This window comes from Pseudomonas sp. (assembly GCF_033723075.1).
GTDB lineage: Bacteria > Pseudomonadota > Gammaproteobacteria > Pseudomonadales > Pseudomonadaceae > Aquipseudomonas.
This window is the reverse complement of record NZ_JAWVXU010000012.1, coordinates 1-56,407: the sequence shown is the minus strand read 5'-3', so window position 1 is coordinate 56,407 and position 56,407 is coordinate 1. Positions and strand designations below refer to the sequence as shown.

The 56,407-nt window shown below is 64.4% G+C and carries 52 protein-coding genes and 3 riboswitches (1 of these 55 cut by a window edge); of the genes, 29 read left to right on the top strand and 23 right to left on the bottom strand.

From position 1 onward, the window contains the following. The 4 genes from glmU to R3355_RS15250 form a co-directional block, all read left to right on the top strand. On the top strand, positions 1 to 896 hold the 3' portion of the coding sequence (gene glmU / locus R3355_RS15265) for a bifunctional UDP-N-acetylglucosamine diphosphorylase/glucosamine-1-phosphate N-acetyltransferase GlmU (RefSeq protein WP_318961951.1). The gene continues 469 nt to the left of window position 1, outside the view; only the last 896 of its 1,365 coding nucleotides appear in the window; its start codon lies beyond the left edge, outside the window; the stop codon is at positions 894 to 896. Between the two features lie 151 nt (positions 897 to 1,047). Next, positions 1,048 to 1,818 carry a DeoR/GlpR family DNA-binding transcription regulator gene (locus R3355_RS15260; protein WP_318961950.1) on the top strand — a complete coding sequence of 257 codons (771 nt, stop codon included), beginning with the start codon at positions 1,048 to 1,050 and terminating at the stop codon, positions 1,816 to 1,818. A gap of 12 nt (positions 1,819 to 1,830) precedes the next feature. Continuing rightward, entirely contained in the window at positions 1,831 to 3,681 is a 1,851-nt protein-coding gene (glmS, locus tag R3355_RS15255) for a glutamine--fructose-6-phosphate transaminase (isomerizing) (protein ID WP_318961949.1), read from the top strand. Positions 3,682 to 3,688: 7 nt separating this feature from the next. Next, the gene (locus tag R3355_RS15250) at positions 3,689 to 4,006 is read left to right on the top strand and encodes a hypothetical protein (protein WP_318961948.1); all 318 of its coding nucleotides are present in this window, start codon (positions 3,689 to 3,691) and stop codon (positions 4,004 to 4,006) included. Here R3355_RS15250 and cobM read toward each other — a convergent pair. Genes cobM through R3355_RS15230 form a run of 4 tightly spaced genes read right to left on the bottom strand, consistent with a single transcriptional unit; the run spans position 3,987 to position 6,098 of the window. Beyond that, complete coding sequence (cobM, locus tag R3355_RS15245) at positions 3,987 to 4,742, bottom strand: precorrin-4 C(11)-methyltransferase (RefSeq protein ID WP_318961947.1); 756 nt, start codon at positions 4,740 to 4,742, stop codon at positions 3,987 to 3,989. The genes R3355_RS15250 and cobM overlap by 20 nt on opposite strands. After that, positions 4,739 to 5,182 carry a cobalamin biosynthesis protein gene (locus R3355_RS15240; protein WP_318961946.1) on the bottom strand — a complete coding sequence of 148 codons (444 nt, stop codon included), beginning with the start codon at positions 5,180 to 5,182 and terminating at the stop codon, positions 4,739 to 4,741. Before R3355_RS15240 ends, cobM begins: the two co-directional genes overlap by 4 nt. Positions 5,183 to 5,185: 3 nt before the next feature. Continuing rightward, on the bottom strand, positions 5,186 to 5,902 hold the full coding sequence (locus R3355_RS15235; protein WP_318961945.1) for a CbtA family protein: 717 nt from the start codon (positions 5,900 to 5,902) through the stop codon (positions 5,186 to 5,188). Between the two features lie 10 nt (positions 5,903 to 5,912). Continuing rightward, the gene (locus tag R3355_RS15230; RefSeq protein ID WP_318961944.1) at positions 5,913 to 6,098 is read right to left on the bottom strand and encodes a CbtB domain-containing protein; all 186 of its coding nucleotides are present in this window, start codon (positions 6,096 to 6,098) and stop codon (positions 5,913 to 5,915) included. 100 nt (positions 6,099 to 6,198) lie between these two features. Then, positions 6,199 to 6,419: riboswitch (cobalamin riboswitch) on the bottom strand. A gap of 58 nt (positions 6,420 to 6,477) precedes the next feature. Then, positions 6,478 to 6,709: riboswitch (cobalamin riboswitch) on the top strand. Positions 6,710 to 6,810: 101 nt separating this feature from the next. Here R3355_RS15230 and cobW point away from each other — a divergent pair. The 8 genes from cobW (at position 6,811) to R3355_RS15190 (ending at position 18,752) form a co-directional block, all read left to right on the top strand. After that, complete coding sequence (cobW, locus tag R3355_RS15225) at positions 6,811 to 7,863, top strand: cobalamin biosynthesis protein CobW (RefSeq protein ID WP_318961943.1); 1,053 nt, start codon at positions 6,811 to 6,813, stop codon at positions 7,861 to 7,863. Between the two features lie 116 nt (positions 7,864 to 7,979). Next, positions 7,980 to 11,714, top strand: a complete 3,735-nt coding sequence (gene cobN, locus R3355_RS15220; protein WP_318961942.1) for a cobaltochelatase subunit CobN — start codon at positions 7,980 to 7,982, stop codon at positions 11,712 to 11,714. A gap of 412 nt (positions 11,715 to 12,126) precedes the next feature. Continuing rightward, positions 12,127 to 13,137: an ATP-binding protein gene (locus R3355_RS15215; RefSeq protein WP_318961941.1), complete on the top strand. Its 1,011-nt coding sequence runs from the start codon at positions 12,127 to 12,129 to the stop codon at positions 13,135 to 13,137. Continuing rightward, complete coding sequence (locus R3355_RS15210; RefSeq protein ID WP_413243525.1) at positions 13,119 to 13,826, top strand: vWA domain-containing protein; 708 nt, start codon at positions 13,119 to 13,121, stop codon at positions 13,824 to 13,826. Before R3355_RS15215 ends, R3355_RS15210 begins: the two co-directional genes overlap by 19 nt. Positions 13,827 to 14,025: 199 nt before the next feature. Next, positions 14,026 to 14,793, top strand: a complete 768-nt coding sequence (gene cobF / locus R3355_RS15205; RefSeq protein WP_318961940.1) for a precorrin-6A synthase (deacetylating) — start codon at positions 14,026 to 14,028, stop codon at positions 14,791 to 14,793. A gap of 215 nt (positions 14,794 to 15,008) precedes the next feature. After that, positions 15,009 to 15,911 carry a LysR family transcriptional regulator gene (locus R3355_RS15200; protein ID WP_318961939.1) on the top strand — a complete coding sequence of 301 codons (903 nt, stop codon included), beginning with the start codon at positions 15,009 to 15,011 and terminating at the stop codon, positions 15,909 to 15,911. 130 nt (positions 15,912 to 16,041) lie between these two features. After that, on the top strand, positions 16,042 to 16,668 hold the full coding sequence (locus R3355_RS15195; protein ID WP_318961938.1) for a glutathione S-transferase: 627 nt from the start codon (positions 16,042 to 16,044) through the stop codon (positions 16,666 to 16,668). A gap of 53 nt (positions 16,669 to 16,721) precedes the next feature. Further along, positions 16,722 to 18,752: a pyridoxamine 5'-phosphate oxidase family protein gene (locus R3355_RS15190; protein ID WP_318961937.1), complete on the top strand. Its 2,031-nt coding sequence runs from the start codon at positions 16,722 to 16,724 to the stop codon at positions 18,750 to 18,752. A gap of 300 nt (positions 18,753 to 19,052) precedes the next feature. On the opposite strand, the gene R3355_RS15185 is transcribed toward R3355_RS15190, so the two are convergent. The 3 genes from R3355_RS15185 to R3355_RS15175 form a co-directional block, all read right to left on the bottom strand. Beyond that, positions 19,053 to 21,053: a PhoX family phosphatase gene (locus R3355_RS15185; RefSeq protein ID WP_318961936.1), complete on the bottom strand. Its 2,001-nt coding sequence runs from the start codon at positions 21,051 to 21,053 to the stop codon at positions 19,053 to 19,055. Between the two features lie 362 nt (positions 21,054 to 21,415). After that, entirely contained in the window at positions 21,416 to 21,694 is a 279-nt protein-coding gene (locus tag R3355_RS15180; protein WP_318961935.1) for an antibiotic biosynthesis monooxygenase, read from the bottom strand. Positions 21,695 to 21,899: 205 nt separating this feature from the next. Further along, entirely contained in the window at positions 21,900 to 22,637 is a 738-nt protein-coding gene (locus tag R3355_RS15175; protein ID WP_318961934.1) for an SDR family oxidoreductase, read from the bottom strand. Positions 22,638 to 22,937: 300 nt separating this feature from the next. Between R3355_RS15175 and R3355_RS15170 the strand changes: the two genes are divergently transcribed. Then, entirely contained in the window at positions 22,938 to 23,864 is a 927-nt protein-coding gene (locus R3355_RS15170; protein WP_318961933.1) for an AraC family transcriptional regulator, read from the top strand. Positions 23,865 to 24,004: 140 nt separating this feature from the next. On the opposite strand, the gene R3355_RS15165 is transcribed toward R3355_RS15170, so the two are convergent. The 4 genes from R3355_RS15165 to R3355_RS15150 form a co-directional block, all read right to left on the bottom strand. Next, positions 24,005 to 24,664: a hypothetical protein gene (locus R3355_RS15165; RefSeq protein WP_318961932.1), complete on the bottom strand. Its 660-nt coding sequence runs from the start codon at positions 24,662 to 24,664 to the stop codon at positions 24,005 to 24,007. Beyond that, entirely contained in the window at positions 24,665 to 25,906 is a 1,242-nt protein-coding gene (locus R3355_RS15160; protein WP_318961931.1) for an AAA family ATPase, read from the bottom strand. Positions 25,907 to 26,450: 544 nt separating this feature from the next. Further along, entirely contained in the window at positions 26,451 to 26,801 is a 351-nt protein-coding gene (locus tag R3355_RS15155) for a type II toxin-antitoxin system RelE/ParE family toxin (protein WP_318961930.1), read from the bottom strand. A 2-nt stretch (positions 26,802 to 26,803) separates the two neighbouring features. Further along, positions 26,804 to 27,082 (bottom strand): type II toxin-antitoxin system ParD family antitoxin, encoded by a 279-nt coding sequence (locus R3355_RS15150; RefSeq protein ID WP_318961929.1) that lies wholly within the window; start codon positions 27,080 to 27,082, stop codon positions 26,804 to 26,806. A 448-nt stretch (positions 27,083 to 27,530) separates the two neighbouring features. Here R3355_RS15150 and R3355_RS15145 point away from each other — a divergent pair, with 448 nt between their 5' ends. Next, positions 27,531 to 27,881, top strand: a complete 351-nt coding sequence (locus R3355_RS15145; RefSeq protein WP_318961928.1) for a hypothetical protein — start codon at positions 27,531 to 27,533, stop codon at positions 27,879 to 27,881. A gap of 93 nt (positions 27,882 to 27,974) precedes the next feature. After that, the gene (locus R3355_RS15140) at positions 27,975 to 28,367 is read left to right on the top strand and encodes a VOC family protein (protein ID WP_318961927.1); all 393 of its coding nucleotides are present in this window, start codon (positions 27,975 to 27,977) and stop codon (positions 28,365 to 28,367) included. Positions 28,368 to 28,569: 202 nt separating this feature from the next. On the opposite strand, the gene R3355_RS15135 is transcribed toward R3355_RS15140, so the two are convergent. The 6 genes from R3355_RS15135 to cobG form a co-directional block, all read right to left on the bottom strand. Next, entirely contained in the window at positions 28,570 to 29,049 is a 480-nt protein-coding gene (locus tag R3355_RS15135) for a YegJ family protein (protein ID WP_318961926.1), read from the bottom strand. Between the two features lie 29 nt (positions 29,050 to 29,078). Further along, on the bottom strand, positions 29,079 to 29,933 hold the full coding sequence (locus R3355_RS15130) for a tetratricopeptide repeat protein (RefSeq protein ID WP_318961925.1): 855 nt from the start codon (positions 29,931 to 29,933) through the stop codon (positions 29,079 to 29,081). Between the two features lie 286 nt (positions 29,934 to 30,219). Further along, entirely contained in the window at positions 30,220 to 31,899 is a 1,680-nt protein-coding gene (cobJ, locus tag R3355_RS15125) for a precorrin-3B C(17)-methyltransferase (protein WP_318961924.1), read from the bottom strand. Positions 31,900 to 32,060: 161 nt separating this feature from the next. Continuing rightward, positions 32,061 to 32,813, bottom strand: coding sequence for a precorrin-2 C(20)-methyltransferase (locus R3355_RS15120; RefSeq protein ID WP_318961923.1), 753 nt, complete (start codon positions 32,811 to 32,813; stop codon positions 32,061 to 32,063). Beyond that, a complete protein-coding gene (locus tag R3355_RS15115; protein ID WP_318961922.1) occupies positions 32,810 to 33,436 on the bottom strand; it encodes a precorrin-8X methylmutase in 627 nt (208 codons plus the stop codon). Before R3355_RS15115 ends, R3355_RS15120 begins: the two co-directional genes overlap by 4 nt. Beyond that, positions 33,429 to 34,772, bottom strand: a complete 1,344-nt coding sequence (gene cobG / locus R3355_RS15110) for a precorrin-3B synthase (protein WP_318961921.1) — start codon at positions 34,770 to 34,772, stop codon at positions 33,429 to 33,431. The genes R3355_RS15115 and cobG overlap by 8 nt, the downstream gene beginning before the upstream one ends. Before the next feature lie 95 nt (positions 34,773 to 34,867). Further along, positions 34,868 to 35,082: riboswitch (cobalamin riboswitch) on the bottom strand. On the opposite strand from cobG, the gene R3355_RS15105 reads away from it, so the two are divergent. The 4 genes from R3355_RS15105 to R3355_RS15090 all read left to right on the top strand — a co-directional run bounded on the left by R3355_RS15105 (position 35,078) and on the right by R3355_RS15090 (position 38,174). Next, positions 35,078 to 35,305, top strand: coding sequence for a hypothetical protein (locus tag R3355_RS15105; protein WP_318961920.1), 228 nt, complete (start codon positions 35,078 to 35,080; stop codon positions 35,303 to 35,305). It overlaps the preceding riboswitch by 5 nt. Beyond that, entirely contained in the window at positions 35,271 to 36,473 is a 1,203-nt protein-coding gene (gene cbiE / locus R3355_RS15100; RefSeq protein WP_318961919.1) for a precorrin-6y C5,15-methyltransferase (decarboxylating) subunit CbiE, read from the top strand. The genes R3355_RS15105 and cbiE overlap by 35 nt, the downstream gene beginning before the upstream one ends. After that, complete coding sequence (locus R3355_RS15095) at positions 36,470 to 37,261, top strand: cobalt-precorrin-6A reductase (protein ID WP_318961918.1); 792 nt, start codon at positions 36,470 to 36,472, stop codon at positions 37,259 to 37,261. The genes cbiE and R3355_RS15095 overlap by 4 nt, the downstream gene beginning before the upstream one ends. A gap of 196 nt (positions 37,262 to 37,457) precedes the next feature. Beyond that, entirely contained in the window at positions 37,458 to 38,174 is a 717-nt protein-coding gene (locus R3355_RS15090; RefSeq protein WP_318961917.1) for a (2Fe-2S) ferredoxin domain-containing protein, read from the top strand. Between the two features lie 232 nt (positions 38,175 to 38,406). Here the strand turns inward: R3355_RS15090 and R3355_RS15085 are convergent, their stop codons facing one another. From R3355_RS15085 to R3355_RS15065, 5 genes are all read right to left on the bottom strand, one after another. Continuing rightward, complete coding sequence (locus R3355_RS15085; protein WP_318961916.1) at positions 38,407 to 39,966, bottom strand: PAS domain-containing methyl-accepting chemotaxis protein; 1,560 nt, start codon at positions 39,964 to 39,966, stop codon at positions 38,407 to 38,409. 138 nt (positions 39,967 to 40,104) lie between these two features. Next, positions 40,105 to 41,418, bottom strand: coding sequence for a DUF1329 domain-containing protein (locus R3355_RS15080; RefSeq protein ID WP_318961915.1), 1,314 nt, complete (start codon positions 41,416 to 41,418; stop codon positions 40,105 to 40,107). Positions 41,419 to 41,436: 18 nt separating this feature from the next. After that, positions 41,437 to 43,329, bottom strand: a complete 1,893-nt coding sequence (locus R3355_RS15075) for a DUF1302 family protein (RefSeq protein WP_318961914.1) — start codon at positions 43,327 to 43,329, stop codon at positions 41,437 to 41,439. Positions 43,330 to 43,368: 39 nt separating this feature from the next. Continuing rightward, positions 43,369 to 45,843: an efflux RND transporter permease subunit gene (locus R3355_RS15070; protein ID WP_318961913.1), complete on the bottom strand. Its 2,475-nt coding sequence runs from the start codon at positions 45,841 to 45,843 to the stop codon at positions 43,369 to 43,371. A gap of 10 nt (positions 45,844 to 45,853) precedes the next feature. Further along, positions 45,854 to 46,870 carry a YCF48-related protein gene (locus R3355_RS15065; protein ID WP_318961912.1) on the bottom strand — a complete coding sequence of 339 codons (1,017 nt, stop codon included), beginning with the start codon at positions 46,868 to 46,870 and terminating at the stop codon, positions 45,854 to 45,856. A gap of 439 nt (positions 46,871 to 47,309) precedes the next feature. Here R3355_RS15065 and R3355_RS15060 point away from each other — a divergent pair, with 439 nt between their 5' ends. Beyond that, complete coding sequence (locus tag R3355_RS15060; protein ID WP_318961911.1) at positions 47,310 to 47,846, top strand: lecithin retinol acyltransferase family protein; 537 nt, start codon at positions 47,310 to 47,312, stop codon at positions 47,844 to 47,846. Here R3355_RS15060 and R3355_RS15055 read toward each other — a convergent pair. Then, positions 47,813 to 49,498, bottom strand: coding sequence for a sigma-54-dependent Fis family transcriptional regulator (locus R3355_RS15055; RefSeq protein WP_318961910.1), 1,686 nt, complete (start codon positions 49,496 to 49,498; stop codon positions 47,813 to 47,815). The genes R3355_RS15060 and R3355_RS15055 overlap by 34 nt on opposite strands. Before the next feature lie 497 nt (positions 49,499 to 49,995). Here R3355_RS15055 and R3355_RS15050 point away from each other — a divergent pair, with 497 nt between their 5' ends. The 9 genes from R3355_RS15050 to R3355_RS15010 form a co-directional block, all read left to right on the top strand. Further along, a complete protein-coding gene (locus R3355_RS15050) occupies positions 49,996 to 50,265 on the top strand; it encodes a phenol hydroxylase subunit (RefSeq protein ID WP_238044633.1) in 270 nt (89 codons plus the stop codon). Between the two features lie 47 nt (positions 50,266 to 50,312). Continuing rightward, positions 50,313 to 51,302 (top strand): aromatic/alkene monooxygenase hydroxylase subunit beta, encoded by a 990-nt coding sequence (locus tag R3355_RS15045; RefSeq protein WP_318949431.1) that lies wholly within the window; start codon positions 50,313 to 50,315, stop codon positions 51,300 to 51,302. Positions 51,303 to 51,313: 11 nt separating this feature from the next. After that, entirely contained in the window at positions 51,314 to 51,583 is a 270-nt protein-coding gene (locus R3355_RS15040) for an MmoB/DmpM family protein (RefSeq protein ID WP_238044628.1), read from the top strand. Positions 51,584 to 51,596: 13 nt separating this feature from the next. Beyond that, positions 51,597 to 53,135, top strand: a complete 1,539-nt coding sequence (locus R3355_RS15035) for an aromatic/alkene/methane monooxygenase hydroxylase/oxygenase subunit alpha (RefSeq protein WP_318961909.1) — start codon at positions 51,597 to 51,599, stop codon at positions 53,133 to 53,135. A 63-nt stretch (positions 53,136 to 53,198) separates the two neighbouring features. Continuing rightward, on the top strand, positions 53,199 to 53,558 hold the full coding sequence (locus R3355_RS15030; protein WP_318961908.1) for a phenol hydroxylase subunit P4: 360 nt from the start codon (positions 53,199 to 53,201) through the stop codon (positions 53,556 to 53,558). A 10-nt stretch (positions 53,559 to 53,568) separates the two neighbouring features. After that, positions 53,569 to 54,630 (top strand): phenol 2-monooxygenase domain-containing protein, encoded by a 1,062-nt coding sequence (locus R3355_RS15025; protein WP_318961907.1) that lies wholly within the window; start codon positions 53,569 to 53,571, stop codon positions 54,628 to 54,630. An 11-nt stretch (positions 54,631 to 54,641) separates the two neighbouring features. Continuing rightward, complete coding sequence (locus R3355_RS15020) at positions 54,642 to 54,980, top strand: 2Fe-2S iron-sulfur cluster binding domain-containing protein (protein WP_318961906.1); 339 nt, start codon at positions 54,642 to 54,644, stop codon at positions 54,978 to 54,980. Further along, the gene (locus R3355_RS15015) at positions 54,977 to 55,897 is read left to right on the top strand and encodes a catechol 2,3-dioxygenase (protein ID WP_318961905.1); all 921 of its coding nucleotides are present in this window, start codon (positions 54,977 to 54,979) and stop codon (positions 55,895 to 55,897) included. The genes R3355_RS15020 and R3355_RS15015 overlap by 4 nt, the downstream gene beginning before the upstream one ends. A 216-nt stretch (positions 55,898 to 56,113) precedes the next feature. Continuing rightward, a partial coding sequence (locus tag R3355_RS15010; protein WP_318961904.1) for an aldehyde dehydrogenase family protein occupies positions 56,114 to 56,407 on the top strand: 294 nt, incomplete at its 3' end.

The window sequence follows — 56,407 nt, the reverse complement described above, 5'->3', positions numbered from 1 at the left end:
CCGAGCAGCGGCAGATCTGCGAAGGCAACACCGGGATTCTCGCCGTCCCGGGCAAGCGCCTGGGCGACTGGCTGAGCCGGCTGTCCAACAGCAATGCCCAGGGCGAGTACTACCTGACCGACGTGATCGCCATGGCCGTGGCCGATGGCCTGGTGGTGGCCACCGAGCAACCGCTGGATGCCATGGAAGTGCAGGGCGCCAACGACCGCATGCAGCTGGCCGAGCTCGAGCGTCACTACCAGCAGCGCGCCGCGCGCAGCCTGATGGTCCAGGGCGTGACCCTGCGCGACCCGGCGCGTTTCGACCTGCGCGGCGAGGTGACGGTCGGCCGCGACGTGCTGATCGATATCAACGTGATCCTCGAAGGCCGGGTGGTCATCGAAGACGGGGTGCAGATCGGCCCCAATTGCGTGATCAAGGACAGCACCCTGCGCCAGGGCGCAGTGGTCAAGGCCAACAGCCATCTGGACGGTGCCGAAATGGGCGCGGGCAGCGATTGCGGTCCGTTCGCCCGCCTGCGTCCCGGCAGCGTGCTCGGCGCCAAGGCGCATGTCGGCAACTTCGTCGAACTGAAGAACGCCGTACTGGGCGAAGGCGCCAAGGCCGGGCACCTGAGCTACCTGGGCGATGCCGAGATAGGCGCCCGAACCAATATCGGTGCCGGCAGCATCACCTGCAACTACGACGGCGCCAACAAGTTCAAGACGGTGCTCGGCGAGGACGTGTTCATCGGCTCCAACAGCGCCCTGGTGGCACCGGTGAACCTGGGCGACGGCGCCACCACCGGCGCCGGTTCGGTGGTGACCAGCGATGTGCCGGCCAACACCCTGGCGGTCGCTCGCGCCAAGCAGCGCAACATCGAGGGCTGGAAGCGCCCGGTGAAAATCAACAAGTAGGGCGGCCTCGCCGCGCAGCGGCAGCCCGCCATTGAGTTCGGCGTACGGCCTTCGGCGAGTACGCCCTACGGGCTGATCGCCAAGCGGCTCTTGACTCCAAAGCTTCATTAGGTTTTGATTCGCGTAATTATCTTTCGAATCGAAACTTAGCATGTCGAAACGCAACACTCCGCAACGTCGTCACACCATCCTCGCCTTGCTCGCCGAGCAGGGCGAGGTGAGTGTGGATGAGTTGGCCAAGCGTTTCGCCACCTCGGAAGTGACTATCCGCAAGGACCTCACCGCGCTGGAAAAAAACGGCCTGTTGCTGCGCCGCTATGGCGGTGCGGTGCCGTTGCCGCAGGAGTTGATCGGCGATGCCGGTCAGCCGATTTCCAGGTACAAGCAGGCCATCGCCCGCGCCGGCGTGGCGCGGATCCGCGAGCATGCGCGGATCATCATCGACAGCGGCACCACCACCGCGGCGATGATCCCCGAGCTGGGGCATAAGCCGGGCCTGGTGGTGATGACCAACTCGCTGAATGTGGCCCGCGCCCTCAGTGAACTGGAACATGAGCCGGTACTGTTGATGACCGGCGGCACCTGGGATCCGCATTCGGAATCCTTCCAGGGTCAGGTCGCCGAACAGGTGCTGCGCTCCTACGACTTCGACCAGCTGTTTATCGGTGCCGATGGCATCGACCTGGCCCGCGGCACCACCACCTTCAACGAGCTGCTCGGCCTGTCGCGGGTGATGGCCGAGGTGGCCCGCGAAGTGGTGGTGATGGTCGAGAGCGACAAGATCGGCCGCAAGATTCCCAACCTGGAACTGCCCTGGAGCAGCGTCCATACCCTGATCACCGACGAGCGCCTCGGCGCCGAGGTGCGTGAACAACTGACTGCGCGCGGCATCAACCTGATCTGCGCCGCCGTAGAGCATTAATAGGAGAAGACTATGTGTGGCATCGTGGGCGCCGTCGCCGAACGCAACATCACCGCCGTGCTGGTGGAAGGCCTGAAACGCCTGGAATACCGCGGCTACGACAGCGCCGGTGTGGCGCTGCTGAATGAACAGGGCCAGCTCGAACGCCGCCGTCGGGTGGGCAAGGTCAGCGAACTGCAAAGCGCCTTGAGCGACGAGCCGTTGGCGGGACGCCTGGGCATCGCCCACACCCGTTGGGCCACCCACGGTGCGCCGAGCGAGCGCAACGCCCACCCGCATTTCTCAGGCATTGATCTGGCAGTGGTGCACAACGGCATCATCGAAAACCACGAGCAACTGCGCGCACAACTGAAAGACCTGGGCTATGTGTTCAGCTCGGATACCGATACCGAAGTCATCGTCCACCTGCTCGAGCACAAGCTGCAGAGCCTGGGCGACCTGACCGCCGCGCTCAAGGCCGCGGTCAAGGAACTGCACGGCGCCTACGGTCTGGCGGTGATCAGTGCACAGCAGCCGGATCGCCTGCTCGCCGCCCGCAGTGGCAGCCCACTGGTGATCGGTCTGGGCCTGGGCGAGAACTTCCTCGCCTCGGATCAGCTTGCGTTAAGGCAGGTGACAGACCGTTTCATGTACCTGGAAGAAGGCGATATCGCCGAGATCCGCCGTGATGGCGTGCAGATCTGGGATGTCGACGGCAAGCCGGTCGCACGCGAAAGCGTGCAGTACCACGAAGGCGCCGAGGCAGCCGACAAGGGCGCGTTCCGCCACTTCATGCTCAAGGAAATCCACGAACAGCCCAAGGTGGTCCAGCGCACCCTGGAGGGTCGCCTCGGCACTAACCAGGTGCTGGTCCAGGCGTTCGGTCCGCAGGCCGCCGAGTTGTTCGCCAAGGTCAAGAACGTGCAGATCGTCGCCTGTGGCACCAGCTATCACGCCGGCATGGTCGCCCGTTACTGGCTGGAAGAGCTGGCCGGGATTCCCTGCCAGATCGAGGTGGCCAGCGAATTCCGCTACCGCAAGGTGGTGGTGCAGGCGGATACCCTGTTCATCAGCATTTCCCAGTCCGGCGAAACCGCCGACACCCTAGCGGCGCTGCGCAATGCCAAGGCGCTGAGCCCCGAGCGGGGCGGTTACCTGGCCAGCCTGGCGATCTGCAACGTCGGCATCAGCTCGCTGGTGCGCGAATCCGACCTGTGCCTGCTGACCCAGGCCGGCCCGGAAATCGGCGTGGCCTCGACCAAGGCCTTCACCACCCAGCTGGTGGCCCTGATGCTGCTCACCCTGTCCATTGGTCAGGTACGCGGCAGCCTGGACCCGGCGCTGGAGGCCGAACTGGTGGACGAACTGCGCCGCCTGCCGACCCGCCTCGGCGAAGCGCTGGCCATGGATACGGTGGTGGAGAAGATCGCCGAACTGTTTGCCGAGAAGCACCACGCGCTGTTCCTCGGCCGTGGCGCACAGTACCCGGTGGCCATGGAAGGCGCGCTCAAGCTCAAGGAAATCTCCTATATCCATGCCGAAGCCTACCCGGCCGGCGAACTCAAGCACGGCCCGCTGGCCCTGGTCGACAGCGACATGCCGGTGGTCACGGTGGCGCCGAACAACGAGCTGCTGGAGAAGCTCAAATCCAACCTGCAGGAAGTGCGCGCCCGTGGCGGCGAACTGATCGTGTTCGCCGACCAGCAGGCCGGCATGACCAACGGCGAGGGCACCCATGTGGTCAACATGCCGCACATCCACGATGCCCTGGCGCCGATCCTCTACACCATTCCGCTGCAGCTGCTGTCCTACTACGTCGCCGTGCTCAAGGGCACCGACGTCGATCAGCCGCGCAACCTGGCCAAGAGCGTGACTGTCGAGTAACGGGCGCATGAGTCCTGCCCTGGCGCTGTTATTCGACGGTTGCCGGGCCGTACTGTCGGGCGATGAGGTTGGTATCGCCCGGCTGCGCGCGGCGGGCTTTGTCTGCGCCACTGCAGCCTGGCAGTTTCGCCTGCCGGTTCTGCATGCCTACCTGATGACGCGCCTGCCGCCTGGCGAGCGCGTCGACTACCCAGCCTTTCTACGCGAACTCTATGCCAGCGACCTGAATGCGCGCCTGCGCGAGCTGGGCGCCGAGATAGCCATTGTGGATAACCTCGGCAAGGTCGATTTGAGCACCTACGGCCTCATATCTCTGACGACCTGAACAGGTGTCGATGTTCGGCGTTATACAGCGCCGAATCGGCGAACTGTTCGGCGTTCAGTACCCGGCCCACCAGGATCAATGCGGTGCGGCGGAAGCCCTTGGCGTGCACCCGCTCTTCGATATCGGCCAGGGTGCCGCTGACCCAGTCCTGATCCGGCCAGCTGGCGCGGTGGACCACGGCGATCGGGCAATCGGCGCCGTAATGCGGTAGCAGTTCGGCGACTATCTTGCCCAGATGTACCACGCCCAGGTGAATGGCCATGGTCGCGCCGTGGCGGGCCAGGTCGTGCAGCTGCTCGCCGGCGGGCATCGTCGACTTGCTCGCGTAGCGGGTAAGGATCAGCGTCTGCGACACCTCGGGCAGGGTCAGCTCGCATTCCAGCAGGGCGGCGCAGGCGGCAGTGGCGGTCACCCCGGGGATGATCTGGAAGGGAATGGCCAGCGCGCGCAGCTGACGGATCTGCTCGCCGATGGCGCCATAGAGCGAGGGGTCGCCGGAATGCACGCGGGCCACATCCTGGCCCTTGGCGTGGGCCTGGCGGATCAGCCCGACAATCTCCTGCAGGTGCAGTTCGGCGGTGTTGACCACCAGTTCGGCACTATTGCCAGCAAGTACCGCCTCAGGCACCAGTGAGCCGGCGTACAGGATCACTGGGCAGGCGCGCAGCAGGCGCTGGCCCTTGACGGTGATCAGCTCCGGGTCGCCGGGGCCGGCGCCGATAAAGTAGACGGTCATTGAATCTCCAGAAATAGCTTCTCCAGAAGCTGCGCCCTGGCCAGGGCACAGGTGGCGTTGGCCGAGCGCAGTTTTTCCCCCAGCAGTTCGGCGCGTTGTCCGCTCAGCACTTCGGCCTGGGCCAGGGCGCTGGCCTCGGCGACCCCGGCGCTGCCGGTGATCTGCAGGCTCAGCGTCGAGGTCTGTCCGAGCCGCTCGTGGTAGTGACTCAGCTGGCTGGCCGGCAGCCAGGCGATAGGCAGGTGCAGCTGTTCAGCCAGTTGGCGCAAGCCGGGTTCATCCTGTTTATGGCTGCTGCTGGCCAGGGCGCTGAGCTCGGCCGGCTGCAAGCCGTGCGGCTGTAGCGCCTGCTGCAGCAGGTCGAACAACTGCGCGCTGGAACAGCCGCGCCGACAGCCCAGCCCGGCGACATGGATCAACTGAGCGCCGGCCTGGAGCAAGGCTCAGACGCCGTGACGGTTACGGCTGTAGAACCAGGCAGCCGCCAGGCCCAGCACCGCCCAGAACAGCGCATTGGTCAGCAGCGAGGCGAGGATGAACTCCTGCTCCAGAGCGGCCGGAGCCAGGCTCGAATGCACCTCGGGCTGCGGCGCGCCGATCAGGTGCGGAATTGCCAGCAGCACCAGGCCGAGGACGCGCAGCGGCCAATGCCGGCCGAACGCCAACAGGCCCAGGCCGGCAGCTGTAGCCGCGGCGGTGCCGAGCCACCAGTACTGGCGCAGCAGCAGGTCGGCGGCGGCGGTGCCCGGCAGCTCCGGCGGCAGGCCCGCGGACGGCGCCAGGGCGAAGGTGGCGAAACCACCGAGGCCCCAGAGCAGGCCCTGCCAGGTTCGGCCCGGCGCACGCAGGGTGAACAGGCCGGCAAGCATCAGGGCGAAACCGACGGCCACCACCAGGTTGCTCAGGCCAGTGGCCAGGCTGCGTTGCCAGCCGTCTTCGGGAGCCCAGGCTTCGCCGTCATGGCTATGGCCATCGGCGTGCTCGTGGGGCGCTGCGGCGGCGTGGCTGTGGCTGCTGGCCACTGCGGCGGCCGGCTCGCTGACTTCGAAGCTTTCCGCCTGGAGAATCAACGGAGTGAGCCACAGGCTCTGCAGCAGGGTCAGCACAATGGCGGCGAACAGGCCGGCGAAGCCTGCCGTCTGGGCGATACGCTTAAGCATGGGAGCAGTCTCAGTGGCAGGGGAAGGCGGCGCTGTGGCGGGTATCGTGGGCCGCGTTGTGCATGGCCTCGATAGGCGAGAAGCCGGCGACGAAAATCAGCGCGGCGCCCAGCAGGCAGCTGCCGACGGCCAGCAGCAGGCGTTGCGAAAGAGGGAGGGTGACGCTGGATGAAGCGGCTAGCGTGCTGTGGGACATAAGCTGACCTTCTGCTGTTGGGTAAGCGATGCAGAAGGACGCAGCAAGACCCCGACCCTGAACGGGCGGGATACCGGCGCGTACCTGCCCACCGCAGGTTGCCAAATAAAACGCTTCAGGCCGGTCTCCGGGCTTGCGCAGACTGTCGCGGGGGACAGTTCCAGAATCAGCCTTCCCAAGCCAATGGCTCAGTGGCTATCACGACTCTGACGTGCGCTTACCGTTGCGGGGGCAGCGCCGGAATTGCCCACAGAGGGCGCACCGGCTTCCCGTTTCACCTCGCGCAGCGACGCGCGAGACACCTGAAACAGCTTTTTAGAACATCACGAAGCGGCCCTGCCCGTCAACCGCGGCGATTGACCTGTCCCCAGGCACTGCGTAGCCTTCGCTCCGTCGAGGTTCTTCGGTGTTTGCCATCGAAGCTAAGAGGGAACAGGGTTATGCCCTGGCTGCCCCCGCAACTGTGAACGACCTGTATCCCTTCTGTTGGCTGGCGCGCTCTGCGTCAGCCCGACAGCCACTGCGTCCGCGCGGGAAGGCGAAGGGAATGGCGGCGCTGAATGCCCGCCCGGTCGTGAGCCAGGAGACCTGCCTCGCAACGCTTTCGACAACCGGGCGGGGTGATCCGGTGGTGTTGGCTGACGCCCCCGTGGCTGTCATGTCTGTGCCGCCTGCCTGCTCGTCTTTCTTTTGACGTCATGCAGGGCCACTGATGAAAACGCTCGCCAAACTTCCCGTCACCATAGTCACCGGCTTTCTCGGGGCCGGTAAAACCACTCTGCTGCGGCATATGCTCGGCCACGCCGATGGCCGGCGGATCGCGGTGATCGTCAACGAGTTCGGCGAGCTGGGCATCGACGGCGAAATCCTCAAGCAGTGCTCGATCGGTTGCAGCGCAGAAGAAGCCAGCGGCCGGGTCTATGAGCTGGCCAACGGCTGCCTGTGTTGCACCGTGCAGGAGGAGTTCTTCCCGGTGATGCGCGAACTGGTGGCGCGGCGTGGCGACCTCGACCATATCCTCATCGAAACCTCCGGTCTGGCCCTGCCCAAGCCGCTGGTGCAGGCCTTCAACTGGCCGGAAATCCGCAACGCCTGCACGGTAGACGCGGTGATCACCGTGGTCGACAGCCCGGCGGTGGCCGCCGGCACCTTCGCCGCCTTCCCCGAGCAGGTCGATGCCCAGCGCCAGCTCGACCCCAATCTCGACCACGAATCGCCGCTGCACGAACTGTTTGCCGACCAACTGGCCAGCGCCGATCTGGTCATCCTCAACAAGGCCGACCTGCTCGACGCCGCCGCCCTGGCCGCGGTGCGCGCCGAAGTGGCCGGGGAGCTGCCGGCGGCGGTCAAGGTCATCGAAGCGCATGGCGGCGAACTGCCACTGGACGTGCTGCTCGGTCTCAATTGCGAGACCGAGCTGCATATCGACGGCCGCAAGACCCACCACGATCTGGAAGGTCATGAAGAACACGATCACGACGAATTCGATTCGTTCCACGTGGAACTACCGGCGGCCGAGGAGGCGCAACTGCTGCAGGCACTGAAAGCCGCGGTGGGCAAACACGGCATCCTGCGTATCAAGGGGTTTGCGGCGATTCCGGGTAAACCCATGCGCCTGCTGCTGCAAGGCGTCGGCCAGCGTTTCGACAAGCATTTCGACCGCGCTTGGCAGGCCGACGAGGCGCGCATCACCCGCCTGATCGTGATCGGCCAGCAGCTCGACCACGCCGCCATCGAAGCCGAGCTGCAGGCGGCATTGCGCTGATGCAGGGCTCGCGTGTAGGGCGTACTCGTGCAGCAGTACGCCGTAATAATGGCCACGATGGCGGACTGATCGCTGCGCGCCTGAGTCCGCCCTACCCGACAATCGGGGGCTAAGCCATGCACCTGCTGCGCACCCAGCCCGGCGCGCAAGTGCCGGCCGACAGCATCGCCGACCTCGGCCAGACCCCGGCCGAGCTGGTGATCCTCTGTACCGGCGATTCGCACCTGTCGTTGCTGGCCGAGGTGGCGCGGCAGCTGCCGGCGGATTACCCCAGCCTGCGCCTGGCCAGCCCGGCGCAGCTGAGCAATCACGCCTCCATCGATCTCTATGTCGAGCAGGTGCTGCAGCACGCCAAGGTCGTCCTGATTTCCGTGCACGGCGGGGTCAGCTACTGGCGCTACGGCATCGAGCGCCTGGTCGAACTGGCCGAGGCGGGGGCACGGGTGATCCTGGTGCCGGGTGACGACAGCCCCGATCCCGAACTGAGCGGCCTGGGCAACGTGCCGGCGGACGACAGCGAGCGGCTCTGGCAGTACCTGCGCCAGGGCGGCGCGCACAACGCCCGGCAGCTGTTCAACTGCATCGCCAGTCGCTGGCTGCAGCGCGATTATGCCTGGGGCGAGCCGCAGCCCCTGCCGCGTGTCGGCCTGCATCACCCGCGGCAGGCCAATCCGCAGCTGGCCGACTGGCAAGCGGACTGGCAGGCCGGCGCGCCGGTGGCGGCGCTGCTGTTCTACCGCACCCAGGTGCAGGCGGCCAATACCGGGTTTGTCGATACCTTCTGCCAGCGCCTGCAGGCCCAGGGCCTCAATCCGCTGCCGATCGCCGTGGCCAGCCTCAAGGAGGCGGCCTGCCTGGCCCAGGTCGAAACCTGGCTGGACGAGGTCGACGCCAGCGTCATCATCAACACCACCGGCTTCGCCATAAGCAATCCAGAGGCAGCGGATCTGCGCCCGTTCAGGCGTGACGTGCCGGTACTGCAGGCGATCTGCGCCCTGGACAACCTCGAGCAGTGGCAAGCTAGCGCCCAGGGCCTGGGCTCGCGCGACCTGGCCATGCACATCGTCCTGCCGGAACTGGACGGCCGCCTGATCACCCAGCCGATCAGCTTCAAGGGCCTGGCCTGGCGCAGCGAGCGCAGCCAGAGCGATGTGGTCTGCTACCGGCCGCACCTGCCGGGCATGGACTTCGTCGCCGAGCTGGCGCGCAACTGGGTCGCCCTGGCAAGAACGCCCAACGCCGACAAGCGCATCGCCCTGGTGCTGGCCAACTACCCGACCCGCGACGGCCGCATCGGCAACGGCGTCGGCCTGGACACCCCGGCGGCGGCGCTGAATATCCTCAAGGCCCTGCAGCAGCAGGGCTATCCGGTCGAAGGCCTGCCGGCCAGCGGCACCGCGCTGATCCACCAGTTGCTCGGCGGGGTGACCAACGATCTCGATAACCTGGACGCGCGGCCCTGCGCCCAGAGCCTGGCGCTGGACGACTACCTGGCGTTCTTCCAGCGCCTGCCCGCGGCCAACCAGCAGGCGGTGCTTGAGCGCTGGGGCGGCCCCGAGCAGGACCCCATGTTTCGCGGCGGGCGGCTGATGATCGCCGGCCTGCGTTTCGGCCTGTGCTTCGTCGGCATCCAGCCGGCGCGCGGTTATCAGCTGGATGCGGCGGCGGTCTACCACGACCCCGACCTGGTGCCGCCGCACGGCTACCTGGCGTTCTACTGCTGGCTGCGCAGCACCTTCGCCGCCCAGGCCCTGGTGCATGTCGGCAAGCACGGCAATCTGGAATGGCTGCCGGGCAAGAGCGTCGGCCTGTCCGCGCAGTGCTGGCCGAGCGCGGTTCTCGGTCCGCTGCCCAACGTCTATCCGTTTATCGTCAACGATCCGGGCGAGGGCGCGCAGGCCAAGCGGCGTACCCAGGCGGTGATCATCGACCACCTGATGCCGCCGCTGACCCGTGCCGAGAGCTACGGCCCGCTGCGCGACCTGGAGCGCCTGGCCGACGAGTACTACGAGGCCAGCCAGCTCGACCTGCGCCGCGCCGCCGAGCTGCGCGGGGAGATTCTGCTCAAGGTGCGCGAGGCCAGCCTCGATCGCGAACTGGGCCTGCAACTCAACGAAGACCCCAACAGCTGGTTGCCACAGCTCGACGCCTACCTCTGTGACCTCAAGGAATCGCAGATCCGCGACGGCCTGCATGTGTTCGGCGAGTCGCCGACCGGCCACCTGCGCCGCGACACCCTGCTGGCGCTGCTGCGCATTCCTCGGGGCGATGGCCTGGGCGGCAACGCCAGCCTGCTGCGCGCCCTGGCCCGCGATCTGCAACTGGGCTTCGATCCGCTCGACTGCGAGATGGCCGCGCCCTGGCAGGGGCCGCGTCCGGCCGTGCTGCAGCACAGCAGCGACGACCCCTGGCGCAGCGCCGGCGATACCCGCGAGCGCCTGGAGCTGCTGGCCTTGCGCCTGATCGAGGAGGCGGATTGCGAACCCGTTGGCGCAGCAAGTAGCCAGGTGTTGCAGTCTTTGCGCGGGCAGGTCGCGCCGCTGCTGGATGCCTGCGGCCCGGCCGAGATGGGCGGATTGCTCGCCGCCCTGGCCGGGCGTTTCGTCCCCGCCGGGCCGAGTGGCGCACCCAGTCGCGGCCGCCTCGATGTGCTGCCCACCGGGCGCAACTTCTACAGCGTCGATGTGCGCAACCTGCCCACTCCGACCGCCTGGCGCCTCGGCGTGCAGGCGGCGGAGCGCCTGCTCGAACGCCATCTGCAGGATCACGGCGACCACCTGCGCCAGCTCGGCCTGTCGGTGTGGGGCACCGCGACCATGCGCACCGGCGGCGACGACATGGCCCAGGCCCTGGCCCTGCTCGGCGTGCGCCCGGTATGGCAGGCCGGCAGCCAGCGGGTCGAACGCTTCGAGATCATGCCGCTGGAGCAGCTCGGCCGGCCGCGGGTGGACGTGACCCTGCGCGTCTCCGGCTTCTTCCGCGATGCCTTCAGCAACCTGATCCGCCTGTTCGATGACGCGGTGCAGGCGGTCGTTGATCTCGATGAGCCGGAAGAGTTGAATCCTCTGTCGGCGCGGGTCTGGCGCGAAGCCCTGGCCCTACAGGACAGCGGCCTGGATGAACATGAGGCGCGCAAGCAGGCCGGCTGGCGGGTGTTCGGCTCCAAGCCCGGCGCCTATGGCGCGGGCGTGCAGAACGCCATCGAAGAACGCCTGTGGCAGACCCGCGCGGACCTGGCCGAGGTCTACCTGAACTGGGGCGGCTACGCCTACGGCAAGGGCAGCGAAGGCACCCCGGCCCGCGCGCAGTTCGCCGAACGCCTGGAGCAGATGCAGGCGGTGCTGCACAACCAGGACAACCGCGAGCACGACATCCTCGATTCCAACGACTACTACCAGTTCCAGGGCGGCATGCTGGCGGCGGTGGAATGCCTGCGCGGGGCCAGGGTGGCCAGCTACCACGGCGACAACAGCCAGCCCGACACGCCGCGCATCCGCACCCTCAAGGAGGAACTGGGCCGCGTGGTGCGCGCCCGCGCGGCCAACCCCAAGTGGATCGAAGGCATGAAGCGCCACGGCTACAAGGGCGCGTTCGAGCTGGCGGCGACCATCGACTACCTGTTCGCCTTCGACGCCACCAGCGAGCTGGTCGACGACCACCAGTACGCGCTGCTCAGCGATGCCTACCTGCTCGACCAGGACACCCGCGACTTCATCCAGCAACACAACCCCGGCGCCCTGCAGGACATCCTCGAACGCCTGCTCGAAGCCCAGCAGCGCGGCCTCTGGCAGAACCCCGGTGAGTACCGCGAAGCCCTGGAAAACCTGCTGATCGACAGTGAGGAAGCATGAGCACATGCCTTCCCGTCGATCTCGTAGGGTGGGTTAGCCGCATGCGGCCATTGCCAAGCATCACGCCACTCCAGATGCGGCGTAACCCACCACCGGCGCAACGCGATCCATCGCCTGGTGGGTTACGCGCCGCGCCACCATCGCGTGTGGCTTCTCGACCGGCGTCCCGCGCCGCTAACCCACCCTACGAATCCAATCCCGTAGGGTGGATGACGCTTCATCCATCCACCGCCCATGCAGGGTGGATTTGCCGCATGCCGCGGTTGCCAAACAACAGATCATTTGCGATGCGGCGTAACCCACCATTGGCGCAACCCGTGCCATCGCCTGGTGGGTTACGCGCGCACAACAATCGCCTGCGGATTCCCGGCCGATTTTCTGCGCCGCTAACCCGCCCTACGGATCTTCCCCTATGACCGAACACCACTTCCCCCTCGCCGCCGTGGTCGCCGCCGATGACCTGAAACTGGCGCTGTGCCTGGCGGCCATCGACCCGGCCATCGGCGGCGTGCTGATCGAGGGGCCGCGCGGCATGGCCAAATCGACCCTGGCCCGTGGCCTGGCCGATCTGCTGGCCAGCGGTACCTTCGTCACCCTGCCATTGGGCGCGAGCGAGGAACGCATCGTCGGCACCCTCGATCTGGACGCGGCGCTGAGCGAGGGTCGCGCGCAGTTCTGCCCCGGTCTGCTGGCCAAGGCCCATGGCGGCGTGCTGTACGTGGACGAGGTCAATCTGCTGCCCGATCATCTGGTCGATCTGCTGCTGGATGCCGCCGCCAGCGGAGTCAACCATGTCGAGCGCGACGGCATCTCCCATCGGCATGCCGCGCGCTTCGTGCTGATCGGCACCATGAACGGCGAGGAGGGCGAGCTGCGCCCGCAACTGCTCGATCGCTTCGGCCTCAACCTGGCCCTGGATGCGCAGCCGCAACCGGCCCAGCGCGCCGAAATCGTCCGCCGTCGCCTGGCCTTCGATGCCGACCCGCAGGCGTTTGGGCAGCGCTGGCAGGCGCAGCAGGACGAACTGCGCAGCCGCTGCCAGAGTGCCCGTGAGCGGCTGGCAACTATTCCGCTGGATGACGCCGCTCTGGAGCAGATCAGCCAGCGCTGCTTCGCCGCCGCCGTCGATGGCCTGCGCGCCGATCTGGTCTGGCTGCGCGCCGCCCGCGCCCATGCCGCCTGGCGCGGAGCCGAACGCATCGAAGCGGCGGATATCGACGCGGTGGCGGAGTTCGTGTTGCGTCACCGTCGCCGTCATAGCCCGCCGCCCACCGCCCAACCGCCACAGTCTCAAGCCAGTAACGGCGCGCCAGGCGAGCAGCAGCAAGCGCCGCAAGGCGAAGGCCAGTGGGGCGAATTACCCGCGCAGGTGCAACGCCTCGGCGAGCGGCGTGAACCGCCGCGCTGGGCAAAAAAGCCCTAGGCATCCGCCCGCGCACAGCCCCAGGCGCGGATGCCAGAACAGCCCCCGGCACGCTGCAGGGTGGTCGCAGCGGTGCCAGCCGCAGCGGTCGGCTGGGCGTTATCGACTGGCCGGCGACCTTGCTCAAGGGCCGCCCGCGCAATCGTCAGGATCTGCTGCAGCGTCCGCGCAGCAGCAAACCCGCCGAACTCTGGCTGGTGATAGTCGATGCCTCGGCCTCGACCCGGCGCCATGGCGCGCTGAGCAAGGCCAAGGGTCTGCTCGGCGAGCTGTTCGAGCAGGCCCGCCGGCAACGCGTGCGCCTGGCCCTGCTGCACGCCACCGGCCGCCAGGCGCAGTGGCTGTGGCAGGGGCAGAAGGCCTCCCAGGCCTTGCACCAGTGGCTCAGTGAACTGGGCGCCAGCGGCGGCACGCCCTTGCTCGCTGCCGTACAGCAAGCCACCGCCTGGCAGGCGCGCCGCCAGCGCCTGCACCCGGCCGAGCGTCAGCGTTTGCTGATCATCACCGATGGCCGCCTGCGCGACTGGCCGGCCTTGACCCCGAGCACTTGCCCGGCGCTGCTGGTGGATATCGAAAGCGCGGCGATCCGCCTCGGCCGCGCCCGCCAACTGGCCGCCGAGCTGGGTGCGCACTACCGACATATCGATTCGCTGCCGCTGTTAGCCGGCAGCCTGGAGACAGCTTTATGAAAGGCTATGTACCAATTAGGGGCTGCATGGGGCGTTCGGGAAAGAGTGGTCCTGCTTGCAAGGGCCGCAATAGTAGGGTGCGCCGGGCGCCCCAAGACTCTACCGCCAACGCTGGTGCGCACGGCGCACCCTACAAGGTCAGATCCCTCACACTTAAACGCCGAAGCCTGAACGCAACACACTACTGGTACATAGCCTTATGAAAACCCTGTTGATTATCGGCATCGGTGCCGGCGACCCCGACTACCTCACCGTGCAGGCGATCAAGGCGCTGAACCGCACGGACGTGTTCTTCCTGATGGACAAGGGCAGCGCCAAGGACAGCCTGATCGGTCTGCGCAAGACCATTTGCGAGCGCTTTATCCAGGGCCGCGACTACCGCTTCGTCAGCGCCGACTGCCCGGAGCGGGTGCGCGATGTGCCCGACTATCGCGGCAGCGTGGTCGATCTCAATCAGGACAAGCAGCAGCTGTTCGAAGGCATGATCCGCGAGCAGATGGCCGACGGCGAATGCGGGGCTTTTCTGGTCTGGGGCGACCCGGCGCTGTACGACAGCACCCTGCGCATCGTCGAACAGATCGTGCGCAACAGTGCGGAAGAGATTACATACGAGGTGATCCCCGGCATCACCAGCCTGCAGGCCTTGGCTGCCAGGCACAAGGTCTGCTTCAACAGCATCGGCCAGGCCTTCCAGGTCACCCCGGCCCGGCGCCTGGCCGAAGGCGGCTTTCCCGAGGGCCTGGACAGCGTGCTGGTGATGCTCGATGCCCAGGACAGCTACCGGCGCTTCGTCGATCAGGACATGCACATCTACTGGGGCGCCTACATCGGCACCGCGGACGAAGTGCTGATTGCTGGCCCCCTGAGTGAGGTCGCCGAGACCATCCGCAGCCGCCGCGCCGCACTGCGCGAGCAGCACGGCTGGATTATGGATAGCTACCTGCTGCGCAGGAACGACGCGGACTGAGACCCGCTTTTGTAGGAGCGGGCGGGACGCGTAGTTCCATGCCCGCGATTCGCTTCAGCCCACCACCGCTTAGTCCCGTTGAAAGGCACCGACTGACCTGCCACGAAGTCTGGCGAAGTCGGTGACGGTGGAATAGCTTATCCACAGCTGATCGAAACGCTACGAATCGCAGCCCGGGGTTGCGATTTTTTCTATCCGAACAAAGGACATGGCCAGTGGACCGATTCCAGGAAATGCAGGTCTTCGCCGCCGTCGCCCAGGAGCAGGGCTTCTCGGCGGCAGCGCGGCGTTTGGGCATGTCGGCGGCCAGTGTCACCCGGGCGGTGGCGGCGCTTGAGCGGCGCATTGGCACTCAGTTGCTGACGCGTACCACCCGCAGCGTGCATTTGAGCGAGGCGGGTCAGCGTTATCTGGAAGACTGTCGCAGGATTCTCGCCGAGGTGCAGGAAGCCGAGGATTCGGCAGCCGGCAGCCACGCCCAGCCCCGTGGGCAACTGACGATCACCGCGCCGGTATTGTTCGGCGAGTTGTTCGTCACCCCGGTCATAGTCGGTTACCTGACGCAATTCCCCGATGTCAGCATCAACGCGCTGCTGGTCGACCGGGTGGTGAGCATGGTCGAGGAGGGCGTCGATGTGGCGGTGCGCATCGGTGAGTTGCCGGACAGCAATCAGCATGCAATTCGCGTGGGCGAAGTGCGCCGGGTGATCTGCGCGTCCCCTGGATTCCTGACCGAGCACGGTCGGCCTCGCCATCCTGCAGAGTTGAGCGCAGCACCGGTCATCGCCACCTCGTCCATCGGCCAGCTCAGAAGCTGGGCGTTCCTCGATGCGGGCGAGCCGATCAGCGTTCGGCCGGAACCGCGTCTGGTGGTCACCGCCAATCAGGCGGCTATCACTGCCGCCGCCATGGGTCTGGGACTGACCCGAGTGCTGTCGTATCAAGTGGCGGGCAAGGTCGCCGCCGGCGAGCTGGAAATCGTTCTGGCTGACTTCGAACTGCCGCCATGGCCCATTCATGTGGTCTACCAGGGTGGGCGCAAGGCCCCGGTGCGGGTGCGCAGTTTTGTCGACTTTGCGGTCAAGGTGCTGCGCGGACACCCGGCCCTGCGCGGCTGATGGGTTATTGCGCTGGATGAAATAATGGATTGCGTTTGCTGGTTATTCTGTTGTTTTGGTTGCGGGTGGAAGATGGCCCCCATCGGCGCTGATCGTTCCTGAACGGCGCCACCACCCAGCGGAGTCGACCATGCAAGCGATCAAACTCTACAACTTCCCCCGTTCCGGCCATGCACATCGTGTGGAGCTGATGCTGTCTCTGTTGCAGCTGCCGACCGAGCTGATCTTTGTCGATCTGGCCAAGGGCGCCCACCAGCAGGCGGATTTTCTTGCGCTCAACTCCTTTGGCCAGGTTCCGGTGATTGATGATCAAGGCGTGGTGCTGGCCGATTCCAACGCGATCCTGGTCTACCTGGCGCAGAAATACGGCAACGGTCACTGGCTGCCAACCGATCCGGTCGGTGCGGCCAAGGTGCAGCGCTGGTTGTCGGTCGCCGCCGGGCCGATTGCCTTCGGCCCCGCCAGGGCCAGGCTGATCACCGTGTTTGGGGCGCCTTACAACGCGCAGGAGGTGATCGCCTATTCCCACAGCTGGCTCAAAGTGATCGATCAGGAACTGGGCGCCACGGCCTATCTGGTCGGTAGCGAGCCGAGCATCGCCGACATCGCCGCGTACAGCTACATCGCCCATGCACCGGAAGGCAATGTGTCGCTGGACGACTACGCCAACATCCGCGCCTGGCTGGCGCGGATTGAAGCCTTGCCAGGGTTTGTCGGCATGCCGCGCACCGTCGCCGGTTTGCAAAAAACTGCCTGATGCCCACGGCCGGGCCGTTCTTGTTGCGCGAGGAGCGCAGGGGAGAAGCCGTTATGCAACCTTCACCATGGCACGCCGGCGAGAAACAGTTGCAGGCTCACGTGGGTGTTGCCGAGCGCATGGACGCCTTGGGTCGCCGGGTGATTCGCGGCGAGATGCCGGATCAGCACCGCACCTTCTATCAGCAACTGCCGTTCATGCTGTACGGCGCGGTGGATGCCGACGGCAACCCCTGGGCCAGCATTCTTCAAGGGACGCCGGGCTTTGCGCAGGCGCCCGAGCCTGGGTTGTTGCAGGTCGGCAGCCTGCCTGGCCGCGACGACCCGGCACAACTGCACGACGGGGCGGCGATCGGTCTGCTCGGTATCGAGCTGCACAGCCGCCGGCGCAACCGTCTCAATGGTCGAGTCGGTGTCGTAACGGCGAGCGGCTTCGAGGTGAAGGTGGAGCAATCGTTCGGCAATTGCCCGCAGTACATTCAATTGCGCCAGTTTCGCTCGGTGCCCTTGGCGGACCCGGCGACCCGCAGCGCGCAGCACCTCGATGGGCTGGATGACGCGGCCAAAGCCATGATCGCCGGCGCCGATACCTTCTTCGTCGCCAGTTATGTGGACGTCGATGGTCAACGCTCGGTGGACGTTTCCCATCGGGGTGGCCAGGCCGGTTTCGTCCAGGTAGAGGGCAATCGCCTGACCATCCCGGACTTCGCCGGCAACCTGTTCTTCAATACCCTGGGCAACCTGCTGAGCAATCCTCGAGCCGGTTTGCTGTTCATCGATTTTGAATCGGGCGATCTGCTGCACCTCAGCGGTCGCACCCAGGTCATCCTCGACGGCCCGCAGGTCGACGCCTTTCAAGGGGCCGAGCGGCTGTGGACGGTAGAGGTGGAGCGGGTGGTGCGTCGGCCCGCGGCGCTGGCCTTGCGCTGGCGCTTTGACGGCCTGTCACCCAGCAGTTTGCTGACCGGCAGCTGGGCGCAGGCGCACGCACGCCTGCAAGCCCAGGCCCTGGGGGATCGCTGGCGGCCGCTGCGAGTGACGCGCATCGAACAGGAAAGCCGCCACATCCGTTCGCTCTATCTGCAGCCTGCCGATGGCGCCGGGTTGCCGGTGTTTCAGGCCGGACAACATCTGCCTGTGCGCTTCAACCTTGCAGGCACCGTGCATATCCGCACCTACAGCCTGTCGAGCGCGCCGTCCGATGACTTTTTCCGCATCAGCGTGAAGCGTGATGGCTTGGTGTCCAGCCACCTGCATGAACAGATTCGGGTCGGCGATGTGCTGCAAGTCCGGGCGCCGCAGGGACATTTCAGTGTGGTCGCCACTGAGCGTCGGCCGCTGGTGCTGTTGGCCGCCGGCGTCGGCATCACGCCGCTGCTGTCGATGCTGCGTGAGGTGGTCTATCAAGGCCTGCGCACGCGGCGCATCCGGCCTACCTGGTTGTTGCAGAGTTCGCGGACCTTGGCCGATCAGCCGTTTCGTCCTGAGCTGGATCGCCTGCTCGACGGTCTCGGTGACGCGGTGCGGGTGCTGCGTTTGCTCAGCCAGCCGGACTCCGACGCCCGCGAGGGCGAAGATTACGACCTGACCGGGCGCATCGACGCCGACCTGCTCAAGTCCATTCTCGAGGCGCAGGATTCCGATCAGGCGGATTTTGTCCTCTGTGGCCCGGGCAGTTTCACCCAGGGGCTGTACGACAGCCTGCGGGGTCTGCACATCCGCGACTCGAGGATTCATGCCGAAACCTTTGGCCCGTCGACGCTGCGGCGCAAGCCGGATGCGGACGCGCTGGTCATCGAGCAACCAGCGGCCGCCAGGGTTCCGGTGCCAGTCGTGTTCCAGCGCTCGGCCAAGCAGGCGCGCTGGCAGCCGGCCGCCGGCAGTCTGCTGGAGTTGGCGGAAAGCCGTGGCCTGCGCCCGGAATTCAGTTGCCGCGGCGGTTCCTGCGGGACCTGCAAGACCCGCCTGATCAGTGGCCAGGTGAACTATCCACAGCCCCCTGCGGAGCTTCCCGACGCTGGCGAGGTGCTGATCTGCTGTGCGGTGCCGGCGCAGGGGTCGCAGCCGCTGGTGCTCGACCTGTAATGCCTTGTCCTGCAGACACAATAGGAGGCAGCAGCACACGCGCGCGACGCGGCCTATGGAAACGCCTTTCCATGAAACGACGGCAGAAGATCAGACGAGATCAGCATAATCATCACGTCGCCCTGATACTCCTCCAGCCCGAATGTTCGTAGGATAACTACGCGGCATATACACCCACTCGCCGCCATCGGCGCGGGGGAAGCGGCAGGTTCGGCGTGGGGAACAGAGTAGAACTTGGCGAATAGCCGTTGTCGGTTGCTGACCAGACCAAGCCTGGCCGGTCAGCGTTTTACCGCGTGGTTACAGCAGCCGGCGGCCGTTGTCGCGATTGATCACCACTGTGGCCGAGCGGGGACGTTTGCCTGGGCCGTCAGGCCAGCTACTGCCATCGTCCGGGTGCTGGATATTGACGAACAGCGTCTTGAAGTCCGGCGTTTGGGTGATGCCGGTGACCTCGGCGCCAACCGGTCCCACCAGGAAGCGTTTGACCTCACCGCTTTTCGGGTCCGCGACCAGCATCTGGTTGTTGCCGAACGGGCCGTTGCTGAGCTGGTTGCCGCTCATGTCGGTTTGAATCCACAAGCGTCCCTCGTCGTCGAACCACAGGCCGTCCGGGCTGGCGAGAATATTCTGTTCGTTCAACGGCTGGCCGTTGGGGTCGCGGCTATCGTCCGCAGGGCCGCCGAGGAGAAAAATATCCCAGGCGAAACGGTTGCCGGCAAAGTCGCGGCTGGCTTCGCGCCAACGGATGATGTGCCCGTAAGGGTTGGGGCTGCGCGGGTTGGCGGCATCGCCGGTGGTGCGGCTGCTGTTGTTGGTCAGGGTGAAGTAGACGTCGCCGGTGTCCGGGTTTACCGCGCCCCATTCTGGACGATCCATCTTGGTGGCACCGACGATATCGGCGGCCAGGCGGGTATTGACCAGCACCTCGCCCTGGTCGGCGAAGCTCACGCCGGCGGCCGCGCAGGCGCTCTGGAAGGCTGGGTCGGCGTGATCCAGGGCCAGCCAGGTGCCAGTGCCGTCGGCGTCGAAGCGGGCGACGTAGAGCGTGCCGATATCCAGCAAATGGTTTTTGCCGCGACTTTTCCGGGGCCTGTAGGTGTCGCGGCTGACGTACTTGTAGATGTATTCGTTCTGCGAGTCGTCGCCGGAGTAACAGACCAGGCGCTTGCCGGGCTTCGCCGGTGCGATCACCAGACCCTCATGGGCGAAACGGCCCAACGCGGTGTGCTTGACCGGCACCGATTGCGGGTCGAACGGGTCGATCTCGACGATCCAGCCGAACTGATTCGGTTCGTTGCGATAGTCCTCGCTGGCATCGGCGCCGCGGCGGCTGGCATCGAAGCGCTGAAATTCATCGCCTGCCAGGGTTTCCCAGCCATAGCGGCTGGTTTTGCGAATGCCGTAGCGGCTGTGTTCGCGCGGCTGTTCGCTATCCTGGTTGGTGAAATAACCGGCCCAGTTCTCTTCGCAGGTGAGGTAGGTGCCCCAGGGCGTATGGCCGTTGGCGCAGTTGTTTTGTGTGCCGCGCGCCCAGGTGCCGCTGTTGCTGTGGCGGGTTTTCATCAGCGCATGACCGCGGGCCGGGCCGGCGATGATCATCGGGGTGGCAGCCGTGATCCGCCGGTTGCGCGGGCTGCGTACGACCTGCCAATCGCCCGTGGCGCTACGGCGGACTTCGACCACGGAAACGCCATGGGCGTTGATCTCCTTGCGCACCTCATCGGCGACGGTGCGTTTGCCGTCGACCGTGGTCGGGCCGTTGGGATGCAGCAGTTGCGCATCGATGTACTCGTGATTGAGTACCAGCAGGCCGTGATCGGAGCGCTTGCCGTGACCCGACTGCGCATCGATGGGGAAGAAGTGCATGCCGTCGTGGTGCATGCCGAGCTGCTCGGCCTGGTCCTGGGCGCTGTTGCTGGCGTCTTCGGCGAATGCCGGGTATCTGCCGGTGAGCGGCGTGCCCCAGGGGATAAAGGGTTGGGCGCTGAAGCCGGCCGGGACGCTGATGGTGTCGGCGCGCGTCACCGCCACGGGCGAGAAGGGCAGACGATTGCGCTTGAAGGGCGGGCGCTTGAGATGTTCTTGCAACGCATCCAGTGGCTCGGCGGCTTCGGCACTGGTCGACAGGCCAATGCCGAAAAATGCCAGGGCGCCGAGTGCGGCCCCGCCGGCAACGACCTGGCGGCGCCCCAGACCCTGGTTGATCAGCTGGTTGATATGGGGGTTGCCGGAATGGTTGCTGGGGAGTTCATCACCATTACCGAACAGCGTTGTGCTCTGCTCATCATTGGGGCTCATGCAAGGCTCCTTCAGGTTAATCGACGGGTCCTTGACGCTAACCAAGGAAGACGACGAAACCATGACAAGCCCTGTGCCGCGGCGCACAAATCCATCGGCCGCATAAAAACGTAAAAACCCCAGCATCTCTGCCGGGCTCTTTTGCCAACACACTCAACCTCGATCGTGGCCTCGGTTGAGTGAAGAGCACGGGGGTCAGGTCCTGAATTTTTCACTCGGACAACACCGGGCGCCCGGCAACAAATGTAAGTCCTGACCCCCGATGTCTCGGCGGTTCGAGCAGGACCTGCAAGATCCGCCTGATCAGCGGCAAGGCAAATCAGCCACCTGCGCAGGACCACCTGATACTTGACCCCAAATGCTCAAGCCGCCTCGCAGTGCAGGCTACGCAGCAGGCCTTGCCGCATGGCCCGGTCAAGCACCTGCTGCAACAGCGGCGCGGCGAAGAATGCCTGCATCTGCGCCGCCGATTGCCAGCGACTTTCCAGCACCCACAGCGCCGCATCGTGCGGCCGCCGCCGCACCTCGACGTCCAGACAACCCGGCATGCCCCGCACGGGCTCAAGCAGGTCATGCAGACACCGCCCCAACTGCTCGGAGCGTCCATCCATGGCATGCAGCACAGAGGTATGACTAAGCATCAGCTTGCTCTCCAGATGTACAGGCTCAGAGGTTGTGAAAATATCGATCGCCGTCGCGAGACCGTCTCCAGGCGTTCGCGGCAAGGCGCGCTACGTGAAAAGTAGGGGAGTTTAGTGAGCTAAATGACCCTGCTTTTCACGTAGCGCAACGCCGCAGCGGGCGTTTGGAGGCAGTCGCAGTAGGCGGGAGTTTTTTCACAGCCTCTCAGTAGGGGCTGGCAGTCGGCCGCACGATCAGCTCGCTGACATCGACATCCGCGGGCTGCTCGACGGCATAGGCGATGGCGCGGGCAATCGCATCCGGGGTGATGGCGACCTTGCGAAACGCCTTCATCGCCTCACGGCTCGGCGCATCGGAAATGCTGTCCGCCAACTCCGACTCGACCACCCCCGGCGATACCAGGGTGACGCGAATATCGCCGCCCACTTCCTGGCGCAAGCCTTCGGAAATGGCGCGAACGGCGTACTTGGTTGCGCAGTACACCGCACCGGTCGGCACCACGCTGTAAGCACCGATGGAGGCGATATTGACGAACTGGCCGCCGCGCTGACGCTGCATCACCGGTAATGCGGCGGCGATGCCGTGCAGAACGCCACGGATATTCACGTCGATCATGCGGTTCCACTCCTCCACTTTAAGTGCATCGAGGCGCGACAACGGCATGACCCCGGCGTTGTTGATCAGCACATCGACCCGGCCGTACTGCGCCAGAGCCGCATCGACGAAAGCCTGGGTGTCGGCCTGACTGGTCACATCCAGGCGGCGGTACTCGGCGCTGCCACCGGCCGTGCGGATTTCGCCAACCAGTCGCGCCAGGCGCTCGGTACGCCGTGCGCCGAGCAGCAGCCGCGCGCCCTTCTCGGCCAGCAAGCGCGCACAGGCCTCGCCGATACCGCTGCTGGCACCGGTGATCAGAATGACTTTGTCTTGAATATTCAACATGGCGAAATCTCCGCTGGTAAGCGGCAAGGCGTGCCGCGACACCAACAGATTCCGCCAGACAGCCGGTGCAGGGTTAGACGATTCCTGGCGGATAATTGCCTAAAACTGCAATGACCCATGCAGGTGGCCAGCCCACGAAAACTGCGCCTGCATTTCATCCATCGACATAGAGGCCAGTAAAATCGGCTGTTTTGCCTATTAGTGTTGAATGATTGCCTGATCCTGCAATGCATCATGCGCAGCGCAGACTTGCCTGAAAAACCGGGCTAGTCTGCAGGAAGACACAGGAGCCTTGCCCACATGACCCCCCTCGTCAGCCAACCAGCCCTCGACGACAACCTGGCCTCGCGCCAGGCCGAACTGGCCGCCTTGATCCAGCGACTCTGTCCTGGCGATGGCCTGCATGGCAGCGCAATTCCCGGTCTCGACCTGGCCTGCGCGACCCAGCCCAGCCTGCCCATACCGACGCTGTACCGGCCATGCCTGTGCATCATTGCCCAGGGCCGCAAGGATGTGCGCCTCGCGGGTGAGCAGTACACCTACGACCCGCTGAACTACCTGGTGGCCTCGGTCACACTGCCGGTTACCGGTCAGGTGATCGAGGCGACCCCCGAGCATCCCTACCTGAGCCTGCGCCTGGACATAGATCCGGCGCTGATCACCAGCCTGATCGCCGACCTGGGGCCCATCGGCGTGCCCAATCCCGGTCCACGCCGGGCGCTGTACCTGGATCGCCTGGATACCCAGCTGCTCGACACCGTGTTGCGCCTGCTGCGCCTACTGGAGACACCGCGCGATATCGCCATGCTCGCGCCGCTGGTCCTGCGCGAGATTTTCTACCGCCTGCTGCACAGCCCGCAGGGCCACCGCCTGTACGAGATCGCCATCGCCGACAGCCAGGGCCAGCGCATCACCCGCGCCATCGAATGGCTGAACCAGCATTTCGACCAACCCTTGCGTATCGAGGACCTGGCCCGCGAGGTCAACCTCAGCCCCTCGACCCTGCACCACCGCTTCAAGGCAGTCACCGCCCTCAGCCCACTGCAATATCAGAAGCAGTTACGCTTGCAGGAAGCGCGGCGCCTGATGCTCTGCGAAGGCCTGGAAGCCGCCTCGGCAAGTTACCGGGTCGGCTATGAAAGCCCGTCGCAGTTCAGCCGCGAATACAGCCGCCTGTTTGGGGCACCGCCACTGCGCGATCTGGCCCGTTTTAGAAACTCTGCGTAGGAAGATCGGGGACCACGGTTTCGTTTGAGTGATCAAGTAGAAGCGGAAAGCCGTGGTCTGTTCCCTATTAACGCCCGCGTAACAGGCGCGAGCTTGCGAGCGTCCTGGTTGACGCGATTGTTATGTCTAGATGATGCAAATCAATCAAGGCTACTTCCAAGAAGTTCAAATAGGTATTCATCTTCAAGGACAATCCATCTAATAAATGCAGAGAACTCCTGTTTTTTAGACACCAACATACGCAGCCTTCCTAAGGCATCATCTCTCCTATCCTGAGGCAGCTCCTCATCTAAATGCTCATTAACAAGCTCTAAGAATCTATTGTATTTTTGAAAAACCTTTTTCCTCAGATATTTTCCGGTAATTTTTTTATTAATAGTTTTATCTGTGTTGAAGATTTCATCTATCAACTCGGCCGTTTCACGAGTTTTATCATCAGCACTCATTGGTTCAATTATTATTTTGCTTTGATATGGAGTGTGAGGAGGCAGGTGCTTAATAGACTTAAATACATCTATACCTTCATCAGTGCAATCTAGTAAATTATTGTATTTGGCTAATTTTATATTGTTGCATCTACCACACACATAATATAGATTGTCCCAGTCAAACTTCTTATCGAGATCACCTTGGTGTGCATCAAAATGTTCAACGTTTATTGAGGTGGGATCCTTTATTTCACAAAGATAGCACTTGTCATAAAATATCTCCCTTAGCTCATTCAACACATCCTCTTCAGAATAGCTTACTCTTCTAAATAAAGATTGTGGTGCATCAGGGGTTCTTGTCACATTGAACATTTATTTATCTACCCCTTGCTTAAACTTATGCACCTTTAGTTTTGCACTGTTTAGATAAAACTTTGCTTCCTCATCCAAGTTGTCTTGGTCTTTTTCTAGCTCGTTAATTAGCTCTTGAAGCTCCTCTTGACTCGAATCGGCGCTTTCAACTTTTTTTGATATATCTCGTATTTTATTCTGCAATATGTCTGATGCCGAACTCACTCCAAACAATCCTTCGAGAACAGATTCATAAGAGTATGATGATAGGTTTCCCGCTTGCTCTCTTCTGCTAATATCATAGATCTCAGCATCACTGACTGAAGTTAGGACGAAAGGTGAGTGAGTCGTAACTATATACTGAATTCCAGGAAACGAATCGGATAAAAATGGTAATATTTTTCGTTGAAGCGTTACGTGCAGATGGGCGTCTATTTCATCTATAATGGCAACCCCGCACAGTTTTGAAGGGCTAACTTTCAAATATTCAGCGCGCATTAACAGTTTTGAAAAAACACTAAATATTGAAGAGTATCCCGAAGAAAGATTTTGAAAAGTGTAAGGAGCTTTACCATTTTGATTTATATAGAACTTAAAGTTGTCCGCATCAAAATCTAAATGAACGGAATCGTCCTCCATCAAAAACTTCAGGTTTATATCAAAATCAGATAACCACTTCGTTATTTCCTGCTCTAGCTCTGGATTTCTGTTTTCTGTTATAGAAAAAGAGCGACGCGTATACAAGTTGACCAAGTGCTGTTCAAGCTGATTTCCTATTTGAATACCCACTCTCTGGTTGTTTAAGTCCTCTTTGTTGTAGTTTGTTCCGGAGGCACTTCTGGCATCTTGTATTTGTGATTGCCTAACAGCAGGGAATAGCTCAATAACCCCAAGCTCAGTATCTACCTTTCGTGAAAATTCAAGGTGATCATTAATTGATATATTAGGGTCGTTAGTTACACTTTCAATTTCTCGATTCAAACGTTCAATTTGAGTTTTAGCTTGCTGATATTGCGAAGATCCCTCTGTGGCTTGGTCTCTCTGATTGACCCAATGCTTCTTTTGTTGCTCCCATTGTGGAAGATTGTCTAGCTTCTTTGATCGTACAATGTCGATTAATTTCTTATGGATACTATTTACTAAAGAAGTTTTTCCTGATCCATTGCCTCCTGTGAGAATAAGGTTCTTTCCCTTTAGATCAATATTTATCCGTTCTTCTGTATACGGAACGGTAGTTGAGATTTTTTCAATAAATTTTTTCAAAAACCTACCTATTTAAAAATTGATGAATACGATCAGGGACATAACAGTAATTAAACGGAATTATTCATTATTGAATAACCCAGGATTCCAGATAAGTCCGCACGCACACCCACGACGTTTATCATAAAAGCCTGACTGATCAAGGTATTAACTGCAAAGGCGGCGAAGCGCGCGTATTCACGTGCTCGCGTGTTTTCCCGCAACCGATACGCTGTGAATAAGTACTGTCTGGTCAGCTTCCCACTGGCGTGCGTCGAGCGCAGTGGGCAACGACGAAGCGGGACGTTATGCCGAGGCGATGCTATGGCAAGCCAGGGCCATTCGGGTGTTGTGCAACGCATACCAAACATCCTTTTGGCAACGGCAGACGCGGAGGCTGGCACCTGGCCAGCAAAGGTAGCTCGACCTTAAGCACTCGGCGGCTAAACGGCAAGCCGACTTTCGCCTACCTCCTATGCGCAGCGGGTATGCCAGTTACGTGGGTCCGACCCTAGACGTCTCTGGGTTCGACGCTGGACGCCTGGAACTGGGGTCATTTGTCGAGCTACTCCGGGGATAGGTGCCTACGGATTTCCATCGCGTCGTGAAGTATGCGAACCACCTCGATTACGTCATCATCGCCGAGTCGGTAGAACACAATGTGCCGAGGGCGTTGAACCTTGCCGGCTGGTGATTTGCTGCGGCAGTGGACGAGGTGAAAGCTACGGAGACCGCGCACGATCTCGTCGCGAGAACTGCTGCCGATCCGATCAGGCTCGGCAGCGATAGTGTCCAAGGCTGTCAGGATCAAGCCCTGGTAGCGCCGCCTGGCCGCGAGACCGAACTGGGTCTGGGAATGCTGAAGAACATCGACGATGTCCGCACGGGCATCCTGGGAGATTCGGTACTGCGCCATAGTCAGTGTTTTGCACCGGCCTGCTGGCCGAGCTCCTCGAGGTACTGCTGCAGATTCTCGCTACTGACTTCATCGTAGAGGCCGCTTTCCAGCTGCATGATGCCGCGCGAGGTTGCGCTCCTGAGTGCATCAAGCTTGGCCGATTCTTCAGCCTCATGTTGCAGCAGCAGGCGCAGACCTGCGCGGATAACCTCGCTGGCATTCTGGTACCGACCAGTAGTGACCAGGTTCTCGATGTCTTGCTCCAGAGCTTCTGGAAGCACTACGTTTCTGGTGGCCATTAGGCTGCTCCAGTTAGGGGTATGGATGGCAGATTATGCTATGAGGCTTGCGAAGTCATCACTCTCTGTGACCCCCAATTTTGATGCCAAAATGGGCTGCATAAGCGATATTTTCGTCATTTTCTTGTGATGTTTTTCTTTCCAGTCAAGCAGTTACGTGGATCCGACCCTGAGAGCCAAGTACTGATCGCTGGCCCCCTGGCCGAAGTCGCCGAAACCATCTGCACCCGCCGCGCGCAGCTGCGCGAGCAGCGTGGCTGGATTATGGATAGCTATCTGTGGCGAAGGAACGACGCGGCTGAGGCCTTCATGAAAAGCGCGACAAATTGCGCGACACTTTTTCCTGAGGCGCGACACTTTCAGCGACATAGTGGTGTCGCGCCCTTGGAAAGCGTGACAATCGATTGTCGATTGATTTCTGGACGTCTACGAGCTGAACCGAATCGAGTTGCTGCGTGACGTATTTGTCTGGGCCTACGAGCGTTCATGCCAGCGCTACCTGGCCATCAGCCAGAGCATGAGCGACCCCGACCCGCTACGGATGCGCTACCGCGCGGCGCTGATCGAGGCCGTGCAATGGGTGGTCAAACAGCGTTTGGCACCCAGCGCAGAAGTGATCAGGCAACTGGCCGAGGAAAAGGCGACGGCCGAAGACCAGGAAGCCTTCGCCCAACTGCTCAGTAATGCCCTTAAGCACCTGCACGAAGGCAGCGTGGCCCGCTATCGGCTCAGGCATTCGGAGTTTCTGGCCTGGCAGCCGGTTAGGGGTGGGGTGGACGGCGGCGGTTCGGCAGGCTGATCGCCGAAGGATTTTGTGCAGTACATACTCCGGCCATCTACTACCTTCACTGTCGCGATCTTATGTACCTCTGCCTCTACCGAGAGCAAGCCTATGTTTTCCCATATCTGCATCGGCGTGAGCGATTTTCCGCGAGCGCTGGCCTTCTACCAGCCGATCATGACGCTGCTGGGTATCGAGCTGCGTTTTCTCGACGAGCACAAACCCTGGGCGGCCTGGCAATCCAAGCCGGAGCCCCGGCCGCTGTTGCTGATCGGCAAACCCCATGATGGTGCCCCGCACCACCCAGGTAACGGGCAGATGGTGGCGCTGTTGGCGCAGAGCCGGGCTCAGGTCGAGCAGGCCTATCGGCTGGCGCTCGCCCACGGTGGGCGCTGTGACGGGCCGCCGGGGCTGCGTACCGAGTACCACCCGGATTACTACGGTGCTTACTTTCGCGACCCGGATGGCAACAAGCTCTGTGTGGTCTGTCACCAGCCCGAGTGAGGGGCCACTTCGCGCCTGGTTTAGCGGGCGATCGGCAGTGGCTCGTAGCATGGGTTGAGCGTAGCGCTACCCATGCTGTGGCCCGCCCATCCTAGGGTGTGGCTAACTCCGCGGCGTATATACCCACTCCCCACCATCGGCCCGCGCAAAGCGGCAGGTCTGACTGCAGCCGATTACCAAGGCCCGCAAGGCTTCGCCACTATCAGCAGTCGAAGCCGTATTGGCTGCGGTAGAACTCCACCTGTTCCGGGGGCATCTCTTTGAACAGCGCGCAGACGGTGAAGCTGCCGACCTGGCGGCCGTTTTTCAGGTAGCCCCAGTCGGTGATCTGTTCTCGGGTGAAGCGCAGTTGCTGGCCCCAGGTGACACTTTTGACGATCTGCGGCTCGTTGGCCAGTTCGCCGATAAAGCCCTGCTCAAGTGGCCGGAAGTGAGTGATCCAGAAGGTTTCAATACCGTTGCTGTCCTCGACCATGACCTGAACCCTGAAGTCACGGGTATCGGCTGGCGGCTTGGCAGCCAGGGCAAGAAAGTCCGTCAGGCCTGCCTGGGCCTGACGTACGGCCGCTGAGACGGCTGGGTTCTGGCGATCGGCGGTGACCACTTCATTGGTGTCGCGCGCGGTGGCGTGAAACGCTGTCAGGCCAAATGCGAGCAGAGGAGCGATAAGGTAGGGGCGCATGCTGATTCCTTTCGTAAGTCGCCTGGCGGTTACTCGGCAGTTTCCAGGGCTGAGTCCGGGCATTGAGCGGTTTCGTCGATCATTTGTCGCTGCCCCCACTTTTCCAGGCGGGTGTACCAGGCCAGGCCACTGTCATCCAGCTGCGCCTTGGCTTCTTCACTGCCGTTGCTGGCGGCCACTTCCAGCCAGAGTTGCTGTTGATCGCGATTGACCGGCATGCCACTGCCGGAGCTGTAGGCCTTGCTCAGGCTGAATTGCGCAGGTGCATGGTTGTTCTGTGCCGCTTTGCAGATCCAGTAAAGCGCTTTGCTGTCGCTGCTGCTGAAATGGATCGCGCGCTCATCGCCGCTGGCGGCAAATTCCACACCGCTGTTACGGCTCCAGTACAGCTCGCCCAGCAGATATTGGCTCTGTATGTCGCCTTGTAGCGCGGCCTGTTCAAACCAGTGCATGGCCTGGAAGCGTTCATCCTGGTCACCCGGGTTTTCCAGGTAGTCGATGCCCAGTTCAACCTGAGCCAGGGTCAGGCCCTGTTCGGCGGCCTGGGTCAACCAGCGTTTGCGCTCGGCATCGTCGCCAGGCAGGAGGTTGTCGCGATACAGCATGGCAATTTCAAAGGCTGCACGGGTAACACCCTGCTCGGCGGCTTTGGTGTACCAGCGTTCACTCTCGGGATAGTCCTGCTGGGTATAGAAGTGGTAACCGATATTGAACTGGGCGCAGGCATCCCCGGCAATCGCCTGTTGCAGAAGCGCCGGCAGGCTGTGCTGATCCGACTGATCAAGCGTCACTGGGCAATGCTTGCTAGCCGCCTGACTGGTGAGAGTGCAGAGCAACAGGGCGCTGGCGAGCAGCGTGGCGGTAAGCCTGTGGGTTCGAAACATGTCAATCGTCCTTGATAGCGGTAACCCGACTCGCTCGGGTATAGCGGCAAATAGAGATAAGTACCTTAGCAGGCCGTTGAAAAACTACCTACGTTGCCGATACGGCGTTAAAAACAGGCTCAAAATGCTCATTTACAGCACGTAAACTGCGCTTTTTCGCCTTTTTTTGCCTTGTCTCGGCTGCCTCGCCTACATTTTTCAACGGCCTGTTAGTGATTTGTTGTCGAGCAAGACAAGCCATGCCTGGTCGAGGTTGTCGATGAATGGTTTTTTTTGCTGGGCGAGATCACACAGTGATGCCTGCCAACTGCTGTGGATAACTACGCGGGGTGTATACCCACTCGCCGCCATCGGCGCGGGGGAAGCGGCAGGTCTGGCTGGAGCCGATGATGACCAGGGTGCGCATATCGACCATGTCCGGGCTGAGTTCGCCGAGGGTGAGGTTGCGCAGGGTTTCGCCGGGGCGGCCGATATCGCGGCCGAGGACTACCAGGGTTTCTGGCGTGCGCTGCTGGCGGACGATGTCCAGGGCGCAGCCGAGTTGCCAGGGGCGGGCCTTGGAGATGGGGTTGTAGAAGGCCATCACCAGGTCGGCGGCGGCGGCGAGCTCGAGGCGTTTTTCGATAATCGCCCAGGGCTTGAGGTTGTCGGACAGGGAAATCAGGCTGAAGTCGTGGCCCAGCGGCGCGCCGGCCTTGGCGGCGGTGGCGAGGGCGGCGGAGACGCCGGGGAAGATGTGCAAGTCGACCCGTTGCCATTCGGCGTCGGTCGATTCGTGCAGGGCTTCCAGCACGGCGGCGGCCATGGCGAAGACGCCGGGGTCGCCGGACGACACCAGCACCACCCGCCGGCCGCTGGCGGCCAGCTCGAAGGCATGGCGGGCGCGCTGCATTTCCTCGCGGTTGTCGCTGCAGTGGCGCACCTGTTCCGGGCGCAGCGGGCCGGCCATGTCGATGTAGGTTTCGTAGCCGAGCAGGTCCTGCGCCTCATCCAGCGCCTGGCGCGCGGCCGGCACCATGAATTCGGCGGCGCCGGGGCCGAGGCCGATTACCGTCAGGCGACCACGGGGCCGGCCGAGCGTCGCGGCGTCGATGGGCGCAGCGGCCAGCAGCAGGCGCAGGTTGGCGTGCTGGCTGTGCAGCGGCGGTAGCTGGTGCAGGTCGTCGATAAAGCGCAGCGGCAGCTGCAGCTGCGCGGCGGCGGCGTGCAGCTCGGCGTTGGCCATCAGCTGTGGCGCGGCCAGCAGGCAGGCCAGGCTCTGCGCGGCCAGGCCGGCGGCGTGCAGCGCCTGCTGCAGTTCGCCGAGCAGTTCGGGGCCGGCGTGCTCGACCCAGACGGCGACCTGCTGCGGGTGGATCAGCAGTTCAGCGGAGTTGGCGGCGCGGCTGTGCGGGCCGATATGGATCACCCGCGCGGCGTGCTCGGCCAGCGGCAGCTTGGCCTGGGCCAGCCAGGGCGCCTCGCCTTCGATGCGCACGGCCTGGCCGCCGAGCAGGTCGCTGACAAAGCCTTTGCCCTGCTCCAGGTCGACCAGCACATAGCCGGCCGGCGGCTCCAGCAGGCAGGTGCCGAAACGCAGTTCGCCGCTGGTGGTGATCGCCGCGCTGACCTGCAGCGCAGTGGCGATCTCGCGCGCCATGCGGTTGACCCCGGCCAGGCCGCCGAGCAGCGGCACCACGGCGCTGCCATCTTCGGCCACGGCCAGCACCGGCGGCTCGCTGTCCTTTTCCCCGAGCACGCCGGCCAGGCTGCGGATCACGATGCCGGCGGCGCACAGGACGATCAGCGGCGTCCCGGCGCGATACAGTGCGCGCAGGCTGTCGCCGAAGTCGTCGTAGAGCCGCTCGACGTCCGCGACCCGGCCACGCCGGCCGTGGATCTCGGCCTGTGGGTAAAGCGCCTGCAGGCGCAGGGCGCAGGCCAGGGCGGAGGGGCCGAGGATGATGATGGCGGGGGAGTGGTTCATGCGGGTTCCATCTGTGCCGTGTGTATGTTGGGTAGGGTGGATGACGTTTTTTTCATCCACCATCGCGGTTGGCGGGTGGGTGAAGCGTCATCCGCCCTACGGGTCTGTCGCGGCTGAAGCGGATCGCCGCCCGGCCCCTCCCACGGGGTGTTTGCAGTTTTTCAACCGCGCCATTTCTCGCCGGGGATGACGATCATCGAGAAGTACGGCGAGGACATCGGTTCCACCTCGTCCAGCGCCACGATGCGCTGGTTGCCCATGGTTGCGCGTTCGACGTAATGGGCGCGCTGGTCGATGCCCAGCTCCTGCAGCACCCGGCGGACTTTCTCGAAGTTGCGCCCGAGCTTCATCACCACGGCGGCTTCGGCATCGCGCAGGCGCTGCTTGAGTTCGTCTTCGGGCAGCACGCCGGAGAGCACGCTCAGCGACTGGTTGCGGTACACCAGCGGCGTGCCGAGTACCGAGGCGCAGCCGAGCATGGAGCACACGCCCGGCACCACTTCCACCTGGTACCGGCCGGCCAGGCGGTCGTGCAGATACATATAGGAGCCGTAGAAGAACGGGTCGCCCTCGCAGATCACCGCCACATCCTGGCCGGCATCCAGTTGGGCGGCGATCTGCACCGCGCAGGTGTCGTAGAAGTCGCAGATCACATCTTCATAGCTGAGCGGCGGCGCGAGCTTTTCCGTGGTCACCGGATACACCAGCGGCAGTCGCTGCTGCGCATCCGTCAGGTGCTGCTCGATGATGCCGAAGGCGTTGCCGCCCTGGCCCTTGTTGGCTTTGGCCTTGGCCACGAAGTAGCCGACCACGGGTGCCGATTGCAGCAGGCGCAGGGCCTTGAGGGTGATCAGCTCCGGGTCGCCGGGGCCGACGCCGATGCCGAGCAGGCGGCCTTTTTGTGCACTCATCACTCCACCTCCGTGGCCAGGGCGTTGACCGCCGCCACCGCCATGGCGCTGCCGCCACGACGGCCACGCACTATCACGTAGGGCACGCCGCGGCTGTCGGCGGCGAGGGCGTCCTTGGACTCCGCCGCGCCGATAAAGCCCACCGGCATGCCGATGATCAGCGCCGGCTTGGGGGCGCCGGCGTCGAGCATTTCCAGCAGGTAGAACAGCGCGGTGGGGGCGTTGCCGATCACCACCACGCTGCCTTCCAAGTGTTCGCGCCAGTGTTCCAGGGCCGCCGCCGAGCGGGTGTTGCCCAGCTCGCGGGCCAGATCAATCACGCCCTGGTGATGCAGGGTGCAGATCACCGGGTTATTGGCGGCCAGGCGCGGGCGGGTGATGCCTTCGGCGACCATCCGCGCATCGCAGAGAATCGGTGCGCCCTTGGCCAGGGCGGCGCGCCCGGCGGCTCCGGCACCGGCGGAGAAGCGCAGGTCCTGGACGATATCGACCATGCCGCAGGCGTGAATCAGCCGCACCGCGAGCTTTTCCAGATCGGCAGGGATTCTGCTGAGGTCGGCCTCGGCGCGGATGGTGGCGAACGACTGGCGGTAGATTTCCTGGCCGTCGCGGATGTACTCAAGCATTGCGGTTTCCTGTCGGGCAGTGGGCGGCGAACCAGTCGCCGGCCTCGTCGATGGTCATGCGGGCGGCCTGCAGCTGGCCGAAACCGGCCGCCTCGGGCGTGCGTCGATAGAGCTGGTAGTGGCCGCTCGCGTCGGCCAGCAGGGTGAAGGGCGCGATATGGGCGGCGGCGCAGGAGCGCGGGCAGGCGCTGATATGCACCTGCGGGCGCACCTTGCCGGCGCCCAGGCGCTCGGCCAGGCGCAGGGCATCGGCCTTGCTGTCGGCCAGGCCTTTGCCGCAGGCCGTCGAGCCGGTGCAGGCGATCAGCTGGCTGAGTGGTTGGTTGGCATCGGTGAGCAGGTCGAGATCGCCCAGCGCCTGCAGCGTATCGGCTGCCGTTTGCAGCGGGATATTCGGCAGCAGCAGGCCCTGCCAGGGCGTCAGGTGCAGGCTGGCATCGCCCTGGTGTTCGGCCAGATCGGCCAGGGCGCGCAGTTGCGCGGCGTCGATACGGCCCAGCCGGGCGGCGGCGGCAACCATGCACAGGCCCGCCTGCCGTTGTGGATAGATGCCGATCGGTGCGCGCTGGCTGAGCGGCGTGCGCTGCCAATCGCTCGGGGCCGCTTGCACGGGGAAGGGCAGGCGCGCTTGCAGCTGTTGCAGCAGTTGGCTGGCCGGCATCACGGCCAGCAGTTGGCGCATCCGGCTGTGTTCGTTACCGGCCAGGTCGAGAAACCGTCTGAGCAGTTGTTCGATCAGCTGCACTGCTTGCTTTGCGTCGACCACGCCTAGCGGCTTGTCCCCCGGACAACCGGCCAGGCCGAATGCCAGCCGCGCCGGCGTGCCGGGCAGGACGCTGAGCCAGATATCGTGGGGGTGTTCGAGCATCGCCAGGGCTTCGCCGCCGTCCAGCTGCAGGGCGAACTTGGCCGACAACCCATGCAGCGCCGGGGTGTGTTGCAGCAGCTCGAGCAGGGCGGCGGCCAGCGGCCGGGTATCGAGCAGGGCCTGCGGATCGAGGCCGGCGGCGGGGCTGAGCAGCAGGTTGCGCACATCGTCGGCATCGCTATGCCGAGGGCCAAGGTCGGCGCCCAGCAGGCGCTCGATCAGCTCGGCCTGGCGGTCGGCGCGCACGCCACGGATTTGCAGATTGCTGCGGTTGGTCAGCTCCAGCACGCCGCTGGCGCACGCGCTGGCGGCCTCGGCGATGGCACGGGCCTGGGCGCTGCCAAGTACGCCGCCGGCCAGCTTGACCCGGCAGATGCCGCCGTCCAGCGCCTGGACGATGCGCAGCAGGCCGGGGCACGCGCTGGGGCGTGGGGCGGGCAGATCTAAGGTGGCGGCAAGGTCGCGCAAAAAGGTCACCAACAACAACGACGCGGCGACCGAACCAGCAGAGCCCGCCCATGGGGGGACTCAATGGCATCGGTACACCCCGCCCGATGTTGGCACTCGCGACTAGCGTCGTCGGCAGGTCTCCTGGCTGACAGGTCATGATCGGCCGCGGCCTTCCCGGTTGCCCAGTGGCGCTGTTGCGGCAGACTCGCTGTTTACAGTTGCGGGGGCAGCTCGGTCACGATCGGCAGATCGCTCCGTATTCCCTCTTCGGCCCTTTCAGAGTCTGTTCAGGGGCGTGCGAGCTGGAGCCAGGCAAGGCGGAAATGGCTGAGAACGCGGAGTTTACCAGTCGTAAATCAGCAGTTCGAAGCCATTTCCAGCACAGCATGGCCGACGCGCAGCAGACCCTGTTCAGGCTCTTGGGCACCGACGAAGGCGCTATTATGCCCGCTTTGCGCGCGGGCACGACAGCCGGCTGGTCGGGCGGGCGCGATGATCACGGTTTGAGGAAAGCGCATGACGACCTGGTTAACCCTGGTGGGGATTGGTGAAGACGGCTATGCCGGCCTGGGTGAGGCGGCGCGGCTGGCGCTGGGCGAGGCGCAGTGCATCGTCGGTGGCGCGCGGCAACTGGCCCTGTTGCCGGACGATCTGCCGGGGCAGCATGAGCTGTGGCCCAGCCCCTTCAGCCTGGAGCCGGTGCTGGCCCGGCGCGGCACGCCGGTCTGCGTGCTGGCCAGCGGCGACCCACTGTTCTACGGGGTTGGCGCCAGCCTGGCGCGGCACCTTTCGGCCGCGGAAATGCAGGTGTTCTCGGCGCCGTCCTCGGTCTCCCTGGCCGCCGCGCGCCTCGGTTGGCCATTGCAGGAGGTGGCGGTGCTGTCGCTGGTGGCGCGGCCGCTGGCGGCGTTGCAGGCACTGATCCATCCCGGCGCGCGGCTGTTGCTGCTGAGCAATGACGGCGACAGCCCGGCGGCGGTGGCCGAGTTGCTGCGTGGGCGTGGTTTCGGTCCGAGCCGGGTGACCCTGCTGGAGCATCTGGGCGGCGCCAGCGAGCGGCGCGTCGACGGCCTGGCCAGCGACTGGGCGCTGCCGCGTGCCGCCGCTCTCAATCTGCTGGCGGTCGAGTGCGTGGCCGCCGCCGATGCGCGCCTGCTGCCGCTGACGCCGGGTTTGCCGGACGACGCTTACCGGCACGACGGCCAGCTGACCAAGCGCGACGTGCGCGCCATCACCCTGGCGCGCCTGGCTCCGCAACCCGGCGAGTTGCTCTGGGATGTCGGCGCCGGTTGCGGCTCGATCGGCATAGAGTGGATGCGCGCCCATCCCGCTTGCCGGGCCATCGCCATCGAGGCCGACCAAGGCCGTCAGGCGCATATCCGGCACAACCGCGACGCCCTGGGCGTGCCCGGCCTGCAACTGGTCGCCGGCCGCGCGCCCGAGGCCCTGGCCGGCCTGGCCGCGCCGGATGCGATCTTTATCGGCGGCGGCGTCACCATTGCCGGGGTGCTGGAGCAGTGCTGGGCCAGCCTCAAGCCGGGCGGCCGGCTGGTGGCCAATGCCGTGACCCTGCAGAGCGAGGCGGCGCTGCTGGCCTGGCGCGAGCAGGTCGGCGGCGAGCTGACCCGCATCGCCGTGGCCCAGGCCCAGCCGCTGGGCGCTTTCGATACCTGGCGCAGCGCCTTGCCGATCACATTGCTGGAGGTGCGCAAGCCGTGAGTGCGCGGATCCTCCTGCTCGGCGGCACCAGCGAGGCCCTGCGCCTGGCGCGACGTCTCGGCCCCGCGAGCATCTACAGCCTGGCCGGCCTCGGCCGGGTGCCGGATGACCTGCCGTGCCAGGTGCGCGTCGGCGGTTTTGGCGGGGCCGAAGGTCTGGCGGCGTTCATCGCCGCCAAGGGCATCGAGCTGCTGCTGGACCTGACCCATCCCTATGCCGCGCAGATCAGCGCCAATGCCGCCCGTGCCGCTACGTTGGCCGGGATTGTCTGCTGGGCGCTGCGTCGCCCGGGTTGGCAGGCCGGGGGTGGCGATGACTGGCGCGAGGTAGACGACTGGGCCGAGCTGGTGGCGGCGCTGGCGCCGTTCCAGCGACCGCTGTTTACCCTGGGCCGCGAGCCGCTGGAGCACCTGCACGAGATTCCTCTTCACCAGCACTGGACGGTGCGCTGCCTGCAGGGCCAGCCTGCGGTTGAGCGGGCGGAAATCATCGGCGCGCGCGGGCCCTTCGACCTGGACGGCGAGCGTGCCCTGTTCGCCCGTCTGCAGACCGATGTGCTGATCAGCAAGAACAGCGGCAGCCAGGCCACCGAGCCCAAGTTGCAGGTCGCCCGCGAGCTGGGCCTGCCGGTGCTGCTGCTGCGCCGGCCGAGCCTGCCGCCGGTGCAGCGCGAGTTCGTCAGCCTCGAAGCGCTCTGGCAGGTGCTGCAGCAGGCGGGCTACGGCGCTACCCAACCCAACGAACCCGACCCCGTAGGGTGGGTTAGCGACGCGGGTCGCCGACCGTGAATCCACACGCGACAGTGGTGCGGCGCGTAACCCACCAGGCGATCGAACGCGTTGCGCCGATGGTGGGTTACGCCGCGGCGCCAATGATGTGTTGTTCGGCAACAGCGGCATGCGGCTAACCCACCCTACGGGGCTGGGCAAATCCCATGGCGCACTAAAACGCCTGCTAGACTGCCGCCCCGCTTTGGAGGCCGCCATGACCACGCCCGTTTCACCTTACGCCTGCATTCTCTTCGTCGGCCCCGACCTGGCTGACGGCTCCTTCGCCGAGTTGTTCCGCCAGCGCCTGGCAGAGCTGCGCGGCGCGGCGGCGCTGGCCGATATCGTCGACACCTCTGAGGGATATGCGCCGCTCTGGCAGCGCGTGGCCGAGGGTGAACGGCCGTTGCTGGTGATCGACCTGGAGCCGCAGAGCAGCAGTGCCCACCTCGACTGGCTGCGCAGCGAACTGGGCCAGCTCGCCGAGCCCGAGCAGCTGTTCGTCGCCAGCGCCATCGGCCAGAGCGAAGGCCTGCCGGTCGAGGCTGCCTGCGCCCTGATCGCGCGGCCCGAGCTGCACCTGCCCTGTGTCGGCGTGGCCGAACTGCCGGAGCGCCACGCCTGGTCGCAGATCCCGCCGCACCAGCACCGCGTGCTGCTGTGCAACGGCCCGCGCTGCACCCGCCGCGGCGCCCTGCCACTGTGGAAGAGCCTGCGCGCACAGCTCAAGGCCGCCGGCAAGCTGGAGTGTGACGGCGGCGTGCATCTCACCCGGACCCAGTGCCAGTTTCCCTGCGACCAGGGGCCGAGCCTCAGCCTCTATCCGTCCGGCGCCTGGTACCAGATTCGCAGCGAAGCGGACGTGTGCAAGCTGGTGCAGCAGCAGTTCGTCGAAGGCCGTGAAGTGCCCGAGCTGTTGATGACCCGGGACTGAGAGGTTGTGAAAAAACTCTCGTCTACTGCGGCAGCCTCCAAACGCCCGCTGCGGCGTTGCGCTACGTGAAAAGCAGGGGCATTTAGCTCACTAAACTCCCCTACTTTTCACGTGGCGCGCCATGCCGCGAACGCCCGGAGACGCTCTCGCTCTGCGGCGCTGGCTATGTTCCCACGCGCTGACCGGCCAGCAGGCTGGCGCCTGCCGCCGGGCGCTGTGCGCCGCCCTGGTATCAGTGCCCGTGCATATGTTCGATCAGGGCGCGCTGGCGGCTGGCCTGGCTGCTGACCTGGTCGGCGAGGTCGAGGGTGTCGCGCTGCAGTTGCAGGCTGTGGCTGGCCAGGTCTTGCAGGGCGTGGATCTTCTGGTTGATCTCCTCGGCGGCCTGGCTCTGCTGGTGGCCGGCGGCGGCGATCTGGCTGCTGATGCCGGCGATCTCGCCGATGCGCAGGGTGATGTGCGCCAGGGCCTGGGCGGTGGCGTCGACCTGTTCGACGCTGGCCCGCGACTGTTGCAGGCCCTGCTGCATGGCCTTGACCACCTGCGCGGTGCCCTGACGCAGGGCTTCGATCATGCCCTGGATTTCGTCGGTGGAGGCCTGGGTGCGCTGGGCCAGGGAGCGTACCTCGTCGGCCACCACGGCGAAGCCGCGGCCGTTGTCGCCGGCGCGCGCCGCCTCGATGGCGGCATTCAGGGCCAGCAGGTTGGTCTGCTCGGCGATGCTGCGGATCACCGCGAGTATCCCGCCGATGGCCTGGCTGTGCTGGCTCAGGGCGGTGACGGCCGCAGCCGATTGGTCGAGGGTGGCGGCCAGGGCGGCGATGCTCTGGTGCGCATGGCCCACCTGGCGCTGGCCATCGTCGCTCAAGGCCTGCGCCTGCTGGGTCTGTTCGGCGGCATTGCGGGTGTTGCCCGCCACTTCCTGGATGGTCGCGCTGAGCTGTTCGACCGCGGCGCTGATGCCGTCCAGGACCTGTTGCTGCTGTTCGGCCGCCTGGTTGCTGGTGCCGAGCAGTTGCCGGGTGTGGTCGGCATGGGCACTGACCCGGCTGCTGCTGTCGCCGATGCGTGCCACCATGGAGGCCAGACGCGCCTCCTGCAGACGGTTGCTCAGCTGCAACTGGCCGACTTCGTCGATCCGCCCGGTGTAGATCAGCTGCTTGATCGGGTGCTCGACGATGCGTCGACTGTCCGCCACCAGCGCGGCGAAGGGCTTGCCGTGCAGGCTCAGCAGCAGCCAGCAGAGGCTGGCACATGCGACCAGCACGGCGCTGCCCAGTTGCGGGCTGTGGCTCAGGGCGAGCAGGCCGAGCGGGCTGAAGGCCAGCAACGCCAGCAGGGTCTGGGCACGCTGGCGGGTCAGCCATTGCCAGCGCAATGCCGCCGGCTGCCTGCCCTGGCTGCGGGTGCGGTAGATGGCGCTGGCGCGCTGGATCGCCGCGGCCTGGGGCAGGCGATAGATGGCCTGGTATTCGCGCACCTTGCCGTCTTCCAGCACCGGGCTGATAAAGGCGTCGACCCAGAACGGCTGGCCGTCGGCCCGGCGGTTCTGCAGCATGCCCATCCAGGACTGGCCGCGGCCGAGGGTCGCCCAGAGATCCTTGATCGGCCCCGGCGGCATCTCCGGGTGACGCAGGCAGCTGGCGGGACGGCCTTGCAGGGCGCTTGCGCCGAAGCCGGCCAGACGGCACAGGGCCGGGCTGGCATAGAGGATGTTGGCCTGGCCGTCGGTCACCAACAGCAGTTGTTGCTGGGCTTGGTTCTGGCCTGGGTCTGGCGCGCGCTGGGACATGGCATCCGGTCCGTAGTGAAGGTGGCGGCGGATGCACGGGCAAGGGTTGCCGTGCCGCGCGGGCGCCGCCTGAGTTGAATTCGGGGGTGGTGTGCGAACCGCCCGGCGTGCTGCCGGGCGGTTGCGGGTGACGGTCTGTCAGTTACCGGTAGCGCGCATGTGCTGCACGCTGAACATTTCCGGCTTGCTCATTTCCGGGTCGACCTGACCCTTGAACTGGCCGGTGGTGCAGTGCATGGCCTGCACGTCGATCATGCTGAAGCTGTCGTCGATCGACACGCCGCTGTCCTTGTTCTTCGCCAGGTGATGATCGGGGTGGGCCTGGCCGATGGTGAAGGTCTTCCACAGGCTGCCCTTGCGGTCATAGGAAATGGTCCGCGGCACCGTGAAGGTCTGCGCATCCACGTAGTGCACGCGCTTGGACAGCGGGTGGCTGCCCTCGACCGGTGCCGACTCGACCTCGTAGACCTTGCGCAGCTGCCAGGTGATGTTGGGGAAACAACCGCCCTGGCCGGCGAAGGCCACGACCTGGTAGCCGTCGCTGTCCTGGTGGGTTTCGCTGTCCAGGGTCAGGTCGTTGTGGTTGTAGAAGGGCATCAACAGGAACTTGGTGCCCTTGTAGCTCCAGTTCATGTCGGAGATGCGCCCGTTGTAACCCTCGAAGTCCTCGATCATCAGGTCCGAGCCGAGGAAGGCGTCGGTCACCTGGCCGGTGGCCAGGCGGCGCACGCGGCGCTGGAAGCCCAGGTAGAGCCAGGAGTTGTCGCGCTTGAGGTCGTCCTCGGAGCGGTGGATCAGCAGCTGGGTGTTGCGCACGTCATAGGGTTCCAGGACCTTGACGTAGATGCCGCGAAACAGCTGCGAGGGGTTCGGCGTGATCGCCGGCAGCGGCTGCTGGTTGACCCGGCCGGTGAAGTTGAGGAAGTGGAAGTCGAACTTGATGGTGCGCTCGACCTTGGCCGATTCCAGGTCGCGGTACTTCCAGTAGAACGGCGAGATGGCCGCGCTGTCGCCCCAGTTGTAGCCGTACTTGTAGTTCCAGGCCAGCTTCTCGCCGGCGCGCGGGTCATTGGCGTCCGGCTCCTGGGGGAAGGGCCGGCCGGCGACCCAGCCTTCGATCTCGCCGGGCTTGGCGCCGAGCTTGACCTTGTCCTGGCCCTGACGGGTGGCCTCGACATAGTTGGGGTGCAGGTCGAAGGAGGTGGTCTCGCCGACCTGCATGTCCAGCCAGCCCTTCTCGATAAAGCCGTAGAAGGCCGGATCGATGATGTCCTTGAACTGGGCGACGTTGGCCTTGTTGATAGTCAGGCCGGCGCTGAGCCCGGCAAACGCCGGTTTCTCGGCCTGGTAGGGAAAGAACGAACGGTCGATCACGGCCGGGTCGGCCTGGGCGACACCTGCGCTCATTGCCAGGGCAAGGGCGGCGAAACGGAAGCGGAATTGCTTGTTCATGGGTCTTCCTCGTGGTGATCAGAAGCTGTAGCGCAGGGTCAGTTGCAGTTCGTCTTCCTTTTGCGCCATGCCGATCGGGCCGGCGCGGAAACGACCGAGGGGTTCATAGCCGGACAGGCCAAGGCTCATGCCTTCCGGTTGGCCGGCGCTGGTGAAGGGGTCCCAGGGGTTGCAGGTACGGCAGTCGTCGTACTCACGGGCGCCGCGACCGACCTTGATGTTGGCGCCGGCGGTGATCTTCAGGTTGTCGCTGAACAGGTACTCGATGCTCGGGGCGATGGCGGTGGCCTGGGCCTTGAAGTCATGCGCGGCGAGCAATTGCGGGCTGAGCCGATCGTTCATCCACCAGCCCTTGACCAGCAGGGTGCCGATCCAGTTCTTCTCCCAGTCCGGCATGCCGACCTTGCCCAGCGCGCGTTTCTCCTCCTGGTGCTCGTGGATGTGCTGGCCGAACAGCTGCGCCGAGAACAGGAACGCGCGACCGGGGTTGAGGGCCGGAATGAAGATGTTCTTGTCCGCGCCGATCACGTAGCGGGTCACGTTGGATTCGGAGAACAGCCGCGGCTGCAGGGTGTTGGCGAACTCCTCGCCCTCGGTGTGCGCCACTTCGACGCGGAACACCGTGTCGATCGCCTGCGAGTAGTAGTCCATCGAGCCGCCGAGCAGGTTGACCCGCGGGAAGTGGATGTCGAACGCGATCAGGCTCGGCCACACCGCGGTCTCGCCGGTGAAGGCGTTGGTCGCCGGGATGCCGCCGCGCAGCGAAGGCAGTTGCGAGCGGTAGGTGAGGGCGTTGAGGCTGAAGCCGAAGTCGCCGTAGACGCCTTCCAGCTTGATCCCGAACTGGCTGTTGGACAGGCTCCAGGACGGCATGTGGGCCTTGCGGATACCGATCTGGCCGGGGCCGAAGTCGGTGGCGATGTTGCCGTTGGCGAAGTTGGCCACGGTGCCACCGTTTTCCCACAGGTTGTTCATGCCGCGGAAGAAGCAGGCCGCGTCGAGGATCGAGTTGGGCCCGCCGCACTGACCGAGGTTGTGCGGACGGAACTTGTCGAAGTTCCACACGAACGACAGGTTGAGGTCGTCGAACAGCTCGCCGGCGCCCATGCGCCAGTCGGCCTTGGCGATCCACATGGGGATGCGGATGTCTTCCAGCTCGTCATAGATGTTGTTGCGCGAATAGTCGACCGGGTTGATCACGTCGAGCACGCGGAACAGGTCGGTGCGGCCCCAGATCACCTGCTGCTTGCCCAGGCGCCAGCTGAGGATGTCGCCGTTGGGCAGCTCATTGTCGAAGTCGACATACAGCTCGCGGATGAAGTCCAGGCGCTCGTTGAACTCGGGGAAGCGCAGGTCGTCGCTGCTGGCGTCCAGGTAGTCGTCGATGCAGCCGCGGCTGTCCTTGTCGCAGGGCCGCACCGGCACGCCGAAGGCCACGCCGCCACGGGTTTTGTGCAGGTTCTCGCCGAGTACGATCATGCCCTCGTTGGGGTTGCGCGCCTGGTCGAAGCCGAGCAGGGTGCCGGGCACCGTCAGGCCGCCACCGTGGGGCACGCTGTTGCCGGCCACGCTGTTCTCCAGCTCGATGGCGCCCCCCGCGCCGCTGCCGTACTCGCTGCTGTTGAGGTCGTAGACGCCGTCGTAGGTGCCACGGAAGGTGGCGTGGAAGGCGGTGTTCTTGAAGTTCAGCTGGCCGAGGTCGCCGAACTTGCGGTCGGCGTTGACCTGCAGCGTGTTGCGGAATTTCGACAGGCCGACGCTATCGCGCGCGAAGGTGGCGTTCTCGACGTAACCGGTGACCTGCATCTCCTCGTCGGCCAGGACAGCGGCCAGCGGGGTCAGGCCGCAGCCCGCGCCCGCCAGCGTGGCCAGGGTCCAGTGTTTCAGGCTTTTTCTTATTCTTGTCTGCATGGCAGAACCTCTTGCAGTGGGTTGTTGGTGCGCGCCGGCTCAGGCCGGTTGGCGCGCCTCGGACAGCAGCCCAGCGTCCGACTGCGCTGAAGTCGGCAACGGATCGGTGGGAATTACGGGGATCGTTTCGGCGTCCTGGTCGGCATGGATCACGCCGTCCGCATCGACGTAGGCATCGGTGATGAAGCGCGGCTTGAACACCAGCACCCAGGCCGGGGCCAGCAACATGGCGGCGATGCCGTTGATCACGATCATCACGCACAGCAGCTTGGCGGCGTCGGCCTGGAAGCGCAGGTCGGAGAGCAGCACCCACATGACGATGCCGGCCATCAGGGTCAGCGCGGTGAAGCTGATCGCCATGCCGGTGGTGGCGATGGCGCGGTGCACCGCGGCGGATAGGTTGCCGCTCTTGACCATCTCCTCGCGGATGCGGTCCATCATGTAGATCGAGTAGTCGATGCCGACGCCGATGCCCACGGCGATCACCGGCACCGTGTTGATGTCGATGCTCATCCCGGCCAGGCCCATGTAGGCGTAGGTCAGTACGGTGGCGAAGAGCATCGCCATCAGCATCATCAGGCCGGCATGCCAGCTGGTGTAGAACACCATGACGAAGGCGAAGATCAGCAGGAACACCAGCGGCAGGACCAGCAGGTTGGTCTCGAACGCCGACTCGTTCATCGCCGCGGCAACGCCGAGGGTGCCGCCGGCCAGGCGGATGCTCAGGCCGGGCACGTCCTCGCCGTGCTCGGCGATCCACTGCTTGGCCATGTGCATGGCGCGGCGGATGGTTTCGCCCTGGCGATCCTTGTAATAGAACACCAGGTTGGCGATGCGGTCGTCGGTGTCGTTGAACTCGTCCAGCGCCCCGGGGATCGGGCTGGAGGCCATGTAGGTGAACATCAGCCCGCCGACGTAATCGGCGTCATGGGGGATCTGGAACCAGCGCGGGTCGTCGTTGTGCATCAGCCGGTTGACCTGCTTGACCAGGTCCGGCAGGCCCTTGCTGCCACCCACCGCCGGGTCGCCGAGCATGTGTGCCTGCAGCGACTGCAGGGCGCGCAGCACTTCCGGGCGCTTGATCCCGCCGTTCTCGGCGTGCTCGGCGATGATGTACAGCTCCTCGGAGCCGGGGAAACGGTCGTTGATCTGCTTGGACGACAGGTTGTAGTCGTGCTCGGGATAGAGGATCGGCGAGCCGGGTTCGGAGTCGCCGATGCGCACCTGCGCCGATGCCCACAGCCCGGCGACAATCGCCAGGGCGGCCAGCCCCAGCAGCTTGCGCGCGGCGCCGGGGCGCGACACGGTGGCGGCGCAGGTGGCGCCGATGTGACGCAGGAAGGTTTCCTTGATTTCGGGGTTCTTCGGCTGCGGCAGGATCGACAGCAGCAGCGGCACGCCGATCAGCACCGAGAAGATCACCGTGGTCGCCCACAGCGAGGCGTAGATGCCCAGCTTGGTGTTCAGCGCAATCGAACCGATGGCGATCAGCGCCAGGCCTATGGCGTCCGAGGCGATGCCCAGGGTGCCGGGGCGGAACAGGCTGTCGAAGGTGGCGCGCGCGGCCAACTGGCCGTTGCCGCGCTCGCGCACCTCGGCGTAGTAGCGCTCCACCAGCTGCACGCCGTGGCTCATGGCCCGTGCGGCGATCAGGAAGGGAATCACCAGGCCCAGCGGGTCGAGGTTGTAGCCCAGCAGGCTGATGATGCCCAGGCCCCAGATGGTCGAAATCAGCACCCCGCCGAGCGGGATCAGCACGCCGTAGGCCTTGCGGAAATGGAACACCAGCAGGGCCAGCATGGCCAACACTGTGAACACGAAGATCTGCAGGATCTGCTCCATGTAGGTGTAGGCCCAGCCGACCAGCACCGGCTGGCCGGTGGCATACAGCTTGACGCCGTCACGCACTTCCGCCTGGCGCAGGGCCTGCAGCTGGGCGAAGGTCTGTTCGTAGTCGAGCTGGCCCTCGATCAGCTGCGCCTTGACCAGCGCCACCTTGAGATCGGGCGACACCAGCGGCCCGTAGACCCGCGGGTTGGCCACCACGTCGGCCTTCATCGCGCTCAGCTGGGCCTCATCGAGCTGGCCGAATTCGGGCTGGTAGTAGGGCTCGGAGTTGATGCTGCCGACCTCGGTCAGCCAGATCTTGCGCGAGTTGCGGTGGGTCAGGCTGCTGACCAGGTTGTGGTTGACCCCAGGCAGGTTGTCCACCGCCTGGGTAACCCGGTCGAGGGTGGCCAGGTTGGCGTTGCTGAACAGGTCGCCGTCCTCGAACTCGACGCCGATCACCAGCACGTTGGCGCCGCCGAAGGTGTCCTTGATGCTGTTGTGCAACTGGATATACGGGTGTTGCTGCGGCAGCAGGTCGGCGAAGTCGGTATAGACCTTGAGCGCCGGGATCTGCAGGGCGAAGAACAGGGTCAGCGCGCCGATCAGCGCCAGCACCCGGCGCGGGTTACGGAACAGCCAGAGTTTGGCCAGGTAGAAAAAATGGGTGAAGCGGTGCATGGACATGGTCATAGCCTCACTGAGCCTGGGCGGCCAGGGCCGGACGGGTATCGAGGTTGAGCAACAGGCCGCGGCCGCCGGCCACGGTCAGGCGATGGTCGGTGCCGTTGCCGGCGGCGCGCAGGTAAGCCGGCGCATTCGGCGTGGGCACTGCCAGCCAGCGCTCGCCGCTCAGACGCAGCACGCTGCTGTGATCGCCGATGGCGAACAGGCCGTCGCGGTTGGCGCTGAAGTTGAAGATCGGTGCGGCGGAGGGGGTGGCCTGACGTTGCCAGCTCTGCCCACCGTCGCGGGTGTGGTAGATAAAGCCATTGAGGCCGCCGACCCAGCCCTCGTCGAGGCTGACGAAGCGACTGGCGTGCGGGTAGAACTCCTCCGGCAGGCGGCCGCTGGCCTGCCAGCTCTGGCCGCCATCGGTGCTGCTGAAGACCAGGCCGAACTCGCCGGTGACCACCGCCTGCTGCGCGTCGAGAAACTGCAGGGTGGTGAGCATGGCGTCTTCGTCCAGGCTGGTTTCATCCCAGTTGGCGCCCTGGTCCCGGCTATTGAGCAGGGTGGTGAAGCCGCCTGCCGCCCACCAGGCACCGTCGGGGGTGCAGGTCGCGGTGAGCATTTGCTCCTGGGTCGGCAGTGCATGGGCGTTCCAGCTCAGGCCCTGATCGGCGCTGTGCCACAGCTGGTTGTCGAAACCGAGGGCGATGAAACTGCCGTCCGGGCAGGCATCCACATCGATCAGGCCGGGCTGCCCCGGCAGTTGCTGGCGCTGCCAGGTCAGGCCCTGATCCTGGCTGACCAGCACCACGCCGTCGTTGCCAACCAGCACGCTGACTGCCGCGTTGCTGGCCAACGCCTGGTAATGGTCGGTGCGCAGGCTGGCGTGGCTGGTCGCCTCGCCGACCGCCGCCAGATTCAGTTCGGCCTCGCAACCGGCCAGCAGCACGGGCAGCAGAAGCAGGGCAAGCGTGGCGCGAGGCAGACGTGGGGTGGCAATAGCACAGGGCAGGCCGTTACACGGCTTGGGAGTGAAGCTCATTACGGGTCACCACTTGGATTGTTGTTGTCTTGCAGCGGTTGGTGACCCTAGAGCAACGCTTGTGCCAGTCTCCTGTATTGGTTTGCAAGTGACTGAAATAGATCGAATTTAATGTTATGTGAGGATTCTTCAGGGCGAAATTTGAGTGCTGCGGGACGCCTTGCCTTTGAGCAAATAATCAAATCGTCCGGGGCTTTATCCATTTGGTAAAACCGCCTCGAGAGTCGCGCCGGACTGCCATTGGCCGCGCCGGAGGATGCCCGCTCGTTGGGCGTTTTCTTGAGCATTTGCGCGCTGGCGCCTCGGCATCGGGCAGGCCGTCGCGCCGGCAACCCCCCTAGTCCGGTGATTTTCCGCTGCTGGCGCGGTTGATGCATCGAACCTGGCAACGCAGCTGAAGCCCCTGGCCAGCCAGGGGCTTCGCAGGTTGGAGCCGGCCATGAACAGTACCCATCCGTTTTTCCAGGCAAGCGCAACGCGAGGGGCACGGCAGGTGCTCTGGGATATCGATGCGGACGTCGAGCCACCCCTGGGCGCACACCTGGTCACACCGCGCCATGGCTATTGCCATCACGGCATCTATGTCGGCAACGGCCGGGTGGTGCATTACGCCGGGTTGTGCGAATCGCTGCAGGCCGGACCGGTGGAAGAGGTGTCGCTCGAGCGGTTCGGTGCGAGCCGGCCGGTGTGGATCGAGTACCGTCCCTTGCCCGGCTTCGCGGCCGCGCAGGTGGTGGCCAGGGCCCGCTCGCGACTTGGCGAGAGCCGCTATCGGCTGCTGACCAACAACTGTGAGCACTTCTGCACCTGGTGTCGCTATGGCTGCCCGCGCAGCGACCAGGTGCGCGGTCTGCTGGTGCGTCCCCTGGCGGCGCTGGGCCTGGTCTGGCGCCTGCTGCCCAGGCTGCTGGTGCGGGCCTGTCCGCAGTTGCAGCGGGTCGGTCAGGCCTCGATACCGATCTTCTTCAGCCGGTAGGCCAGGGCCGGGCGCGTCAGGCCGAGGAGGCGCGCGGCGCCGGAGACGTTGTTATTGGCGCGCTGCATGGCTTCGCGCATCAACTGTTCCTCGATGGCGTCCAGGCTCAGCCCGGAACCCAGCACCTGCTCAATCCAGCTCTGCTCGGTGACCGGTTGCAGCAGGGTGCCTTCGCTGGAGAGCCGGCTCTCCAGCAGCTCCTCCAGCTGCAACTGCGGGAACAGCGCCTCGATACTGATGCTCTCGTTGCTCTCGGTGAGGATGATGCCGCGCTCGATGACGTTCTCCAGTTCGCGGATATTGCCCGGCCAGGGGTAGTGCATGCAGGCCTCCATGGCCTTGTCGGAAAGGCCCAGGGTCTTCTTGTTGTATTCGCTGTGGAAGCGCTTGAGGAAATGCTCCACCAGCAGCGGGATATCCTCCAGGCGTTCGCGCAGGGGCGGGATGCTGACCGGGAACACGTTGAGCCGGTAGAACAGGTCGGCGCGGAACTTGCCCGTCTTGACCGCCTCGGTAAGGCTTTCGTTGGTGGCGGCAATGACCCGCACGTCGACCTTGCGCGTGCGGTTGTCGCCGACCCGCTCCAGCTCGCCTTCCTGCAATACCCGCAGCAGGGTGGCCTGGGCGCGCGGGCTCAGCTCGATCACTTCGTCGAGAAAGATGGTGCCCTGGTTGGCACGCTCGAAACGGCCCATGCGCGACTGCAGCGCGCCGGTGAAGGCGCCCTTTTCCACGCCGAACAGCTCGGCTTCGATCAGGTCCGGTGGGATGGCGGCGCAGTTGATCGCGACGAACGGCTGTTCGGCGCGGGCGCTGCGCAGGTGCACGCTGCGCGCAATCACCTCCTTGCCCACCCCGCTTTCGCCGAGCAACAGCACCGAGACCTTGCCCTGGGCGGCCTTGTCGATCATCTGGCAGACCTTGCTGTAGGCCTGGGACTGGCCGATGCCGTAGTACTGGCCTTCCTGGCGTTGCAGGCTGGTGCGCAGCGAGGCCAGTTGCGACTGCAACTCGTACAGCTCCTCGATGATCGGGTCGTTCTTGAAATACTGCTTGAACGCCTCGGCGTCGTCCCATTCCTCGGCCAGCTTGCCGACGATCCGGCATTTGTCGTCGCCGCGGCCGCGGCAGGTGATCTCCTTGAAGATCACCTCGCGGCCCATGAACGAGGAGGAGTAGCTGCAGGCGTAACCGAGCAGGGTCCAGCACACCGGGTCGGTCATCGGCCCGAGTTCGCTCTGGCAGATCTCCACCTCGAAGGAGTCGACCCACTCCACCTCGACATAGAAACGCCCGGCCTCGATGTCGATATCCAGTTCGGTCGGGATCGCCTTGACCAGGCCCTTGAGCGAATGCAGCTGCGGGCCGGCGAGAAAGATGTCCAGCTCGCTGCAATGCGGGCGCAGCTTGCGTGCCAGCTCGGCGTCCTTGAGGCCGGATTGATAACCCAGGCGCAGGAAGAAGCCCTTGGCCCGCTCGATGCCGAGGATGCTCACCAGCTCGCGGCGAAAACTGCCCATGGCGGAAACCTGCATCAGCAACATGCGCTGTTCGCCGAACCAGATCTTGCCTTCCATGCTTTGAAAACGGATCTGTTTGCTCAGATCCTGAAAGTCCGAGTGTTGCAGTTGCGGCTTGTACCTGATTGCCATGGCAATAGGACCCCTGATTGTTTTTGTAAGGGGGAACCACCTCGGATCGGTTGCCAGGGCATTTACTCAGTCACTGAAGATGACTGAATTTACCTGCTGAAAACCTGCTTTTCCCTGCAGTTTCCGTCAATGGAAGGATCTGGGGTGGTTGGCGGTCGAGTGCTGGCACAACGCCTCGCGGCTCGACTGGGCAGTCACCATATCCATATCCATGCGCGGGTGGAAGTCAACCAATTGATGAAATTGGCGCCGCCAGCCCGGCCCCCGCCGAGCCCGTTGCAGATGGCTGAGCATTTGCTCAAGCCGGCCGGCGGCATTTGATCAAATCATCAAAAAAGCCCGTATCAGCCTGGCCGACGCGCGCCTTGCGCTGCGTCTCTTGCTGCCTTTTATTTTATATAAGCCTTTATAAATCAATTACTTGAAAGTTTTTTTCAGGCATTGGCACAGCCGTTGCGTTAGGCCTGTCACCCGCCACCAAGGGAGATGGCCCGAACATGAACACGCTTGAACCCCGTTTTGAAGACCTGCCGCGTTACATCCGGGTACGCAGCGAGCCAGATGCCCGCTTCGTCGAGTTCGATTTCGCCATCGGCTACCCGGACCTGTTCGTCGAGCTGGTGCTGCCGCAAGCCGCGTTCACCCAGTTCTGCCAGCACAACCGCGTGGTGGTGATGGATCAGGCGATGGCCCAGGCGGTCGACGACGACATGGTCAAGTGGCGCTTCGGTGAAGCCGGCAGCCGCATGCCGGGCAAGCGCGACTGAGAGCCTGCCCACGGCAGCCACACACAACAACAACAGGTACGGTCGAGATGAGCATAGAGATCAAGACGAACACGGTGGAGCCGATCCGCCAGACCTTCAGCCATATCCGCAGACGCTTCGGCGACAAGCCGGCCAGCCGCTATCAGGAGGCCAGCTACGACGTCGCCGCCACGATCAATTTCCATTACCGCCCGCAGTGGCAGCCGGACAAGCTGCTCAACGATGTCACCCGCACCTGCCTGGTGATGCGCGACTGGTATGCGGTCAGCGATCCGCGCCAGTACTACTACGGCACCTATGTGCAGACCCGGGCGCGCATGCAGGAAACCACCGAGCACGAGTACGCCTTCTGCGAGAAGCGCGAGCTGCTGGGACGCCTGAGCGACGAGCAGCGTGCACGCATCCTGCGGGCGCTGGTGCCGCTGCGCCACGCCGAGCTGGGTGCCAACACCAATAACAGCGGCATCGCCGCCGATGGCTGCGCCACCACCGTGGTGCAGATGCACATCTACACCGCCATGGACCGCCTGGGGATAGCCCAGTACCTGTCGCGTATCGGCCTGTTGCTCGACAACGGTGGTACCGCGGCGCTCGAGCAGGGCAAGCAGCTGTGGCTCGACGACCCGGTCTGGCAGGGCCTGCGCCGTTACGTCGAGGACAGCTTCGTGGTCAAGGACTGGTTCGAGCTGACCCTGGCCCAGAACCTGGTCAGCGATGGCCTGCTGTTCCCGCTGATGTACCAGAAGTTTGACGAGACCCTGAGTGCCGAAGGCGCCGGTGACGTAGGCATGCTCACCGAGTTCATGCGCCAGTGGTACGCCGAGAGCAGCCGCTGGGTCGATGCCATGGTCAAGACCGTGGCCGCCGAGAGCGAGAGCAATCGCCTGCAGATCGAAGCCTGGATCGAGTACTGGCTGGCCCGTGCCCTCGAGGCCCAGGCACCGCTGGCCGAGATCAGCGCTGGCGGCGACGCATTCGCCAGCGTGCATCAGGACTTCCTCGCCCGGCTGAAAAAGCTCGGCCTGAACATTCGATAAGGATTCAGACCATGTCGCTCGTTTACCTCGTCCTGCAGGACAACGACAACGCCCGCTACCTGGTGGATGGCATCACCCATGACAACCCTCATGCAGTGGTCCAGCACCAGCCGGCAATGATTCGCATCGAGGCCGAAGGCCGTCTGGAGATCCGTCGCGACACCATGGAAGAGCGGCTCGGCCGCGCCTGGGACGTGCAGGAAATGCTGCTGGACGTGATCACCATCGGCGGCAACGTCGATGAAGACGACGACGCCTTCGTGCTCGAGTGGAAAAATTAGGAGTAGCCAAGCCATGACCGCCAACAAGAAAAAACTCGGCCTCAAAGACAAGTACCGCTACCTGACCCGCGACCTCGACTGGGAGCCCAGCTACCAGGACAAGAAGGACATCTTTCCCCACGAGGATTTCGAGGGCATCAAGATCACCGACTGGGACAAGTGGGAAGACCCCTTCCGTCTGACCATGGATTCCTACTGGAAGTACCAGGCCGAAAAAGAGAAGAAGCTCTACGCCATTCTCGACGCCTTCGCCCAGAACAACGGCCAGCAGACCATCTCCGATGCGCGCTACGTCAATGCGCTGAAGCTGTTCCTCGGCGGCATCAGCCCTTGCGAGTACCAGGCGTTCCAGGGTTTCGCCCGGGTCGGCCGGCAGTTCAGCGGTGCCGGTGCGCGGGTCGCCTGCCAGATGCAGGCGATCGACGAGCTGCGCCACGTGCAGACTCAAGTGCATGCGATGAGCCACTACAACAAGCACTTCAACGGCCTGCATGACTTCGCCCACATGCACGACCGGGTGTGGTTCCTCTCGGTGCCCAAGTCGTTCTTCGACGATGCGCGCACGGCCGGACCGTTCGAGTTCCTCACCGCCATCTCGTTCTCCTTCGAGTACGTGCTGACCAACCTGCTGTTCGTGCCCTTCATGTCCGGCGCGGCCTACAACGGCGACATGGCCACCGTCACCTTCGGCTTCTCGGCGCAATCCGACGAGGCGCGGCACATGACCCTGGGCCTGGAAGTGATCAAGTTCATGCTCGAGCAGCACGAGGACAACGTGCCGATCATCCAGGGCTGGATCGACAAGTGGTTCTGGCGTGGCAACCGCCTGCTGACGCTGGTCGGGATGATGATGGACTACATGCTGCCGAACAAAGTGATGTCCTGGGCCGAAGCCTGGGAGGTCTATTTCGAGGAGGCCGGCGGCGCGCTGTTCAAGGACCTGGAGCGCTACGGCATCCGGGCGCCGAAGTACGTCGAGCAGTCGACCATCGGCAAGGAGCACGTCTCCCACCAGGCCTGGGCGACCTTCTACCAGTACAGCCAGGCCACCAACTTCCACACCTGGATGCCCAACGAGGAGGAGATGGACTGGCTGTCGGCCAAGTACCCGAACACCTTCGACAAGTACTACCGCGAGCGCTTCACCTTCTGGCGCGAGCAGCAGGAAAAGGGCGAGCGCTTCTACAACAACACCCTGCCGCAGCTGTGCCAGGTGTGCCAGATCCCGACCATCTTCACCGAGCCGGACGACGCGACCCAGCTCAGCCATCGCAGCCATGTGCACGAGGGCGAGCGCTACCACTTCTGCTCGGATGGCTGCTGCGACATCTTCAAGAACCAGCCGCAGAAGTACGTCCAGGCCTGGCTGCCGGTGCACCAGATCTACCAGGGCAACTGTGGCGGCAGCGACGTCGAGTCGGTGGTGCGCGACTACTACAACATCAACATCGGCGAGGACAACTTCGAGTACCTCGGCTCGCCCGAGCACCAGCGCTGGCTGCAGTGGAAGGGCTTGAATCCGGCCGTCGCCCCGCTACCCAAGGCGAGCTGAGCCGGCGCGGGGCGGCAGCGCCGTCCCGCTCCTTCCCATACCCAGAACAAGAGGAACCTCTTCATGACCGTCAATGCCATCGGGCCCTATGAATTCCCCCCGCTCGACCTCGAAGCCAACTTCCACGGCAATCGCCTGCTGTACCTGGGCTGGGATCGCCACCTGATGTTCTGCTCGCCGTTCGCCATGCTGGTCGACCCGGCCATGGGCTTCGCCGAGTGGTGCGAGCAGGTGCTGCGCCCGGCCATGGCCGCCCACCCGGATACCGCCAAGGTCGATTTCAGCGCCAGCGTCTGGCTGCTCAACGATGAGCCCTGGGCGCCGGATTTCGCCGCCAGCCTGGACGCCAACGGCCTCCGGCACAAGGACATGCTGCGTCTGCAAACCCCCGGCCTGAACGGCCTGGGCAACTCCGCGAGTTGAGGTGAGCACCATGAGTTACACCGTCACCATCGAACCGACCGGCGAACAGATCGAAGTGGAGGAGGGCCAGACCATCCTCCAGGCCGCCCTGCGTCAGGGCGTATGGCTGCCCTTCGCCTGCGGCCATGGCACCTGTGCCACCTGCAAGGTGCAGGTACTGGAAGGCGAGGTCGAAATCGGCGCCGCCTCGCCCTTCGCCCTGATGGACATCGAGCGCGAGGAGGGCAAGGTGCTGGCCTGCTGCGCCACCGTGCAGAGCGACGTGACCATCGAGGCCGACATCGACGTCGACCCCGACTTCCTCGGCCACCCGGTGGCGGATTTCCGCGCCACGGTCACGGCCATCGTCGAGCTGTCGCCGACCATCAAGGGCGTGCACCTGCGCCTCGATCGGCCGATGGCCTTCCAGTCCGGGCAATACGTGAACCTCGACCTGCCGGGTATCGACGGCAGCCGGGCGTTCTCCCTGGCCAATCCGTCGGGCCAGGCCAGTGAGGTGGAATTGCATGTGCGCCTGGTCGAGGGCGGCGCAGCCACCAGTTATATCCATCAGCAGCTCAAGGTCGGCGATCAGTTGCAGCTGTCCGGCCCCTATGGGCAGTTCTTCGTGCGCGGCTCGCAGCCGGGCGACCTGATCTTCATGGCCGGTGGCTCGGGCTTGTCCAGCCCGCAATCGATGATTCTCGACCTGCTGGAACAGGGCGACAGCCGCCAGATCACCCTGTTCCAGGGCGCGCGCAACGTCGCCGAACTGTACAACCGCGAGCTGTTCGAGGGCCTGGCCCGCGAGCACGGCAATTTCACCTATGTGCCGGCGCTCAGCCAGGCCAATGACGACCCGTCCTGGCAGGGCTTCAAGGGCTTCGTGCATGACGCCGCCAAGGCCCATTTCGATGGCCGCTTCACGGGCCACAAGGCCTACCTGTGCGGGCCGCCACCGATGATCGACGCCGCCATCAGCACCCTGATGCAGGGCCGTCTGTTCGAGCGCGACATCTTCATGGAGCGCTTCCTCACCGCCGCCGATGGCGCCGGCGACAGCCAGCGTTCCGCGTTGTTCAAGCGCCTCTGAGGGCCGCCACCATGGGCAGACAGTTTCAAGTGACCGAGGCCAGCAGTGGCCAGCATTTCAGCTGCGACGAGGCGCTGCCTGTACTCACCGCCATGGAACAGCAAGGGCTGCTCTGCGTGCCGGTCGGTTGCCGCGGTGGCGGCTGTGGCCTGTGCAAGGTGCGAGTGCTGGCCGGCGACTACGAGTGCGGACGCATGAGTTGCAAGCATGTGCCGAGCGAGGCACGCGAACAGGGCTACGCCCTGGCCTGCCGCCTGTTTGCCCGCAGCGATCTGTGTATCGAGCGTTATCAAAAGCCGTGCAGCGAAAACACGGTCGACCCACAACAAAGACAAAAGGTGTCGTTATGAAAAAAGGTGTGATGCGTCCCGGCCACGTGCAACTGCGCGTGCTGGACATGGCCAAGGCCCTGGAACACTACGTCGAGCTGCTCGGCCTGATCGAGGTCGACCGCGACGAGCAAGGCCGGGTCTATCTCAAGGCCTGGACCGAGACCGACAAGTTCTCCGTGGTGCTGCGCGAGGCCGACGAGCCGGGCATGGACTTCATGGGTTTCAAGGTGATCGACGATGCCTGCCTGAGCCGCCTGGCCGGCGAGCTGCTGGAGTTCGGCTGCCAGGTGGAAGAACTACCGGCCGGCGAACTCAAGGATTGCGGTCGGCGGGTGCAGTTCACCTCACCGTCCGGGCACCGCTTCGAGCTGTTCGCGCAGAAGCAGGTCACCGGCAAATGGGGCCTCGATGAGGTCAACCCGGAAGCCTGGCCGCGTGGCCTCAAGGGCATGCGCGCGGTGCGCTTCGATCATTGCCTGCTGTACGGCGACCAACTCGACGAGACTCTGCGCCTGTTCACCGAGGTGCTCGGCTTCACCCTCGCCGAACAGGTGCTCGATGGCGGTACGCGCATCGCCCAGTTCCTCAGCCTGTGCATGAAGGCCCACGACGTGGCCTTCATCCTCCACCCGGAGAAGGGCCGCTTCCACCACGCCTCGTTCTTCCTCGAGACCTGGGAGGACGTGCTGCGCGCCGCCGACCTGATCAGCATGACCGACACCTCGATCGACATCGGCCCGACCCGTCACGGCCTGACCCACGGCAAGACCATCTACTTCTTCGACCCGTCCGGTAACCGCAACGAGGTGTTCTGCGGCGGCGACTACCACTACCCCGATCACCCGGTGGTGACCTGGACCGCCGACCAACTGGGCAAGGCGATCTTCTACCACGACCGGGTGCTCAACGAACGTTTCCTCACCGTGCTGACCTGAGAGGTTGTGAAAAAACTCTCGCCTACTGCGACCGCCCTCTGGCACCCGCTGCTGGCGTTGCGTTACGCGAAAAACAGGGTCATTTAGCTCACTAAACTCCCCCCGTTTTTCGCGTAACGCGCCTTGCCGCGAACACCAGAAGACGCTCTCGCTACGGCGCTCGATATTTTCACAACCTCTGAATGCCCAGTTCGACTTATTGCAGAGATTGCGCAGATGAAAGAGATCAAGCATTTCATTAACGGTGCCTTCGTCGGTTCGGCCAGCGGCCGCACCTTCGAGGACATCAACCCGGCCAACGGCCAGGTGATCGGCCGCGTCCATGAGGCCGGCCGCGCCGAGGTCGACTCCGCGGTCAAGGCTGCGCGTGCCGCACTCAAGGGCCCCTGGGGCAAGATGACGGTGGCCGAGCGTGCGGAGATTCTGCATCGCGTGGCCGATGGCATCACGGCCCGCTTCGACGAGTTTCTCGACGCCGAATGCCTCGACACCGGCAAGCCCAAATCCCTG

Bases quoted from the DNA above. Each gene is read 5' to 3' on its own strand.
- R3355_RS15025 (WP_318961907.1), top strand. From the start codon at position 53,569: ATGAGTTACACCGTCACCATCGAACCGACCGGCGAACAGATCGAAGTG.
- R3355_RS15065 (WP_318961912.1), bottom strand. From the start codon at position 46,870: ATGAGCTTCACTCCCAAGCCGTGTAACGGCCTGCCCTGTGCTATTGCC.
- glmS (WP_318961949.1), top strand. From the start codon at position 1,831: ATGTGTGGCATCGTGGGCGCCGTCGCCGAACGCAACATCACCGCCGTG.
- R3355_RS15055 (WP_318961910.1), bottom strand. From the start codon at position 49,498: ATGGCAATCAGGTACAAGCCGCAACTGCAACACTCGGACTTTCAGGAT.
- R3355_RS15165 (WP_318961932.1), bottom strand. From the start codon at position 24,664: ATGTTCAATGTGACAAGAACCCCTGATGCACCACAATCTTTATTTAGA.
- cobJ (WP_318961924.1), bottom strand. From the start codon at position 31,899: ATGAACCACTCCCCCGCCATCATCATCCTCGGCCCCTCCGCCCTGGCC.
- R3355_RS15035 (WP_318961909.1), top strand. From the start codon at position 51,597: ATGACCGCCAACAAGAAAAAACTCGGCCTCAAAGACAAGTACCGCTAC.
- R3355_RS15115 (WP_318961922.1), bottom strand. From the start codon at position 33,436: ATGCTTGAGTACATCCGCGACGGCCAGGAAATCTACCGCCAGTCGTTC.
- R3355_RS15150 (WP_318961929.1), bottom strand. From the start codon at position 27,082: ATGGCCACCAGAAACGTAGTGCTTCCAGAAGCTCTGGAGCAAGACATC.
- cobM (WP_318961947.1), bottom strand. From the start codon at position 4,742: ATGACCGTCTACTTTATCGGCGCCGGCCCCGGCGACCCGGAGCTGATC.
- R3355_RS15180 (WP_318961935.1), bottom strand. From the start codon at position 21,694: ATGCTTAGTCATACCTCTGTGCTGCATGCCATGGATGGACGCTCCGAG.
- R3355_RS15170 (WP_318961933.1), top strand. From the start codon at position 22,938: ATGACCCCCCTCGTCAGCCAACCAGCCCTCGACGACAACCTGGCCTCG.
- R3355_RS15185 (WP_318961936.1), bottom strand. From the start codon at position 21,053: ATGAGCCCCAATGATGAGCAGAGCACAACGCTGTTCGGTAATGGTGAT.
- R3355_RS15230 (WP_318961944.1), bottom strand. From the start codon at position 6,098: ATGTCCCACAGCACGCTAGCCGCTTCATCCAGCGTCACCCTCCCTCTT.
- cbiE (WP_318961919.1), top strand. From the start codon at position 35,271: ATGACGACCTGGTTAACCCTGGTGGGGATTGGTGAAGACGGCTATGCC.
- R3355_RS15030 (WP_318961908.1), top strand. From the start codon at position 53,199: ATGACCGTCAATGCCATCGGGCCCTATGAATTCCCCCCGCTCGACCTC.
- R3355_RS15190 (WP_318961937.1), top strand. From the start codon at position 16,722: ATGCAACCTTCACCATGGCACGCCGGCGAGAAACAGTTGCAGGCTCAC.
- R3355_RS15040 (WP_238044628.1), top strand. From the start codon at position 51,314: ATGTCGCTCGTTTACCTCGTCCTGCAGGACAACGACAACGCCCGCTAC.
- cobF (WP_318961940.1), top strand. From the start codon at position 14,026: ATGAAAACCCTGTTGATTATCGGCATCGGTGCCGGCGACCCCGACTAC.
- R3355_RS15015 (WP_318961905.1), top strand. From the start codon at position 54,977: ATGAAAAAAGGTGTGATGCGTCCCGGCCACGTGCAACTGCGCGTGCTG.
- R3355_RS15250 (WP_318961948.1), top strand. From the start codon at position 3,689: ATGAGTCCTGCCCTGGCGCTGTTATTCGACGGTTGCCGGGCCGTACTG.
- R3355_RS15155 (WP_318961930.1), bottom strand. From the start codon at position 26,801: ATGGCGCAGTACCGAATCTCCCAGGATGCCCGTGCGGACATCGTCGAT.
- R3355_RS15105 (WP_318961920.1), top strand. From the start codon at position 35,078: ATGGCTGAGAACGCGGAGTTTACCAGTCGTAAATCAGCAGTTCGAAGC.
- R3355_RS15050 (WP_238044633.1), top strand. From the start codon at position 49,996: ATGAACACGCTTGAACCCCGTTTTGAAGACCTGCCGCGTTACATCCGG.
- R3355_RS15070 (WP_318961913.1), bottom strand. From the start codon at position 45,843: ATGTCCATGCACCGCTTCACCCATTTTTTCTACCTGGCCAAACTCTGG.
- cobN (WP_318961942.1), top strand. From the start codon at position 7,980: ATGCACCTGCTGCGCACCCAGCCCGGCGCGCAAGTGCCGGCCGACAGC.
- R3355_RS15090 (WP_318961917.1), top strand. From the start codon at position 37,458: ATGACCACGCCCGTTTCACCTTACGCCTGCATTCTCTTCGTCGGCCCC.
- R3355_RS15085 (WP_318961916.1), bottom strand. From the start codon at position 39,966: ATGTCCCAGCGCGCGCCAGACCCAGGCCAGAACCAAGCCCAGCAACAA.
- R3355_RS15215 (WP_318961941.1), top strand. From the start codon at position 12,127: ATGACCGAACACCACTTCCCCCTCGCCGCCGTGGTCGCCGCCGATGAC.
- R3355_RS15075 (WP_318961914.1), bottom strand. From the start codon at position 43,329: ATGCAGACAAGAATAAGAAAAAGCCTGAAACACTGGACCCTGGCCACG.
- R3355_RS15175 (WP_318961934.1), bottom strand. From the start codon at position 22,637: ATGTTGAATATTCAAGACAAAGTCATTCTGATCACCGGTGCCAGCAGC.
- R3355_RS15045 (WP_318949431.1), top strand. From the start codon at position 50,313: ATGAGCATAGAGATCAAGACGAACACGGTGGAGCCGATCCGCCAGACC.
- R3355_RS15135 (WP_318961926.1), bottom strand. From the start codon at position 29,049: ATGCGCCCCTACCTTATCGCTCCTCTGCTCGCATTTGGCCTGACAGCG.
- R3355_RS15140 (WP_318961927.1), top strand. From the start codon at position 27,975: ATGTTTTCCCATATCTGCATCGGCGTGAGCGATTTTCCGCGAGCGCTG.
- cobW (WP_318961943.1), top strand. From the start codon at position 6,811: ATGAAAACGCTCGCCAAACTTCCCGTCACCATAGTCACCGGCTTTCTC.
- R3355_RS15260 (WP_318961950.1), top strand. From the start codon at position 1,048: ATGTCGAAACGCAACACTCCGCAACGTCGTCACACCATCCTCGCCTTG.
- R3355_RS15060 (WP_318961911.1), top strand. From the start codon at position 47,310: ATGAACAGTACCCATCCGTTTTTCCAGGCAAGCGCAACGCGAGGGGCA.
- R3355_RS15130 (WP_318961925.1), bottom strand. From the start codon at position 29,933: ATGTTTCGAACCCACAGGCTTACCGCCACGCTGCTCGCCAGCGCCCTG.
- R3355_RS15195 (WP_318961938.1), top strand. From the start codon at position 16,042: ATGCAAGCGATCAAACTCTACAACTTCCCCCGTTCCGGCCATGCACAT.
- R3355_RS15080 (WP_318961915.1), bottom strand. From the start codon at position 41,418: ATGAACAAGCAATTCCGCTTCCGTTTCGCCGCCCTTGCCCTGGCAATG.
- R3355_RS15235 (WP_318961945.1), bottom strand. From the start codon at position 5,902: ATGCTTAAGCGTATCGCCCAGACGGCAGGCTTCGCCGGCCTGTTCGCC.
- R3355_RS15020 (WP_318961906.1), top strand. From the start codon at position 54,642: ATGGGCAGACAGTTTCAAGTGACCGAGGCCAGCAGTGGCCAGCATTTC.